This window comes from Pseudonocardia sp. NPDC046786, from assembly GCF_040645415.1.
GTDB lineage: Bacteria > Actinomycetota > Actinomycetes > Mycobacteriales > Pseudonocardiaceae > Pseudonocardia > Pseudonocardia kongjuensis.
The window spans coordinates 1-44,513 of sequence record NZ_JBEYYF010000036.1 but is presented as its reverse complement, the minus strand read 5'-3'; the positions used below and the strand labels follow the sequence as shown (position 1 = coordinate 44,513).

The window sequence follows — 44,513 nt, the reverse complement described above, 5'->3', positions numbered from 1 at the left end:
CAGGAACAAGATCGACAGCCATGTCGAGCGACTCTGCCGCAGCTCAGTGAGTGTCTACAGCAGACACGCCGAACTCATTCTGAAACCATCTCTTAGTCACTCACCCGGCGCCATGCGCCCAACGCCCGCGACGACGGCGAGACGCGACAGCATCGACCTAAGGCCTTGCCCGAACGAGAATCAGCAGGTCACACGAGTAAAGGCCGGTACCCGATGCTCTCGGATACCGGCCTCCGGCCTGTCGGGACGACAGGATTTGAACCTGCGACCCCTTGACCCCCAGGACGTCGGGGTAGACGTTTCCGCACGTCATCCGCGTCCGGAGACTGCTCGACGGAGAGGCTGGCGCAGGCAAAGTGTGGGAACGCGCGCAACGTGTGGTCCCCAGATGGTCCCCGACGCCGCTCCCCTGGCCCTCCTCGGCGTGAAGGGCGCTCCGACCCGTCGCCGAATGCCGGACACGGCTGATTCGTACAGCCTGACCTGCACCTCTGGGACCTTGCGGTGCTGCGTCGTACCGACGCGTGACCCTCCCGCTGCAAGAATGCTGCTGATCGGGCCTGCTGCGCGCGCCCCAGACCGCATAGCACGACCGGGTGATCAAGGAGGCGAACTTGGCCTACGCAGACATCCCACTGACCACGGCCATGCAGGAGGCGTGTGACCTACATGGGCCGGCCGCCCGGCTCTATGGCGGCGAAGAATCGGCCGCCTGGCGCGTGCGCGACCGAGTGATCCGCATCAGCGCACTCGACAAGGACCCGGTTCGGATCGAGTGGTGCCACCGAGTCGCCGCCGCAGCTCGCGCCGGCGGCTGCACCGAAGCACTCGTACCGCTACCACTGCCGGGCCGACACGGCGCCACAACGACGGTGATCGACAGACGAGTGGTGTCAGTCTGGCCCTACATCGACGGAGTCTGGGCACCGGAATCGCACACCGAGGTGACCCGCGCCGCCGCCCGACTGTTGGCGCGCCTGCACCGAGCACTGCTCCCCGCCGATCTACCGGCTCGACCACACCCGTGCTTCGTACAGGTCGGGCTCGATGGCCGCACGTCCTACGAGGACCCCCGCTTGCAAGATCCCCAACTCGACACATGGCTCGCTGAGTTCTCCGCCCGATCGCGACTGCAGCACCCTGTCCACGGCGACTACTACCACGGCAACCTGCTCACCACGCCGACCGATCCAACCCACATCATCGCCGTACTCGACTGGGACGAAGCCATGATCGCCCCACCCGAAGTCGACGTCGCCAGCGCAGCACTGGAGTTCAGCAACGGCTTCTGCGACGACATCGCCGACGCACGCCACTTCATCGCGATGTACCACCAGGCAGGAGGCACCGCAGAGCACCTCACCGACGAAGCAACGGTGCAGCTCATCCGACACCGTCTACGCCGCGACAGCGTCCACTTCACCCGAGCCACCGCTCTCGGCACCCCGTACGACGAACACGACCTCGCCTACCACCATCAACGGCTCGGCGCATTCGACAGGCTCCGACCACGATCCGCGCGAAACCCGCCACCGCGCCCGCTTTCAAGGCCACTGGGACGCCCGGTCACGAGCACGATCTACCTGGTCAGCCGTCCGTCCGTGTCCGGTGGTGTCTCATCGTTCTCTGGTGGGTTGCGGTCGGCGTTGTGGTCAGCGCGAGGGCGCTCAACTACCGCTGGTCACCGGCCTCGGCTCGCAGCTGCTCGACACCTGCGATGGCGCCAGGCGACGACGATGGACGCCACGCCGGTACCGAGCATAATCAGCGTGAGGAGGACGGACACGGGCTGGGACCGAGATCCAGACAGAGTAAGGATGGTCTGCAGCAGACTCGCACACGCAAATCCGATAATGATCCACGGGGTTGACGGCGGGATCTCGGTTCGCCCGCGTTTGCGGGAGCGGAGCATCACGACGGCCGCAAGAATGAGAAGAGCTGGGCCCACGAAGCCCAGCGGGATCGCGACCGTCGCGAAGATCGATTCCTCCGAGGCGGCGAGAGCGGGGGGCACCACGCCAGCATCCGCGATGTCGAAGCCTCACACCACCACCTGTCGGTGCCGGTCGAGGTCGACGTGATCCGGCTGGTGGTCGGCGAAGTAGTTGACCATCGCGGTGTGCTCGCAGCGGACGGCGTCGGGGCGCTCGTTCATGGCGTGGCCGATCTCGGTCCAGGTGGCTCCGCGGAGTCGGGCCTCGGTGATGACGTCCCAGCGGCCGGCGTGCAGGGACTCGACCAGCTCGGCGATGGTGCGCAGGACGTCGAGGGGCTCGACGGTCCGCCGGTCACGGACGTCGCGGTACTCGGCAGCGTCGGTGTGGCGGCCGTCAGCCTCGGCGACCCGGGCGCCGCAGTCGGCCCCGCTCCAGACGAACCAGTTCTGCATGGTGTCGAGCATCTGCGAGTAGGTGGGCATGATCCTGGCCTCCGCGAATCCGTGGGGCCTGTCGGCCCCGAGTTGGGGGGCGGGGTGCGTTCCCCCGCCTCCGCGCGGAGCGCCTGACAAGGGCTCGGAGGCTCAGGGTCAATGGCGGCCGGAGGCCGTCGGCGCAGCCGATGCGCAGCACCATTGATGCTGAGTGAGCCCGTGTGACGCTTCGGGGCCGTCAGGTCCCCGCCGGAGGCGGTCCATCGGCCGTTCTCGGCCCGCCCCGGCCTTGAGGGGCAGGTCTCCCGCTCGACGTCCGTCGGCCCGGCTCGCCCTCGTGATTGTGTTCGGACGCCGGCGTCTGCTCGTGGCCGCACCTTCGGTTCGTTCCGGCGGTGCGGCTTCTCGGCGTTTCGAGCTGGTCGACGGTGGCGGGCGTGCGCGCGCCGGTCGCCGGGCCGGAGGCAGGAGGCGGACGGCAGCGACGCCGCCCGTCCGGCCCGTCAGGGCCGGCTTGAAGACGTAGAGAAAGTCCTCACCGGACGGAGACCGCCGTGTCGCGGCTAGAAGACGTAGGGGTTCGTTGTCGCCCGGCGGTGTAGTCGGCAGGGTCTGCCGTCCACAGTTCTGATGACGGCGGCGGGCGCGAGCTAACGGCCGGCTACCTGCCGACGGTCAGGTGTAGGCGTGCGCGTCCAGTGCATGCCGGGGCATCGAAGGAGGAACTGTCGGTGAAGACGCTGAGGCTGGTGGCTGTGATCGCGGCTGCTGGACTGATGATGGCCGGGTGCGCGAACGGCACTCCGGACACCGACGCCCCGGTGAGCGCGCCTCACACCGCGGAGACTGAGGCTGTCGAGCCGGCCACTCAGGATCGCTCCCCGCGGGGAGCGCTGCCGAAGGAACTCGGGCAACCCGCAGGACTCGTGAACAACGACGGCACGACCTTGGCCGAGTTCGTCGTCCACGAGATCAGCGCTACAGCCGACTGCAACCCGTACTCAGATGAGCCGGTCAACGGGCAGTTCCGGACTCTGCGGATGACAGCTGCGACGGGGAACGACCCCGACGGCCTGCTCCCGATCGTGTCGTTCGGCTTCGGATGGGAGTACGTCGGTCCGACCGGACGCAGTGTGGAGGCGTCGACCGTCGAGGCAGCGGGGTGCGCGTTGGACGTTCCGCAGCAGCTCGGCCCGAACCGGAACTACGAGTTCGACGTGATCGTCGACATTCCGCAGGACGCGGCCGGCGGGGTGCTGGTCTTCAGTTCACCGGCCGTCGCGGAGGGCGGCTGGGAGTGGCAGGTCACGGACAGTACGGCCTGATCTGCTGCGGCTCGCTAGTCGTGTAGCAACGGGAGCAGGTCGCCGTACAGTTCCGGGGAGAGCGCGACCGTGCTGGTCGATGTCAGCGAATGCGGTTCACCGTGCCGGTCCACGACGAGGGCGCCGGCCTCGCGGACGAGCAGGCTTCCCGCGGCGGTGTCCCATGGCTTGTTGGCGAGGATGACGGTGGCGTCGAGCTTTCCGTGAGCGACCCATGCCAGGTCGGCGGCGGCAGATCCGACCATGCGGATCCGCTCGACGCGTTCGGCGAGTCGGGACGTGATGGCCAGGCGGTCGACGTTCTTCTCGGTGGCGTCGTCGCCGACGGCGTAATCGCCGAGGGAGACCATCGCGTCCTGTAGGGAGGCGGTGGGGCGGGATCGGATGGTCTCGCCGTTGCAGCGGGCTCCGCTGTGCTGGGTGGCGGTGTAGTGCAGGCCGATGGCGGGCAGGCTGATCAGGCCGACGACCGGTTGGCCGTCCTCGACCAGGGCGAGCGACACGGCGTAGAGCGGCAGTCCTCGGACGAAGTTCGCGGTTCCGTCGACGGGGTCGAGGACCCAGAGTGTCTCCCGGTCGTCGGATTCTCCTTCTTCCTCGCCGAGGAATCCGATATGCGGTGTTTCGTTCGCGAGGAACTCGCGGAGTTGATTCTCGACGGCGTAGTCGACCTCGCTGGCGATATCGCGGTCACTTTTGAGGGTGACCCTTCCGGGGTCGCGTGACGCGATGACGTCGAGTGCGATTTTCATGGCGGCCTGGCCGATTCCGATGAGGTCGGAGGCGGTCGTCATCGCGGTTCCGCGCGTTCCCAGAGCGATTCGAACACGCCTGTAAAGATACCGTACAAGCCGGTCTCGCCGTCGGAGGCGCGGTCGGCGATGAAGGTCGGTGCGTCCAATCCTCGCACGTCGGGCAGGTAGGGCTGAACGACGCAGGTCCGGTCGTCGACGATGGTGATGTTGAACCGGATCGTCTCGTCGTAGGTGCGGATGTGAAGGCGTTCGGCCGAGTCCGGGGACAGCTTCCGGCGGAGCCGCTCGGTCACCTCGATGTTCAGATCGGTGAGCATCGACAGGTGCCCGGGGGTGAGTCCTTCCTCGGCCTCGCGGGCCTGGATCGCCGCGCCGCGGGGTCGCAGGAACATCAGCTGCAGCGTGCAGCCGGCGTCGAGCAGCGCCCCCAGGGCCCGGTCGCCGTACTGCTGGCAGAGCATGTTCAGCGACAGCCCTGCCGAACGGACCGACATCGCGCCGTCGAACAGGACCGCGGGCGGGAGCTCGTGGGTGAACTCGGTGCGGCTGGTGAACACCGCGGACAGGTCCGCCAGACGGTGGGGCCTCTCGATGACCTGCGGGAGTTGCGCGGCCGCCCGGGGGCCGGCCTCAGCCGGACGAAGGCGAGGTTGCAGCGGCACCCCCTCGTGCCAGGGGGCGAACAGCTCGTCGGCGGTCCATCCGGGCAACATCGCTTCCAGGACGCGGCAGTGCCCCGGGTGCGGGAGCCGGGTCATCACCCCGCCGAGCCACCGGTAGAAGGTGGCCTTGCTCGGCCCGCCTCCGATCAGTTCCTTGTCGATCGTGCTCGCGGCCTTGTCGTAGGCCCGCACGAACTGCCGGTGCTCCTGAAGGTGCTGCTGCTTGAGCAGGTTCTTCAGGACCGTCTCCGTGGTCGCCATCAGTCCCCCTCCGTGGCCCTGACCAGCAGTCTAACCCTGATGAGACAAAAATGAGACTCATTCGGGAGAACGTGGGTCGAAGTGGTTCACGATCGCGACAGAGACGATCGTTTCACCAGGTCAGCCTGGTCTCAGTCGCTCCCGAGTGGTTCGGGTGATCAGCGGCTGAGTCCCAGGAGGACCGTCATGGCAACGATCAAAGTGGACACCAGCGGCACCCGCTACACCGTCGGTGCGGCGCCGCGTCCGAAGAACGACATGGACGGGCGGCAGCGCACCGACCGGCAGACCGGGACGCCGTTGTTCACCACGCAGCTGGTGAAGGTCGACGCCGAGGGCGCGGAGATTCTGACGATCACGACGCCGGGTGCACCGCAGGTTGATCAGGGCGCGGAGGTGCGTCCGGTCGGGCTGATCGCGATTCCGTGGCAGCAGGGCCAGCGCGCGGGAGTGGCGTTCAAGGCGGACCGGATCGAGCCCGCGCACGCGCCGGCATCGAAGGCGTCCTGACCCGCTCCCCGGTGGTCGGGGGTGCGGATTGTCCGGGGCTGACTTCCCTGCAGCCCCGGGTGTCCGCGCCCCCGGCGTTCGTCACTCGCTCGTGTCGGTGTTCGTTGCTCGTGCCTGGAAGGGCCCTGGTCATGGCTCGTACTGCATCGTCGTCCCGCTCGTTCGGGGTCGGCCGGTCCCGTGTCGATTCCTTCGAGATCATCTCCGCGCCGCCCCGGAACCCGGTGGTGCGGGTCCTGGCGCTGCTGCTGCGGCTGCGCGCCGAACTGTTCGTCCTGGTCGTGCTGCTCACCGCGTGGGTCGCCCTGGGCCCCGACCGCGTCCCCGGCCCGGGCGGGGCAGTGGTGGAGGTCCCCGGGACGGGTCTGGACCCGACCGGCCGCGCCCTCGTGTTCGCGGCGGCCGCCGGGGTGCTGATCGGGGTGCCGTGGACGCGCCGGTTCCTGTTCCACCGCGCCCAAGCGGTGCTGACCCGGCATCGGGTGAGGCAGGGCCTGTTGGAGTGCCGGGTCCTCAACGCCCGCTCCCGCGCCTGCCCGCTCACCGTGTGGGCCCGACCGACCCGGGTCGGCGAGGTCGTGTGGGTGATCCTGCGCGCCGGGATCGCGGCGCACACCGTGGCCGAGCAGGCCGAGGAACTGGCCTCGACGTGCTTTGCCCGCGAGGCCCGGGTGACGGCGTGGCCGAAGCTGACCACTGTGGTGCGGGTCGAGATCATCCGCCGTGATCCGCTGGAACCGAACCTGATCCGCTCAGACCTGTTCCGCTACGCCGCAGGCGACCCGCACGAACCCGGCTGGCCGGCCCCGGAGCCCGCCCCGGTGGTTCCGGCTCCGGATCGCGAGCCCGCCCGCCCGATGCTGCCGCCGGCGCCGCGTCCGGCGATCGACGGCCCGGCCGATGGTGGCCGGGGTGGGGACTGGTCGGACTATGTCTGAGCACCCGAACCCGGCCACCACGCCGCCGCCGCTGCCGCTGCCGCTGTCGTTGCCGGAGGGCCCGGAGCCGGAGCGGTGGGTGCGTCCGCTGCTGGTGGCCGCCCGCTGGGCCCAGGATGTCGCTGCGCGGCGCCTGGCTCGTCGTGAGCAGGCGGGGCCGTCGATCTGGGGACCGATCCACCTCGGCACCGGCGAGGACGGCCGACCGGTCCGGGTCCCGCTGATCTACCGCAACATGCTCCTGGCCGGAGAACCCGGCGCGGGGAAGTCGGTGGGGCTCAACAACATCGTCGCCCATGCCGCCCTGTCGGTGGACTGCCGGCTGTGGCTGTTCGACGGCAAGATCGTCGAACTCGGATTGTGGCGGAGCTGCGCGGAACGGTTCGTGGCCAACGACCTGTCCGATGCGATCTCGGCTCTGCTGGACCTGCAGTCGGAGATGGACTCCCGCTACGCCGTGCTCGACGACCAACGGCGCCGCAAGATCGCCCCCACCGACCCGGTGGCGCCGATCGTGGTCGTGCTCGACGAGCTGGCCTACTTCTCGGCCACCGTGGGCACCAAGCGTGAGCAGGAAGCGTTCTCGGTGCTGGTCCGCGACCTGGTCGCCCGCGGGCGTGCCGCGGGGATTATCGTCGTCGCCGCCACCCAGCGGCCGTCGGCGGACATCATCCCCACGTCGCTGCGGGATCTGTTCGGCTACAAGTGGGCGTTTCGCTGCACCACCGACACCAGCTCGGACATCGTGCTCGGGCACGGCTGGGCCGCGCGCGGGTACACCGCTGCGAGCGTGGCGCCGGAGGCGAAAGGGATCGGGTTCCTGCTCGCCGAGGGTGGTGTTCCGCGCCGGATCAAGGCCGCGCACCTGTCCGACGAGCAGGTCTATGCCCTGGCCGACCGTGCCGCGCGGCGACGGCTCGCAGCTGGGATCGCCCACGGCCAGGACCTCGACGACGCCACCGGCGGTGCGCCATGAGCACCCGCCCGACGACGGCCGAACTGGTCCACGCCGGGCTGCGCCGATGCGCGGCTGCCCGCCGTGAGGTCAGCGCCCGCTACGACCGCGGTGCCCTCACCGCCACCGAGTGGGCCGGCGCCCTTGCCGCGCTGCATGCCCGCGACGCCCGCTGGTGGGCTGTGCTCGCCCGCGCCACCGTCGCCGACCACTCGGTCCCCGTCGTCTACATCGCGGCCGTGTCCGACGCCGAGGCCGGCGCCCTGCACGCTGCGGCCGACTGGGCTCGTACCGCCCGCGAGTACACCCGCACCGCTGTGGCTCGGGTGGCGTGATGGGCACCGGCCACGGCTCGGCGACCGTCGACAGCCTCGCGGCGCGACGCCTGTCCCGCCTGGCCGGAACCACCCCTGCCACCGACCTCGTCACCGCTGCATCCCGGCGGGAGGACTTCGCGGGCTGGCTGCGCCACGTCACCCCCGCCGCAGGATGCGCCCACCCGATCCGGCTGTCCGGCACAGTGTTCCGCGTCGAACAGGCCACCGGCCGGATCACCTCCGAACGCCACACCTCGGAGATGCCCGACGGGCTGATCTACACCGCCTGCGGCAACCGCCGCGCGAGCGTCTGCCCCTCGTGCGCGGAGACCTACCGGGCCGACACCTTCCAGCTCGTCACCGCCGGCCTCGTCGGCGGCAAAGGCACCCCCGCGTCCGTGGCAGGGCACCCGTGCGTGTTCCTGACCGTCACCGCCCCCTCGTTCGGCCCGGTCCACACCCACCGCACCGACCGGAAAGGCCGGCCACTGCCCTGCCGGCCCCGTCGCGACGACACCAGCTGCGAGCACGATGTGCCGCACGCCTGCTGGGAACGCCACACCGACGACGACCCGCGCGTGGGCCGGCCGCTGTGCCTGGACTGCTATGACCACCCGCACCAAGCCGTCTGGAACCTGCACGTCGGCGAGCTGTGGCGGCGCACGATGATCGCCGCCACCCGCAACCTCCGTCAGCTCGAGAAGCTCACCGACGCCAAGCTCCGGCTGTCCTACACCAAGGTCGCCGAGTTCCAGGCCCGCGGCGCCGTGCACCTGCACGCCCTGGTACGCCTCGACGGCCGCGACCCCGACCCGAACCTGTCCCACCTGACCTTGGCGCCTCCGCCCGGGATCTCGGCGGCGCAGGTGGCGCTGCTGCTCCGCTCCGCGGTCACCGAGACCTCGTTCCAGACCGCGCCACACCCCTACCGCCCCGACGGCTGGCACATCGCCTGGGGCGAGCAGGTCGACCCGCGCCCGGTACGCCTCTCCGCCCGCGACCTCGACGACCGCGCGGAGATCACCACGACCGCCGTCGCCGCCTACCTGGCCAAGTACGCCACCAAGGCCACCGAGACCGCCGGGCACCTCTCCACCCGGCTGCGACCGGACACGGTGCGCTCCTACACCGACCACGCCACCCACGCCGGCCGTCAGATCGACGCCTGCTGGCGCCTTGGACAACGCCCCCGCGGCTACGACCCCGACGAGTGGGCGACGTCCTGGGGACGGCTCTGGCGATGGGCGCACATGCTCGGATTCGCCGGCCACTTCGCCACCCGCTCCCGCCGCTACTCGACCACGTTGACCGCGCTGCGGCAGGCACGGAGGGACTGGCAACGCGACCACGCCAACCCCCGCCCCGCCGCCGACGACATCGAGCACCTCGACGACGGCGAGGACACAACCGAGGTCGCCATCTCCGCCCTGCACTTCGCCGGCATCGGCTGGCACACCACCGCCGACGCCCTGCTCGCCAACACCGCCGCAGCCCAGGCACGGGCCAGGAGGCGCACCGCCCGCGAGGAACTGACCAGCACGACAGCCTGACCAAGCCCCGCAACCGGAGGTGATGACTATGACTGCTGATCTACTGCTCGGACGCTGGTACTCCACGGAGGAACTGGCGGAGCTGCTGAACGTCGACCCGTCGTCCGTGCGTCGTTGGCGGACCGCGCGGCCGCCCCAGGGACCGCCGTTCGTCCGGGTCTCGTCCCGGGTGACCATGTACTCGGCCGCTGATGTGGAGACCTGGTTGCGGAGCCGCCGCGTCGATCCCGGGAGGGCCGCGTGATGGCCCCTCCGGGTCAGGGGCTTCCCCTGGGCGTGACGATCCGGGGAGACATCGAGCATCGGCCGGACCGCCCGCAGCCGTATCGGGCCCGCGTCCGGTGGATGGACCCGGCCACGCGGCAGCGGCGGTCCAAGTCGGAGGCGTTCGACACCGAAGCCGCGGCCCACGGCTGGATCGAGCAGGTCCAGCGGCTCGCCACGTCCGGGGTCGATCCGCTCACCGCTACCCGCACGCTCGCCGACTACGGCGACACCGTCATGCCGCTCGCGCTGCGTGGGCTGGAGGCCAAGACCTACGACCCGTACCTCGCGGGCTGGAAGTACCGGGTGGTGCCGACGCTCGGCCACCTGTCGGTGCGCATGGTCACGAACGGTGCCGTCGATCGCGCGGTACAGCAGTGGATCGCCGACGAGTGCAGCCGCTCCACGGTGAAGAACAGCCTCGCCGTTCTGGTGCGTGTGCTCGAACAGGCCGTCCGGGACGGGATCGTCGACCGCAACCCCGCTCGGGTCACCGGTTGGCAGTACGCGTTTCGCCAGGCTGAGGACGAGCTCGACAACCCCAGGGCGCTGGCGCTGCCTAATTGGGAGGCGCTGAGCAGCCTGGCCGACGCGCTGGTCGCCCGGTCCTCCGGGCACTTCCGCGGCTGGGGCGACGTCACGATCTTCGCTGCGTGCACCGCGGCCCGGATCGGTGAGGTGTCCGGGGTCCGGGTCGCCGACATCGACACCGGCCGATGGCTCTGGACGGTCCGCCGGCAGACCACGCCCTCCCCCGGCGGCCTCGTCGACAAGGGCACGAAGGGCAAGCGGGCGCGGTTCGTCCCGCTGATCGCAGAGGTGCGCGAGCTGGTTCAGCACCGGATCGACGTCGTCGAGGGCCGGCCCGACGCCCGGCTGTTCACCGGGCCCCGCGGCGGCCGGATCACGACCGCGGTGTTCCGGGACGCCACCCACTGGGACGAGGTCGTCGCGTCACTCGGGTTCGAGCAACTGCGCCGCCACGGACTCCGCCACACCCGGCCTGACGTGGATGGCCGACGCCGGCGTTCCGGTGCACGTGCTCCGGAAGATCGCCGGACACGGATCACTGACCACGACGCAGCGCTACCTGCACCCGGACCGGGCCGCGGTGTCGGCCGCCGGAGACTCGCTGACGGCCTTCCTGCGGGCCCCGCGGTCCCCACATGGTCCCCAGGAGGCTGCGGGATGACCATCACGATGATCGACACCCGGACAGCGAAACAGCCCGCCGACCTGGTGGTTTCCCAGATCAACGGGCTGTTGTTCGGCCTGTCGGGACGACAGGATTTGAACCTGCGACCCCTTGACCCCCAGTCAAGTGCGCTACCAAGCTGCGCCACGTCCCGGCCACCCCTCGCGGAGCACCCGAAGACTACCGCACCCCACGTCCCGGAATGCCGGGGGTCTCCTCCCCCGGATCCACGCTCCGCACCAGCGCGACGGCCTCCAGCTGAGCCCCCACGCCGAGCTTCGCCAGCACCGCCCGCACCTGCGTCCGCACGGTCGGCAGGGACACCACGAAGTGCTCGGCGATGGCCTGGGCCCGCATCCCGGAGGCGAGCAGGTCCAGTACCTCCCGTTCCCGGCGGGTGAGAGTGGCGAGCTTGGTCCGCACGGCGCGCTGCCGGCGCTCCCATTCGAGGTAGCCGCGGACGAGCTCCTCCCGCCGGGCCGGTGCCAGCAGCGAGCGGCCGGCGCGGGCCTCGCGGATCGCCGCGAGCAGCGTCGTCATCGGCGCGGACTTCGACACCCAGGTGAAGCCGCCGTGGTGCAGGGCCGCCCCGATGCGCAGCGGATTGGAGCTGCCGGAGAGCACCAGGATCCGCCATCCGGCGGCGCGGAGCGTGGGGATCATCGGGATGGTCTCGATCCGCCGCCCGTTCTCGTCCACGCCCAGATCGAGATCGAGGACCAGCAGTCCCGGCTCGACGCCGTCCACCGCCTCGTACAGGTCCGCCACCGAGTGGGCGGGCCGGAAGCGGGCCCGCTCGCCGTCCCGGCGCAGCGCCTCCGCCAGTGACGCCCCCACGAGCTCGTGATCGTCGACAATCAGCACGGCACCGGTGTTCGGCGGCGGCGGGCCCGCCGATGACGATGACACCCGCCCGTCCCTCACGCGGGCGGGTGTCATGTCAGGGATCCCAGCGTGAGGAGTCCCCGTCCGATGAGCGCGGTGCGTCGGTCGAGCGCGTCGATCTCGCGCTCGTACTCGGTCGGCCGCGACCGCTGCTCCCACAGTTCCAGCGCCTGCCGCCACGCGACCTCGCGGGCGAGCACCACCGGCACGTCGGCGACCGCGCCGAGGAGCTGTTCGGCGACCGTCCCGTCGAACGCGTCGCCCAGCCAGCCCTCGAAGTGCTCGATCAGCTTGTTCATGTGCAGCGCGAACACGTCGTTGACGGCCCGGTAGTCGGCCCGTTCGGCCGGTCCCAGCGCCGTCCGGCCGAGCACCGTGCAGGTCCGGACGACGGCCGGGGCCAGATCGAAGTTGACGTGTGCGTTCACCCCGACGACGGCGTACTCCATCGGGTCGATCCGCGGGTGCGACCGGCGCTCCAGCAGTACCCCCCAGGCGCGCGGCGGCTGCGATCCGGTCGCCTCGGCGAGCAACGCGGTGAAGTAGCGGCGGGCGAACTCGACGTCGAGCCGGACCAGGAAGTCCCGGTCGGAGAAGTGGTCGCCGTCGAGCTGGTGCCGGATCCCGCGGGTGATGTGCAGGTAAAGGTGGTTGAAACAGGCGAGGCCGTCGCGCTGCCCGTAGTCCTGCTCCAGGATCTCCTGCAGCTGCTCGAGATGGGCGACGACGCCGTCGATGTCCTCGGGGGTGGTGGCGAGCAGTGCGGCGATCCGCGCCCGCCCACCCGGTGGGCCGGCGTCGCGTCCACCCGACGGCGTCTCGATCAACGTGGTCACCCGGGCCTCCTGGGCGTGTCGGCGTGCGCCCAAGCCTCGCCCGGCCACCCCTGCCGGGCCATCGGGTGAATGCCCTACCGCTACCGGGAGGCATGCCCTATTCCGTCACACCGCGTTCGGGGACGTGCCGGCGCAGCACCCCGGCGGCCTGCGTCCGGTTGGTGACGCCGAGCTTGGCGAAGATCCGGGCGAGATGGGCACCGACGGTCTTCGGGGCGATGAACAGGGCCGCCGCGATCTCCTTGTTCGTCGCGCCGTCCGCGAGCACCTCGAGCACCTCGAGCTCGCGGTCGGTGAGCAGGGTCAGCGGGTTGTCCGGCGCCGGTCCGGCCTGCGGCGCCCGGTCCCTGGCCGGTTGGGCCATGATCACCGGGAGCTCCGGGACCGGCACCCGCGCGCGGCGGGCGATGTCGGCGATCTCGGCGAGCAGCGGGGCGGCCCGCAGCTCCCGCGCGCCGGTCGCCGCGCGACCGAGCTCGTCGGCACCGGCGCCGGCCCGCCGCGCGCCGAGCAGCGCCTCCCCGCTGCGCAGCCGGGCGTACGCCGTCGGGTAGGGCTGGCCCAGCCGTTCCAGCAGGTCGGCCACCCCGGCCCAGGTCCCGGCGTCGGCCCCGGGGGTGACCCGGGAGTCCTCGGCGGTGCACATCGCCTCGAACGTCGCCAGGACCGCGCGCAGCGCCGGCACAGACCGGTCGCCCCGGGAGACCAGCTCCCCGCGGTGCCTGCGCAGCCTGCGCAGGCCGCTCGGGTCCGGCGCCCGGCCGGCGAGCACCGCCTCGGCGTGCGCGCGGGCGCCGTGCCAGAGCAGCGGGGCGTACGCCCAGACGTCGTCGATCCCGGACTCGACCACGTCGAGCCCCGCCCCGACGTGGTCGCGGGCGATCTCCGGGCGGCCCCGCCACATCTCCAGCCCGGCCCGCAGGATCAGCAGCGGCAGTCGCAGCTTCGGCAGTCCCGCCGAACCGGCGACGAGCTCGACCGCGGCCAGGTCCTCCTCGGAGCCGTCCAGGTCGCCGCGGCCCATCCGCAGCCGCGCCCTGGCCAGCCGCACCTCGACGGCCTGGGCGCCGGCCGGTGCCGCCGCCCAGGCCAGCGTCACCTGCCGCTCGGCCTCGTCCCAGGTGCCGCGGCGGAACATCCCGTTCGCGGCCATCGCCCGCAGCGACACCGCTGCCGTCCGGCCCAGTCCCAGCTCGGCCATCCGCTCGGCACCGGCCAGTGCCTCGGCGACGCCGTCGTCGAGCGCGTTGAGCGGGCCGGACAGCAGCTCGGCCCGCTGCTGCAGGCACTCCCCCAGCGTCACCGGGTCGCCGGAGGCCTCGGCGATCCCGACCGCCTCGGACAGCGCCTCGAGCCCGGCGCCGCCGTCCCGGGTGAACGCCGCGCCGAACCCGAGCACCGCCAGCACCGACGCCAGCGCCCGCGGCTCACCGACCCGGCGGGCCGGGACGAGCGCCTGCTGCGCCACCCGGCGCGCGGCGGAGAAGTCGGCCCGGGTCAGCAGCGCGGTGGCGTACCCGGCCAGCACCTCGGCGCGGGCGGCGTCGGTGGGCGCCCCGCCGCCGGGATCGTCGGGCAGTGCGGCGACCGCCCGGCGGGCCGCCTCCTCCGCCTCGGCGGCCTGCCCCGCCGACATCAGATAGCGGGCCAGCCGGGAGCGCAGCACGGCCTCGTCCATCCCGGTCGGCGCCTGCGGGCCCGCCAACCGCTCGGCGAGCAGCGCGACCGCCGACTCGTGGTCCCCGGCGAGCTCGGCAGCGGCCGCCGCCCGCTCCAGGAAGCCGCCGCGGGCCGCGGCGGAGCCGGCCACCGGCAGGGTCGCCGCTCGCAGCCAGTGCCGGTGCGCCTCGGCGTAGCCGCGCAGCCGTTCGGCCTCCTCGGCCGCCGCCAGGGTGGCGGCGAGCGCCTGCGCCGGATGCCCCGCCCGCTGCCAGTGGTGCGCGAGCCGGGCCGCGACCCCGGGGCCCTCGTGGCCGGCGAGCGCCCGCGCGTACCGCTCGTGCAGCTCGACCCGCTCGGCCGGGAGCAGGTCCCCGGCGACGACCTCAGTCATCAGGCCGTGCCGCAGCGCGTAGCCGTCGTTGCCCGCGGCGACGACGAACCCGGCGTCGACCGCCTCTCGCACCGCGACCGCCAGCTCCGCCCCGGACCGGTCGAGGACGGCGGCGAGCAGCGGGTGCTCGACGTCGCCGACCCCGGCCGCCACCGCGCGGACCACGTCCCGGGCGCCCGCGGACAGCCCTGCCGCCCCGGCGCGGACGAGCTCGCGCACCGTCTGCGGGACCCCGCGCGGGTCGCCGTCGAGCACCGCCCGGACGGTCTGCTCGGCCAGGAAGACGTTGCCGGTGGAGTGCGCCCAGACCATCGGCTCCAGGTCCGGGCGGTCCGGCAGCCACATCCCGAGCAGCTCGGCGAGCGCCGCCCGGGGCAGCGGCCGCACCTGGCGGAAGGTGACCGCCCGGTGCCTGCGCAGCTCGGTGACCAGTGGCAGCAGCGTGGCCGGGGTGCCGCCGGCCGGATCGTCGCGGTAGGTCCCGACCAGCAGCACCCGCTCGGTCGCGAGCCCGGCGAGCAGGTAGGCGAACAGGTCGCGGGTCGAGCGGTCCGCCCAGTGCAGGTCGTCGACGACGAGCACCACCGGCGAGTCCCGGGCGGCCCGCCCGACCAGCGCGCACAACTCGCCGAGCATTTCCACCCGGCCGGCCGCCGACGCCCCATCGGTGCCGTCCAGGTCGCCCAGCGCGGCGGCGAACGTCCGCGCCGCCTCCCCGGTGCCGGTGCGGGCGTGCTCGCGCAGCGCCGACACCACCGGCCAGAACGACGGCGCGTCGGCGATGTCGAGCGCCCGGCCGGTCAGCACGACGGTCCCGTCGGCGACCGCCCACCGGCCGAACTCGGTGACCAGGCGGGTCTTGCCGACCCCGGCGTCGCCACCGAGCAGCACCGCGGACGCACCGTTGACGGTGGTATCGCGCAAAGCTGAGCGCAGCAGGTCCAGCTCGGCGGTGCGACCGTGGAAGGGGCGCCCCGCCGGTGTGTCTCTCACCGGACACAGGCTAGTGACGGCGTTATCACCGATCCAGGGAGAAGGACCCTTCCGCCAGGACCCGCCGGGCGGTCAGGATGCTCAGCCAGGCGTAGACCCGCGCGGCGGGCTCGCAGCCGCAGCCGTCCCACGGGTGCATCATGTCCGCGTACCAGGACGCCTCGGTGCACGCGTCGCCGACCAGCGCGTCGCCGCCGTGTCGGGCGAGGGCGAGCACGCAGGCGGCCCGCAGCCGCCAGACCCACCACCGCTCGAACGCCGTCACGACTGCGCACTCGCCGGACACGACGTGTCGGTTACGCCTGCCCCGGTACGGGATCGGCGAGATCGAGGACCACCTTGCCGACCGCCGCACCGGACCGCAGGTGCTCCAGCGCGGCCGGCGCCTCACCGAACGGAACGACCCGGTCGACGGTGGCACGGACCCGGCCGTCGGCGACCAGGTCGAGCACCGGTGTCAGCGCGGCGGCGACCGCGGCGCGCTCGTCGGCGGTCCGCACGCTGAAGGTCGTCCCGATCAGCCGGAGCCGCCGGAACGACAGCGTGTTCAGGTCCAGCGTGGCGGCCGGGCCGGCGAGCCGGCCGATCTGGATCGCGGTCCCGCCGATCCGGATCCCGCCGAGCGCAGCGGCGAGCTGGTCGCCACCGACCAGATCGAGGACGACGTCCACTCCGGCGCCATCGGTCGCGGCGAGCAGCCCGTCCGCGAGCCCGGCCGGCCCGACCAGCGGATCGGCCCCGGCCGCCGCGATCGCCGCCCGCTTCGCCTCCGAGGTGGTCGTCGCGAGCACCGGATCGGCGCCGAGCGCGCGCGCCAACCGGATCGCGACCTGCCCGACGCCGGTCGTCCCGCCGAGCACCAGCACCGCACCGGCGGTGCCGAAACCGGCCTGGGTGACCAGCGCGTCGTGCACCGTCTCCAGCGCCACCGGCAGCGCGGCGGAGTCGGTCCAGGACAGCCCGGCCGGGACCGGCAGCGCGCGCCGGGCGTCGACGACGGCGTAGTCGGCGAACGCCGCGGGCGCGCTGCAGAACACCCGGTCGCCCAGGCTCCGGCCGGCCGTCCCCGGCCCGGCCGCGACGACCTCCCCGGCGAGCTCCATCCCGGCGACGAACACGCCGTCCGGCCCGGCGTGCGGGACCGGGTAGCCGCCGCCGAGCGCGAGCAGGTCGGCCCGGTTCAGGCCGGCCGCCCGCACCCGCACCAGCAGCTCGCCGGCGCCGGGCTCGGGCACGGTGCGCTCACCGAGCTCCCAGGACCGGGCCCCGGGACGGCCGCCGAGCAGCGCGCGCATCGTCACTTCTTCCGCGGGCGCTTCTCACGCACCCGGACCGACAGCCGGATCGGGGTGCCGCCGAACCCGAACTCCTCGCGCAGCTTCCGCTCGACGAACCGGCGATAGCCCGCCTCCAGGAAGCCTGAGGTGAACAGCACGAACGTCGGCGGCCGGGTCTGCGCCTGGGTGGCGAACATGATCTTCGGCTGTTTGCCGCCGCGGACCGGCGGCGGGGTGGCCGCGACCAGGTCGTTGAGCCACTGGTTGAGCCGCCCGGTGGGCACCCGGGTGTCCCACGAGGCCAGCGCGCGGCGCATCGCGGGGGTGATCCGCTGGGTGGCGCGGCCGGTCAGCGCGGAGACGTTGACCCGCTCCGCCCAGCGGACGCTGATCAGGTCCCGCTCCAGCTCCCGGGTCAGCTGCTCGCGGCGGTCCTCGTCGACGAGGTCCCACTTGTTGAACAGGATGACCAGCGCCCGGCCCGCCTCGGCGACCATCGTCAGCACCCGCTGGTCCTGCTCGGCGATCGGCTCGGAGGCATCGATCAGCACGAGCGCGACCTCGGCGGACTCGATCGCGGAGCTGGTGCGCAGCGACGCGTAGTACTCCATCCCGGAGGCCATCTTAACCCGCTTGCGCAGCCCTGCGGTGTCGACGAAGCGGAACACCTCGCCGTCCAGCTCGACCAGCGAGTCGACCGGGTCGACCGTGGTGCCCGCCACGTCGTGGACCACCGACCGGATCTCCCCGGACAGCTTGTTGAGCAGGCTCGACTTGCCGACGTTCGGCTTGCCGACCAGCGCGACCCGGCGCGGCCCGGCCCCGGAGGCGCCGAAGTCGTCGCGCGGGGTCTCCGGCAGCACCTCGAGCACCGCGTCGAGCAGGTCACCGGAGCCGCGGCCGTGCAGGCCGGACACCGGGTGCGGCTCGCCGAGTCCGAGCCGCCACAGCTCGGCGGTGTCGGAGGTGAGCCGGTCGTCGTCGACCTTGGTGGCGGCCAGCAGGACGGGCACGTCCGCGCGGCGCAGCACCCGGGCGACGGCCTGGTCGGTGGCGGTCGCCCCGACCGAGGCGTCCACCACGAGCAGCACGGCGTCGGCCGTGCGCATCGCGGTCTCCGCCTGCTGGGCGACGAACGCCTGCAGTCCGGCGGCGTCCGGCTCCCAGCCGCCGGTGTCCATCAGCTTGAACCGGCGGCCGTTCCACAACGCGTCGTAGACGACGCGGTCGCGGGTCACCCCCGGCACGTCCTGCACGACCGCCTCGCGGCGGCCCAGCAGCCGGTTGACCAGCGTGGACTTGCCGACGTTGGGCCGCCCGACCACCGCCAGGGTGGGGGTGGCGAGCACCTCGTCCGGGTCGATCCCGGCCGCGACGTGCCCTTCCTCGTCGACGGCGACGAACTCGGCGGGATCGAGTCCCAGCCGGTCCATCTCCACCCGGTCGGCGTCCCCGACGATGTCGGCGCCGCTCCTGTTGTCACTCACCTGTCACTCACGTCCCGGCCGGTTCGATCCGGCCTCATCGCTGTCTCCGTTGCACGGCCCGTCGCGGCCGAGCTCGCGGACCAGGGCCCGCAGTGCCTCCGCGACGTCCTCGGTCGCCGCCGCCAACCCGTCCCGCCCGGGGATGGACGGGGCAGCGAGTGCCGGACCGACCAGCACGTCGACCGTGGGCCGGAACCTGCGCCCCGATCCGTCCGGCCGCCGTGTCCCGCGCACCGCCACCGGCAGTACCGGCGCGGACGCCGCCCTGGCCAGCCACGCCGCCCCCTGCCGGGCCGCGGCGACCTCGCCGGTGCCGCGGGTGCCCTCGGGGAACACCGCGACCACGCCACCGCCGCGCAGCACGTCCAGCGCGGCGGTCAGCGGCCGCCGGTCGGCCACCTCCCGGCGGACCGGGATCTGGCCCAGCGCCGGCAGCAGCAGCCGCAGCGGCCCGCGGAACATCTCCTGCTTCACCAGGAACACCACCCGGCGCCCGAACATGCCGAACAGCAGCGGACCGTCGACGAACGCGCTGTGGTTCGCGACGATGACCACCGGACCCTCGGCGGGGATCCGGTCCCGGTGCCGCACCCGGATCCGGTAGAACGGCGCGAAGATCCAGGTACCGAGCCATCGTGCCAGGTCGTGCAACCAGCCGACGCTCCCGGGGGTCAGCCCGGACGGCCCGGCACCTGGGCGGATCACCCGCCCAGCCCCCGTTCCGCGACCAGCTCCCGCAGCCGGGCCAGCACGGCGTCCGCGGAGAGCAGGTCGGTGTCGAGCACGAGCGCGTCGGCCGCCGCGTACAGCGGCGACACCCGGCGGGACGAGTCCAGCCGGTCCCGCCGCTCGACGTCGGCGAGGGTGCGGTGCAGGTCGGACTCCCGGCCCGCCCGCGCGTCCTGCCGGCCGCGCCGCGCCGCGCGGACCTCCGGCGACGCCGTCAGGTACACCTTCAGCGGCGCCTCCGGCACCACCACGGTACCGATGTCGCGACCCTCGACGACGATGCCGCCCCCGTCGTCCACCGCCGCCCGGATCAGCGCATGCTGCCGGGCGACCAGCTCGGTGCGGACCTCGGGCACCGCGGAGACCGCCGACACCAGCGCGGTCACCTCGGGGCCGCGGATCTCGGCGGACACGTCGGCGCCGTCCAGGGTGATGGTCGGTGCCGACGGGTCGGTGCCCGACTCGATCGACGCCGCCGTCGCGACCCGGGCCAGCTCCGCGGCCGGGGCGTCATCGCCGAGCCCGGCGCGCAGCACGGCCAGGGTCGCCGCCCGGTACATCGCACCGGTGTCCAGGTAGGCGGCCGAGCAGGCCTGCGCCAGCCGCCGGGAGACGGTCGACTTGCCCGTCCCGGACGGACCGTCCATCGCGACGACGCCCCGCAAGGCCACCTGTCCCCCACCCTGTCGTACCTGTGATCCCGTGCCCGTTGATCCGTAGGGCATTCTCGCCGGTCCGGTACGGCACGTCCGGGGCGGGGTGTCCTACTGGGGCAGGTCGGTCCGCAGCGCCCGCGCCCCGTGCAGGTAGACGTGCCGCATCTCGGAGCGCGCCTTCGGGGTCTCCACGTGGGCGAGCAGCCGCAGCACCCGCGGTAGCGCGCCCGGGACCGACATCTCGGTGGCACACATCAGCGGCACGTCGGTCAGCCCGAGCAGCCGGGCGGCGTAGGCCGGGAACTCCGCGGTCAGGTCCGGGGTCGCGGTGAACCAGATCGAGATGATGTCCGCCGCGACCAGCTCGTTGCGCTCCAGGACGGCGCTCACCAGCTCGGCGGAGCGGTCCAGGATCTGCTCCCGCTCGTCGGCGTCGACCTGGGTGGCTCCGCGCAGCGCGCGCACCGCCACCGCTACAGCCCCACGGCCTTGTAGAGCGAGCCGATCTCCACCCGGTCCAGCGGGCGCAGCTTGCCCGGCTTCTGGTTGCCGAGCCGGACCTCCCCGACGGCGGTGCGCACCAGCCGCTGCACCGGGTGCCCGACCTCGGTGAGCATCCGCCGCACGATGTGCTTGCGCCCCTCGTGCAGGACGAGCTCCACGGTCGCCCGGCCGGGCAGCGAGTCGACCAGCTTGAACGAGTCGACGCGGGCGAGCCCGTCGTCCAGCTCGATCCCGTCCCGCAGCCGCCGGCCCAGGTCCCGCGCGATCCGGCCCTCCACCTCGGCCAGGTAGGTCTTGGGCACCTCGTAGGACGGGTGCATCAGCCGGTGGCCGAGCTCGCCGTCGTTGGTGAGCAGCAGCAGGCCCTCGGTCTCGGCGTCCAGCCGTCCGACGTGGAACAGCCGCTGCGCCTCGTTCATCAGCTCGACCCGGTCGGCGAGCAGATCGCCGATGCAGGGCCGGCCCAGGTCGTCGGACATCGTCGAGTGCAGGCCGCGCGGCTTGTTCAGCGCCAGGTACACCTGGTCGTCGCGCAGCGTGACCCGGGCGCCGTCGACGTGCAGCACGGCGGTCTCGGGGTCGATCCGGCGCCCCATCTCGCGGACGGTCACGCCGTCGACCTGCACGCGCCCCTGCGCGATCAGCTCCTCCGCGGCCCGCCGGGAGGCGACACCCGCACGGGCCAGCACCTTCTGCAGCCGGACTCCGTCGGGGTCGTGTGTGTTGCTCATGTCCTCTAGCTTTCCAGGTCGTCGATCGCGTCGATGTCGGGCAGCAGCGGCGCCAGCGGCGGCAGCTCCTGCACCGACGAGAGCCCGAGCCGTTCCAGGAACACTTCGGTGGTCCGGAACAGTGTCCCTCCGGTGTGCTCCTCGGTCCCCGCCTCCTCCACCAGCCCGCGGGTGAGCAGGGTCCGCAGCACGCCGTCGCAGTTCACCCCACGGACCGCGGCGACCCGCGCCCGGGTCACCGGCTGCCGGTAGGCGACGACGGCGAGGGTCTCCAGCGCGGCCCGGGTGAGCCGGGCACGCTGGCCGTCGAGCAATAGCTTCTCGACGTACGGGGCGTACCGGTCGCGGGTGTAGAACCGCCAGCCGCCGCCCACCCGGCGCAGGTCGATGCCGCGGGCGTCGGCGGTGTAGGTACGCGACATCCGGTCGAGGGTCTGCCGGATCCGCACCGGGGTCTGGCCGAGCGTCGTGGCCAGCGACTCCTCGTCCACCGGGGTGTCGACGACCAGCAGCAGCGCCTCGAGGGCCTTCTCCAGCTCGGCGTCGTCGGTGGGTTCGGTGAGTGCCGGGGCGTCGGCGGCCAGGTCCTTGGCTGCGGAGTCGTCGGCTGCGGAGTCGTCGGCTGTCGGGTCGTCGGATGGGCGGTCAGTGGCCGGGGCCGGCTCCGCCCCCGGGGCCCGGGTGCGCGCCGGCTCGTCGTCGTCCCGGACGTCGGCCCGGTTCTCGTCCGGCCCGGCCGCAGTCCGCTCCGTGCCGGCGTGCGGGCTCCGCGGCACCGTCCGGCCGATCAGGCGCATCAGCTCGGACGGGTCCTCCGGGTCGGCGGATCCCGGCCGGTCGTCCGGCTCAGCCACCGGCCGTCCCGGTCCCCTCGCCATCGGGCACCGAGCCCTCCCGCGGTCCGGGGTCGCGCTCCGGACCTCCGGCGCCGATCTCCGGTTCCGGCGCGGCGGGCGTCCCGGCATCCGCATCAGTGCCCGGCGCGTCATCCGCCCCGGCCCCGGTCGCCTCATCCGACCCAGCGTCCGGCGCGTCGCTCGGCCCGGCGTCCAGCGCATCGACCGACACAGCATCGTCCGACACAGCGTCGAGCGCATCGTCCGGCACAGCGTCCACGGCGTCGTCGGCGCGGTTCTTCTTGCGGCGCCGCTTGTTCCTGGCCCGCACCGCCTCCTCCGCCGCGGCCCGCTCGTCCTCCAGCGCGGCCGCGTACGCGACCGGGTCGTCGGCGCGGTCGGCGGTCCAGGTGACGGTGAGATCGGCGAACGGCTCCGGCTGCTCCAACGCGACCGAGCGTTCCCGGTACAGCTCCAGCAGGCCCATGAACCGGGCGATGACCTCCAGTGTGCCGACGCAGTCGGCGGTCAGCTCGGCGAAGGTGGCCGTCCCAGCGACGGCGAGCCGCTCGCGCAGCAGCTGGGTGTGCTCGGCGACCGACACGTGCACCGCGTGCAGGTGGTCGACGCCCACCTCCTGCGGGGGGCGCGGCCGGAACACCGCGGCGGCGAGCTCGGCGAACGCGTCGGCGTCCACCCCGAGCAGCACCTCGGGCAGCAGCTCGGCGTACCGGTCCTCCAGCGACACCGAGCGCGGGAACCGGCGCAGCGCGCCGTTCTCCAGCTCGACGAACAGCTGCGCGGCCTGCTTGTAGGCCCGGTACTGCAGCAGCCGGGCGAACAGCAGGTCGCGCGCCTCGAGCAGGGCGAGGTCCTCGTCGTCCTCGACCTCGGCGCCGGGCACCAGGCGGGCCGCCTTCAGGTCGAGCAGGGTCGCCGCGACGACCAGGAACTCGGTGGTCTCGTCGAGGTCGGCGTCGTCGCCGAGATCGGCCAGGTGCGCGATGAAGTCGTCGGTGACCTTGTGCAGCGCCATCTCGGTGACGTCGAGCTCGTGCTTGCCGATCAGCTGCAGCAGCAGGTCGAACGGGCCCTCGAAGTTCGTCAGGCGCACGGTGAAGCGCCGGGACCGCGGGGCGGCGACGTCGCCGTCGTCCAGGTTCTCCGGGACGGGCCCACCCGGACCGTCGGCCAGCAGCGTCACCGGGCGATGACCTCCCGGGCCAGCATCCGGTAGGACGCCGCCGCGGACGACGTGGGCGCCCAGACCGTGATCGGCTCGCCGGCGACCGTCGTCTCCGGGAACTTGATCGTCCGGTTGATGACGGCGTCGAACACCTTCTCGCCGAACGCCTCGACGACCCGGTCGTGCACCTCCTTGGTGTGCAGCGTCCGGGTATCGAACATGGTCGCCAGTACGCCGAGCAGCCGCAGGTCCGGGTTGAGCCGGTCGGTGACCTTGTCGATCGTGTCCATCAGCAGCGCGACCCCGCGCAGCGAGAAGAACTCGCAGGCCAGCGGGATCAGCACCTCGTCGGCGCAGGACAGCGCGTTGATCGTGAGCAGGCCGAGCGAGGGCTGGCAGTCGATGAGGACGACGTCGTAGTCGGGCAGGAACCGCTTCAGCGACCGGCCGAGCGCCTGCTCGCGGCCGACCTCGGTGACCAGCTGCACCTCGGCGGCGGACAGGTCGATGTTCGACGGCAGCAGGTCCATGTTCTCGACGCCGGTGTCCTGCAGCACCTCGTCGGCCTCGACGTCGCGCTCCATCAGCAGGTTGTAGACGGTCGACTCGAGCTGGTGCGGCTGCACGCCGAGCCCCACCGACAGCGCACCCTGCGGGTCGAAGTCGACGAGCAGCACCTTGCGGCCGTACTCGGCGAGCGCCGCCCCGAGGTTGATGGTGGACGTCGTCTTGCCGACGCCGCCCTTCTGGTTCGCCACGGCGATCACCCGGGCGGGGCCGTGCACGGTCAGCGGCGCCGGTTCCGGCGCGCGGCTGCTGGTGCTGGGGATGCCTCGCCCCGGGGTCGGCGACGACTCGTCGGCCGAGTCGTCGAGCCGGTCCTGGGGTTCCGGCCGCGTGGGGTTCATGCGGTCTCCGGTCTCGTCGTGGGGTGCGTACCGGGTCCCGGGACAGCTGCACCGATCCCGACCCGCACTGTAGGAACCGCCCCCACGTGCGGCAACGCGCCTCGCCGTGCACCTCGCGAACTGATGTCGCAACCTTACCCGCGCCCGGTGACGGTTCCCCGCCGCCCGGGCCCGGCGTGTCGCGGTGCAGCTCAGCCCGGTGTGACCGACACGCTCCCGGCCGTGCTGCGCGCGATCACGCGGTGATCGGCGCCGGGCTGGTCGGGCACTTCGACGGTGCTGCTCCCGGCGGTCGTCTCGGCGGTGACCCAGTAGGCGGGACCGATCGGCAACCGGACGTCCACCTGCCCGGCCGTCGACTCCGCGGTCACCTCCGGGGCCGCCTCGGCGAACCGCAGGTCGACCCCGCCCGCACTGGACGACGCGGTGACCGAACCCGGCCCGAGGCCGGTGCCGGTGACCTCGCCCGCGCTGGTGCGGACGTCCTGCTCGCCGGTCAGGCCGGAGATCTCGATGCCGCCGGCGGAGAGCTCCACCCGCGACGACGCCTCGGCCGGCACGGTGACGACCAGCCCGGCCTGGCATCGCTCGCCGCCGGAGTTCGGGCAGCGGGCGCTGATCCGCAGGACGTCGCCGTCCAGCCGGTGCTCGACCTGCGGCCGCGCGTCCCCGGTCCAGCGCAGGTCCTGCTCGACCGACGACTCCGCACCGGCGACCAGCCGCACCGGACCCGCGTCCGAGTCGATCTCGACCCGGGCCACGGCCCCGTCGATCCGGTCATCGACGTTCTCCTGCTGCTCGGGTCCACCGCTCCCGCACCCGGCCAGCACCAGGGACGCCACGGCCCCGACGACCCACGCTCCGTATCGCATCGATCCCGGAACGTAGTCCGTCCGATCCCGGCCCCCACCGCCGGGTCCGGTGATCACGGATCGGGAACCGGAACGGTCGGCCACCGGTCGTCCCGGTTCCCGATCCGTGATCAGCCCGCGAGGCGCAGCGCGTGCCGGATCTGCGCGACGATCCGGCCGGGCGCGGTGTCCAGGTCGTGCCAGGTCACCCGCAGCACCGTCCAGCCGGCGCCCGCGAGCTCGTTGCCCTTGCGGCGGTCGTTGCGGAACCGGACGACGTCGCTGTGCCAGGCCCAGCCGTCGAACTCGACACCGAGCCGGGCCGCCGGGAACGCGAGATCGAGCTCGTAGGGGCCGACCCGGTGGCCGAGCACCCACCCGTCGATGCCGGCGGAGCGGAGCAGCCGGACCAGCCGGCGTTCCGCATCGGACCCGGCCCGGTCGGCGGCGGCGACGAGCAGCTCCCGGGCCCGGCGGGCGCCGGTGGCCCCGGCCATCCGGCACCAGGCCCCGTGCAGCGCGTCGAACGTGACCCACCGTTGCAGGGCCCGGTCGACCATCGCCGATCCGTCGTCGAGCACGACCGCGGCCTCCAGCACCGTCAGCGGGCGGCCGGTGATCCCGAGACCGTGGCGCAGCACCCGGTCGGCGGGATCGAGGTCACGCCGCCGCACCCGGACCCCGGGCCTCGCCCTCCGGCGTCTGCCCCGGGGCACCGTGACGTCGACGACCGCGGGCACCACGTCGAGCATCCCCCACCACCACGCCGCCGCGGGCCCGGACACCACACCCCCGGACCACAGCCCCGCCGAGCGGATCCGGGCCCGCGGCCCGTACCGGTGCCCGCGATCGTGGAACACGCCGGGGAACGGCGCCGACCACCGCCCGGCCGCGATCCGCCGCCGGGCGGCCCGGGGCGGGATGCCGCAGGCTTCCGCCTGGGCGGCGGTGAGCACGCCGTCCTGTTCCCGCAGCACCCGAGCCGGATCCATCCGCCGACCCTGCCCGCCGTGGCCGCGGCCCGGCCCGGATCGGCCACCACCGTTCGCCCCCGCGAACCCGGGTGATCACGGATCGGGCACCGGAACGGTCGGCCACCGGACGTCCCGGTTCCCGATCGGTGATCAGCCGCGGGCGCGCGGATGCGCCGTGGCGTAGACCTCGCGCAGCGTGTCCACGGTGACGTGGGTGTAGACCTGGGTCGTCGCCACCGACGAGTGCCCCAGCAGCTCCTGCACCACGCGCACGTCCGCCCCGCCGGAGAGCAGGTGCGTCGCGAAGCAGTGCCGCAGGGTGTGCGGGGACACCGACGCCACCACCGCCGGCTCCAGCCCGGACGCCTCGGCGGCCGCGCGCAGCACGTGCCACGCGCTCTGCCGGGACAGCCGGGCGCCGCGGGCGTTCAGCAGCAGCGCCGGGGTCCCGCCGCCGCGGGTGGCGAGCACCGGGCGGGCGCGCACCCGGTAGGCGTCGACGGCGGCCAGCGCGGGCCGCCCGACCGGCACGATCCGCTGCTTGTTCCCCTTGCCGTGCAACAGAATCGTCCGCGCCTCGGGATCCAGGTCGTCGAGATCGGCGCCGACGATCTCGGAGATCCGGGCGCCGGTCGAGTACAGCAGCTCCAGCAGCGCACGGTCCCGCAATCCGGTCGGGCCGTCGGCGACGCAGCCGGCCAGGAGCTGGTCGACCTGGTCCACCGAGAGCGCCTTCGGCAGCCGGGACGGCAACGACGGCGGCGCCACCGCGGCGGCGACGTCGGCCGGCACGATCCCCTCCCGGACCGCGAACCGGTGCAGCCCGCGCACCGCGGCCAGCGCCCGTGCGGTCGACGACGCGGCGAGCGGCCGCTCCCCGGTGCGCAGCGCCGCCACGAACGCCGAGACGTCGGCCTCCCGCACCGCGGCGAGATCGTCGCGCCCCGACGACGCCAGGTGCTCGGTGTAGCGGTCCAGGTCGAGCCGGTACGAGCGCAGCGTGTTCTGCGCCCGCCCACGCTCGACGGCGAGATGGCCGAGGTAGTCCTCGACGACCCGCTCCGGGGACGGCACCGCCGGCTCAGCCCGTCAGTGCCGGGACGACCTCGCGCTCGAACAGCTCGATCCCGGACCGGTCGTAGGCGGCCTCCGGGAAGTAGCAGATCGCGTAGCTCATCCCCTTGTCCTGCAACGCCGAGAGCTTCTCGACGATCTGCTCGGGGGTGCCGCAGCCGGGCATCCCGCGGAACGCACCGAGCGCGCCCTGCGCCTTCTCCGCCCCGACGAGCGGCTCCAGCCGGGCGACGAGCTGCTGCAGCCGGTCCTCGACCTCGTCCTCGGTGTGCCCGATCGCGATGTTGTAGTTCGCCGACCGGACGATCGCGTCGAAGTCGGTGCCCAGCTCGCGGCAGTGCCCGGCGAGCACCTCGGACTTGTGCGCGAAGCCCTCCGGGGTGCCGTCGAAGTTGGTGTACTGCGCGTACTGCGCGGCGATCTTCAGGGTGACCTTCTCGCCGCCGCCGGCGATCCAGAGCGGGATGCCGCCGTCCTGCAGCGGCTTCGGGGCGACGATCGCGTCGTCGACCTGGTAGTGCTTGCCGTCCAGGGTGGCCCGGCCCTCCCGCCACGCCTGCGCGAAGATCTGCACGCCCTCGTCGAGCATCCCGAGCCGCACGCCCGGGCGCGGGAAGCCGTAGCCGTAGGCCCGCCACTCGTGCTCGTACCAGCCGCCGCCGATGCCCATCTCGACCCGGCCCTTGGAGATGACGTCGCAGGTCGCCGCGACCTTCGCCAGGTAGGCGGGGTTGCGGTAGGCCATGCAGGTGCACATCTGGCCGAGCCGCACCCGCTCGGTGCTCGCGGCGAACGCGGCCATCAGGCTCCACGCCTCGTGACAGGCCTCGTCGGTCGGCGCGGGGACGGTGTGGAAGTGGTCGTAGACCCACACCGACTCCCACACGTCGCCGCGGTCGGCGTACTCGGCGAGGCCACGCATGACGTCCCACTGGGCGTTGGTGTCGATACCGACGAGATCGAGTCGCCAGCCCTGGGGCACGAAGAGTCCGAAGCGCATGCACCGAGCCTAGGACCGTCCCGCCGACGGCGGCATGTCGCCCGGGCCCGCCCGGATATACCGTCGCCACCATGAGCACCGGGGACCTCGGCCACGCCGAGCAGGAGGACGCGGTGCGGGCACTGTCCCTGCACTTCACCGGTGGCCGCCTGGAGGTCGGCGCGTTCGACGAGCGGGTCCGGCTGGCGCGCGCGGCGGGCTCGTGGGCCGAGCTGGCGGCGCTGTTCACCGACCTGCCCGAGCCGCATCCGGGCTTCCCGCCGGGGGTGCGTCCGGAGGCAGGCGGGGCGACCGCGGCACCCCCCTCAGGCGGCAGGTCCGCCGGATCGGCCGGTACGACGGCGGCGTACCCGGCGGGCGGCACGACGGGACCCGGACCGGACCACCGCTCCGCACCGCCGTGGCCACCGGCCCACGGCGCCCGGCAACCGGCCTTCCCCGGGTTCGCGCCCGGGCACGAGTCCACCCCCGCCTGGTACGACGGGTACCCGAACGCCTATCCACCGCATCCCGGCCCGCCCGTCTACGGCGCCTACGCCGGCTACGACGCGGCGGCCCCGTTCGGCCGGGAGCCGTACTCGGGGCGCCCGTACTCGGACCGGCAGCGGATCGTCGGCGGCCTGCTGCAGCTGTTCCTGCCGTTCGGCGTCGGCCGGTTCTACACCGGGCACACCGGGCTGGCGGTGGCACAGCTGCTGGTCACGCTGTTCACCTTCGGGTTCGGGGCGATCTGGTCGTTCGTCGACGGGATCGTGATCCTGGCCGGCAGCCCGACCGACCCGGCGGGCCGGCCGCTGCGCCCCTGACCGGCCACCGTCCCTGATCAGTCACCGTGCCTGGTCAGTCACCGTCGCGGCGGCGGGCGAAGCGCTCCGGCCGGTCCACCCACTCGGTCCCGACCGGCCGCGGCTCGGCGGCCCCGGCCAGCACGGCGCCGGCGGCGAGCAGCCCGGCGCAGGTCACCGCGTTGACGATCTCGCCGGCGAACACCATCGCGACGGCCTCGTCGATCGGGATCCAGCGCAGCTCCAGATCGGCCTCCTCGTCGTCGCCCAGCACCGGCCGCGGCTGCTCGGTGAGCCCGCGGGCCAGGAAGATCCGGACCGACTCGTCGGAGAAGCCCGGGGACGGGACGACGTCGAGCAGCACCGCCCAGTCGGCCGCGGACAGCCCCGCCTCCTCGGTCAGCTCGCGACCGGCGGTGACGACCGGGTCCTCCCCGGCGACGTCCAGCAGCCCGGCCGGCAGCTCCCAGAGCCTGCGCCGCACCGCGTGCCGGTACTGGTGCAGCATCCGGACCCGCCGGTCGTCGTCGACCGCCAGGACGGCGACCGCGCCGGGATGTTCCAGGATCTCCCGGGTGGCGACCCGCCCGCCGGGCATGACCACCCGGTCCGAGCGCAGCGCCATCACCCGGCCCGAGTAGATGTCGGTGGCCGAGCGGACCGGGAAGTCGTGCTCGCCGGGGCGGGTCACGATCCGGCGACCGGGGACGTGGGGCCGGGGGCCGGCCAGCGCCTGATCTTCACCCCACGGGACACTACTGCTCCCCCGCGGTCCCGCCGCGCAGGAGCATTCGCCCGTACGGGTCACGAATCGGTCTCGGTGACCGCGCGGCCTTGACTCTGGACGAACCCGACACAAAGGATCCTCGGCATGAGCCGGACCATCCTCCTGACGCGTCGTCGTCATGTGGACATGGCCCGTGTCTCCTCGCAGGGTTGTCGACCCCGCCGCTGATCCCCCTCCGCGGGCCGAGTCCGGTCCCGCGTGAGCGCGATCCTCCGCGCGCCGTCCGGCGCGCTCCCTCCCGCCCGCGCACCCCGTGCTCGCGAGCCAGCCGCGGCGTGCCCAACCCGTTCCAGGAGAACCGATGTCGAGCCCCACCCCGTCCACGTCCGCACCCGACGACGCCGATCCCGGATCCGGTTCCGGCAGATGGCGTCGCCTCGGTCTGATCGGTGCCGCGATCGTCGCGGTGGTCGCCGTCGTCGCGGGCATCGTCGCCGTCAGCGGTGGGGGTGACCAGGCCGGACGCCCCGCCGCCGCGGGCACCCCGATCGTCGAGGACAACTACTCCGACGTCGTCGTCAGCACCGAGTGGCTGGCCGCGAACCTGGACGACCCGTCGATCCGGGTGATCGAGGTCAGCACCGAACCGGGGGTCTACGAACGCGGTCACATCCCCGGCGCCTGGAACTACAACTGGACGACCGACTTCGTCTCGACGGTGAACCGGGACGTCGTCAGCAGGGAGGACTTCACCGCCCTCACCCGGCGCAGCGGTATCGACCCGGACACCACGGTCGTGCTCTACGGCGACAAGGAGAACTGGTTCGCCGCCTGGGGTGCGTGGGTGTTCAACCTCTACGGCCACGAGAACGTCAAGCTGCTCGACGGCGGCCGGGTGAAGTGGGAGGCCGAGGGCCGCACCCTCGACGTCGGCGCCCCGCAGCCGGGCCAGGGCAGCTGGGAGGCCGGCGAGGCGGACCCGAACCTGCGGGCCTTCCTGCCGGACGTGGTCGAGGTGGCGCGCGCCGCGGAGAGCGGCGCCGAGACCGACACCGCGCTCGTCGACATCCGGGGCGCCGCCGAGTTCAACGGCGAGATCTTCGCCCCCGAGGGCTTCCAGGAGACCGCCGTGCGGGCCGGGCACATCCCCGGCGCGGTGAACGTCACCTGGTCCGAGGCCGTCGCCGACGACGGCACCTTCCTGCCGGTCGACGAGCTCCGCGCGCTGTACGCGGAGCAGGGCATCGACGGCAGCAAGCCGATCGTCGCCTACTGCCGGATCGGTGAGCGCGCCAGCCACACCTGGTTCGTGCTCAGCCAGATCCTCGGCTACGACGTGCAGCTCTACGACGGCTCCTGGACCGAGTACGGCAACACCGTCGGCGTCCCGGTCGTCAACAACGCCGGCACCGTCTGGGGCGTCGCGTAACCCATGACAGCCACTCCGGAGCCCGGTTCCCCCACGGTCGGGGGGACCGGGCTCCTGCCCGCCGGGGCCCGGCGCTGGACCCGGGCCGACACCGTCCGCACCGCGGTCGCGCTGGCACTGGCCGGGGCGCTCGCGACCGGGGCGGTGCTGCTGCACGGCGCGCCGGCGCACGGCGCCGACGCGGCGTTCTCGCTGCTCGTCGGTGCGGCGCTCGGGATCGTCTGCGAGCGCGGCCGGTTCTGCTTCTTCTGCATCTTCCGGGACCTGTTCGAGCACCGCGACTCCACCGGCAGCTACGCGATCCTGGCCGCCCTCGCGGTCGGCGCGACCGGGTATGCGGTGGTGTTCTCGCTGTTCGTGCCCGATCCCGGGGCCGGCGGGCTGCCCCCGGGGGCGCACATCGGCCCGGCGGCGTGGACGGTGCTGCTGGCCGGCGCCGCGTTCGGCACCGGCGTCGTGCTCTCCGGTGGCTGCATCGGCGGCCACCTCTACCGGCTCGGTGAGGGCTCGCTGCGGGCCGTCCCGGCACTGCTGGGCGCCGCGGCCGGTTTCGGGCTCGGTTTCCTGACCTGGAACGCGCTGTACCTGGCCGCGCTGTCCACCGCGCCGGCGCCGTGGCTGCCGAGCACCCTGGGCATCGCCGGGGCGCTCGCCGTCACGCTGGCCGCACTGGCGGTGCCGGCCGTGCTGCTGCTGCGCCGGCTCCCCCGGCAACCGGCCCGTCCCGAGAGCGCGATCACGCTCGCCGGGATCGGCCGCGGCCTGGTCGAACGGCGCTGGCCGACGCTGCTGACCGGAGCGATGGTCGGCCTGATCGGTGTCGCCGCCTACCTGCGGGTGGAGCCACTCGGGGTGACCCGGCAGATCGGCAGCACCACCCGGACCGTGCTGGACGGCGCCGGTGTGCTCCCGGCCACCCTGCACGGCCTGGACACCTTCGCCGGCTGCGCCACGGTCGTCGCCGAGGCGGTCCTCGCGAACGGCTGGCTCATCATCGGCCTGGTCGTGGGGTCGCTCGCCGCGGCGCTGCCGGGGCGCCGGTTCCGCATCGAGCCGCTGACCGCGCCCGGGACGGTGAGCGCGCTGCTCGGGGGATTGCTGCTCGGCTGGGGTGCGATGACGGCGATCGGCTGCACGTTCGGCGTGCTGCTGTCGGGCATCCAGGCGTTCGCGCTGTCCGGCTGGATCTTCGCGGCCGGGCTGGTCCCGGCGCTGTGGCTGGGGTTCCGGCTGGGGCTGCACCGCATCTGACGCGGCGGCCGGGTACCAGGCCGCCGCGAGCGGGTCGCACCCCGCCGGGGACGCGCCGTCAGGTCGGGCCGGCGGTGCTCTCCGCCGGGGCGACGCCGTTCGAACCGGCCTCGGCCGCGGTGTCCTCCGTGGCGCTGCCGTGCCGGCCGGGCAGCTCGACCGGTAGCCGCTCCTCGGCCCGGTAGCGCAGCGCGGCGCGGACGAACGCCGCGAACAGCGGGTGCGGCCGGGTCGGCCGGCTCTTCAGCTCCGGATGCGCCTGGGTGCCGACGAAGAACGGATGCGTCGACTCGGGCAGCTCGACGAACTCGACCAGGGTGCCGTCCGGCGAGGTGCCGAACACCAGCCCGGCCTCGGTCAGCCGCTGGCGGTAGGTGTTGTTGACCTCGAACCGGTGCCGGTGCCGTTCGGAGACCTCCCGGGACCCGTACGCCTTCGCGACGACCGATCCGGGCGCCAGCACGGCCGGGTACGCCCCGAGCCGCATGGTGCCGCCCATGTCCCGCTCCCCGGCGACGACGTCGCGCTGGGTGGCCATCGTCGAGATCACCGGGTGCGGGGTGTCCGGGTCGAACTCCGAGGAGCTCGCGCCGTCCAGCCCGGCGACGCTGCGCGCGGTCTCGATCACCATGCACTGCAGGCCGAGGCACAGCCCGAGGGTGGGGATCCGGCGGGTGCGTGCGTGGGTGATCGCGCCGAGCTTGCCCTCGATGCCGCGGATGCCGAACCCGCCCGGCACGAGGACGGCGTCGACCCCGTCGAGCGCCTCGGCCGCACCGGCCGGGGTCTCGCAGGTGTCCGAGGGGACCCAGCGGATCGTGACCTTCGCGCGGTGGGCGAACCCGCCGGCGCGCAGCGCCTCGGTCACCGACAGGTACGCGTCGGGCAGGTCGACGTACTTGCCGACGAGTGCGATCGTCGCGGTCTCCTGCGGGTGGTGGACGCGGTCGAGCAGATCCCCCCACACGGTCCAGTCGACGTCGCGGAAGGGCAGCCCGAGCCGCCGGACGACGTAGGCGTCGAGCCCCTCGCCGTGCAGCACCTTCGGGATGTCGTAGATCGACGGGGCGTCCGGCGCGGCGGCGACGCCGTCGATCTCGACGTCGCACATCAGCGAGATCTTGCGCTTCATCGCGTCCGGGATCTCCCGGTCGGCGCGCAGCACCAGCGCGTCGGGCTGGATGCCGATGTTGCGCAGCGCGGCGACCGAGTGCTGGGTCGGCTTCGTCTTCAGCTCGCCGGACGGCGCCAGGTAGGGCACCAGCGAGACGTGCAGGAAGAAGCAGTTGTCCCGGCCGACCTCGTGCCGGACCTGGCGGGCCGCCTCGACGAACGGCAGCGACTCGATGTCGCCGATGGTGCCGCCGACCTCGGTGATGACGACGTCCGGTGCGATACCCTCGGCGTCCGGCGCGGCCATCGCGAGCACCCGGTCCTTGATCTCACCGGTGATGTGCGGGATGACCTGCACGGTGTCGCCGAGGTACTCGCCTCGGCGTTCCTTGGCGATCACCTCGGAGTAGACCTGGCCGGTGGTGACGTTCGCCCGGCCCTGCAGGTCCCGGTCGAGGAACCGCTCGTAGTGGCCGATGTCGAGGTCGGTCTCCGCGCCGTCCTCGGTCACGAAGACCTCGCCGTGCTGGAACGGGTTCATCGTCCCGGGATCGACGTTGAGGTACGGATCGAGCTTCTGCATCGTGACGCGGAGCCCGCGCGCGGTGAGCAGCTGACCGAGGCTGGAGGCGGTCAGTCCCTTGCCCAGCGAGGAGGCGACCCCACCGGTGACGAACAGATGACGGGTGGCGCGAGTCTGCACGGAGTTTCAGCCTACCGATCGCTGTGGGACGGCCGGAACCGGGCCCTCCGAACCGTCCCCCGAGCCGTAGTGGCCGGTCCCACCGCCGTTGCGTTCGGCGAGCGCGAGCACGGTCGCGATCCGTCCGGCGCCGGTGCCGACGCCGTCGACGGTGGACAGCGGATCCCCGGCCGCGCGGGCCGCGCCGACCGCGCCGTGCGCGGCGGCGTCCCGCCCGGCCAGCACCGCACCGGCGCCGCGGCGGTCCAGCTCGGCCGCGAGCGCGGTCGCGGTGGCGGCCGAGCCGACGGCGTCGACGCCGCCGAACTGCTCCCCGGTGACGACGACGGCGAGCCGCCCCGCCGCCGGGTCGCCGGTCGGTTGCTCGGCGAACCCGCCGCCGGCGAGCCCGGCGAGCACGGCGGACGCCTGCTGCGGGTCGGGTGCGGCCCCGTCGGCCGGGACCAGCAGCGCGGCGCCCAGGAGCCCGCCGGCCAGCGCGCCGGCCTCGGACGACGCGGGCAGCTGCGCACCGGAGGGCAGCAGCCGCGCGGACAGGTCGCGGAGCTGGTCGGCCCGGGCCGGGTCGGTGACGGCCGGGGTGAGCACGACCTCGGCGGCGACGGTCCCGCCCGCAGCGGCGACCAGCTCGGCGACGGCCCGGGTGTCGGCCGGATCGGCGCCGAGCGCGACGACGGTGACCGGTACCCCGGTCAGCGTGTCCCGCACGACGTCCGGACCGATCAGGGCGGTGAACTCGTCGCCGGACGCCTGCCGGGCGGCGAGCGTGTCCCGCTCGGCCCGCAGCTGGTCGGTCTCGCTCGTCGTGGCCGAGGCGGCGACCGTCGCCGCGATCCGCTGCGGCAGGCCGACGGTCGCGATCACCACGCCGGCCGCGAGGGCCAGCACGAAGACGGCGACCAGGGCGATCCGGTGGTAGCGCCGCGAGATCACGCCGGGAACCAGGCCCGCACGGTCTCCACGATCCCGCGCGCCCACTCCAGGACCGCGGGTCCCGCGCCGGACACCAGCACGGCGACGACGACGGCGACGATCGCCGCCGCGACGAGCAGCAGCAGCGGCGCGAACGACGACCGGCTGCGGTACATCTGCGCGATCATCGCGCCGTCCACCACCGAGCCGCCGGTCTGCAGCCGAGTGAGGAAGGTGGAGGCGTTGCTGCCGGAGCGGCCGCGGTCGAGGAACTCGGCCATCGACGCGGACAGCCCGACGGTGACGATCATCGCCGCACCGTGGTGGTGGGCGAGCAGCAGGGCGAGGTCCTCGGGATTGGCCATAGACGGGAACGTCACCGCGCTGGCGCCGAGATCCTGCACCCGGTGCAGGCCGGGCGCGTGACCGTCCGGGAAGGCGGGGACGACGACGTCGGCACCGCTGGTCAGCGCCTGGTTCGACACCTCGGACGGGTCGGCGACGATCAGGTCCGGCTTGTACCTGGCGTTCATCAGGGCGTCGGCGCCGGCCCCGACGCCGATCAGGACCGGCCGGTACTCCTTGATGTAGGCCCGGAGCCGCTTCAGCACCCGGCTGTGCTCGAACCCGGCAGCGACGACCAGCACCTGCCTGCCGTCGAGCGGGACGTCGACCTCGGGCACGCCGTGCCCGTCGAGCAGCAGCGACCGCTCCCGGCGCATGAACTCGATGGTGTTGGCGGCGAACGCCTCGAGCTGATGGGTGAGGCCGGACTTGGCCTCGTCGAGCGCGTCGGCGACGGTGTCCTCGGTCTGCACCCGGCCCTCGCCGAGCGGCTGCTCCCCGGAGTAGAGGACACCGTCGTGCAGCCGAACCTTCGCGCCGTCCTTGACCGCGCGCATGATCTCGGCGCCGCAGTCGTCGACCAGCGGGACGCCCGCCTCGACGAGCACCTGCGGGCCGAGGTTGGGGAACCGGCCGGAGATCGACGGCGCGGCGTTGACGACCGCGGCGACCCGGGCGGCCACCAGTGCATCGGCGGTGGCGCGGTCGAGATCGACCTGGTCGAGGACGGCGATGTCGCCGGGCCGGAGCCGGCGCAGCAGGGCCTCGGTACGGCGGTCGGTGCGGACCGGGCCGGTCAGGCCCGGCAGCTCCGGTCGCGAACGGTGCAGCAGGCCGGACAGCTTCATGGGTCGCACTGTGGCAGGTGGGACGGCTGTGACGGCGAAGGCACGCCGGGCCGGGACGTCGGTTCCCCCGCCGGGCCGGGCGGTCTCACCCGGTTGCCGGACGCCCCGGTGCGACCACCCCCCGGATCCGAGGCCGGCCCGGCTACCGGACCGGAGCCGTCCCGATGCCACTCACCCCGCTCGCGGGACGCTCCGGCGCCGGGCCCGGCCGGTGGTCGCCGCCGCTCCGGTGCGCCGCGACCGCGCCTCGGCCAGGTCGGCAGGCTCGGCCGCGGTGGACTGCTCCCGGCGATCCGCCTCCCGGTGCGCGGTGGCAGCGGCGAGCAGCTCCTCGGCGTGGGCGCGGCCGGTGTCGGTGTCGTCCATCCCGGCGAGCATCCGGGCCAGCTCCGCGGTGCGCTCCCCCTCCGCGAGCCGCTGCACGCTGGAGCGGGTCACCCCGGCACCGGACGCCTTCTGCACGACGAGATGCCGGTCCGCGTATGCCGCCACCTGCGGCAGGTGCGTCACGACGATCACCTGGTGCCGGGCCGCGAGCCGGGCCAGCCGGCGCCCGATCTCGACCGCCGCCCGGCCGCCGACGCCGGCGTCGACCTCGTCGAACACCATGGTCGGCACCGGATCGGCACCGGCCAGCGCGACCTCGAGCGCCAGCATCACCCGGGACAGCTCGCCGCCGGAGGCACCCTTGTGCAGCGGCTGGGCCGCGGCTCCGGCGTGCGCGACGAGCCGGATCTCGACCTCGTCGACACCGCCGGCACCGGCATGGCACTCGCGGCCGCCGACCACCAGCACCGGGCCGGAGTCGCCCGCCGGGCGCGGCGCGACGCCGACCTGCAGCCGGGCGTCGCGCATCGCGAGCCCGGCGAGCTCGGCGGTGGTGGCCTCCGCCAGCCGGCCGGCCGCCTCGGTGCGGGCCGAGGTCACCGCCGCGGCGTGCCGGGCCAGCTCGGCCGCCAGCTCGTCCCGGCTGGCGGCGAGCCCGGCGAGCGCGTCGTCGGAGGTGTCGAGGCCGTTGAGCCGCTCGCGGGCGGTGTGCGCCCAGTCCAGGACGCCGTCGGTGTCGGCGGCGTACTTGCGGGTGAGCGAGCGCAGCTCCGCCTGCCGGGCCAGCACCTGCTCCAGCCGTTCCGGGTCCGCGTCGAGCTGGTCCAGGTAGCCGGACAGCTCGGCGCCGGTGTCGGCCAGCACCGCCAGCACCTCCGCGAGCCGCGGCCCCAGCTCCCGCAGCACCGGGTCACCGCTGCCCTCGGTGAGCGAGCGGGCCTGCCCGACGAGACCGACCGCACCGGGGAGCTCACCGTCGTCCGGGCCGCACAGCGCCGCCCTGGCGGACTCGGCGGCGGCCCGCAGGTCGTCCGCCTCGGCCATCCGGCGGGCCAGTTCGACGAGCTCGCGGTCCTCCCCCGGCTGCGGATCGACGGCCTCGATCTCGGCCAGGCCGTGCCGCAGCATGTCGGCCTCCTGGGCCAGCCGGCGCGCGTTGCCCCGGCGCTCGGCCAGCTCCGCGACGACGGCGGTCCACTCGGAGCGCACCCGCCGGTACTCGGCCAGCGGGACCGCCACCGGGTCGCCGGCGAACCGGTCGAGCAGCGCCCGCTGGTCCGAGCTGCGGAGCAGGCGCAGCTGGTCGTTCTGGCCGTGCACCGCCAGCTGCGCCTCGGCCAGCCTGCCGAGCACCCCGACCGGGACCGACCGGCCGCCCAGGTGGGCCCGGGACCGGCCGTCGGCGGAGACGGTGCGCGCCGCGATCAGGGTGCCGTCGTCGTCCGGTTCGGCGCCGACCTCCTCGGCCAGCTCGACCGCCCCCGGTGACGCCGCGAAGCGGCCCTCGACGACCGCCCGCTTCGCCCCGGCCGACACCCGCGACGACTCCGCGCGGCCGCCGCCGAGCAGGTTCAGTCCGGTCACGACCATGGTCTTGCCCGCGCCGGTCTCACCGGTCAGCACGGTCAGGCCCGGGTCGAGCTCCAGGGTCGCGTCGTCGATCACTCCGAGGCCCTGGATCCGCATCTCGGCCAACATGGGTGGGACCATACGTTCGAACCCCGACGGAGAACATCGCCGACACGCGCCGTGGGCCGAACAGGTGTTCGTACGGTCGTCCCCGTGCGCCGAGCGGTCGATCAGGTGTTCGATGAGCGCCGTTGCTGGGCGCCGCGCCAGCCCCGTACCGGGAGATCGAACTTGCGGACCAGCCGGTCGGCGAACGGCTGCGCGGCCAGCCGCACCATCCGCACCGGCTCGGCGGCGCGGGTCAGCTCGACCCGGGCGCCCGGCGGCACCGCGATCGTCCGGCGGCCGTCGCAGTCCAGCACCGCGGACGGCCCGTCCGCGGACACCTCGATCGCGACCGCGCTGTCCGGCGCGACCACCATCGGCCGCGCGAAGAGCGCGTGCGCGTTGCTCGGGACGACCAGCATCGCCTGCACCTGCGGCCAGATCAGCGGGCCGCCCGCGGAGAACGCGTAGGCGGTGGATCCGGTCGGTGTGGAGCACAGCACCCCGTCGCAGCCGAACGAGGACACCGGCCGGCCGTCGACCTCCAGCACGACCTCCAGGATCCGGCCCCGGGTGGTCTTCTCGACGACGGCCTCGTTGAGCGCCCAGGTCCGGCCCAGCACGTGCCCGTTGGAGCGGACCACGGCCTGCAGCGTCGTCCGTTCCTCGACCTCGTAGGCCCCGGCGGCGAGCTTGTCGAGGGCCTCGTCGAGGGTGTCCTCCTCGGCCTCGGCGAGGAACCCGACGTGGCCCAGGTTCACCCCGAGCAGCGGCACCCCGGACGGCCGGGCGAGATCGGCGGCGCGCAGCAGCGTCCCGTCGCCGCCGAGGACGAGGACCGCCTCCGCGCCGGCCGCGCAGTCCGGCCCGGCCGCGACCTGGACGGGTGCGAGATCGGCCGGCAGATCGGGATCGGCGCCGATCTCGGCCCACTCGTCGGCCAGCACCCGGGTGCGCAGCCCCAGCGCCCCGAGCTCGGCCATCACCCGCAGTGCCGTCTTGCGGTTCGCCGGACGCCCGGTGTGCAGGACGAGTAGGACCTCCCTCATGCTGGGCCGTCCGCGACGGCGGCGGCCAGCATCGGCTCCAGCTCGGGGCCGGGACCGGGTTCGCCGCCGTCGGGGCGCCGCAGGTGCAGGAAGTACTCGACGTTGCCGGACGGGCCGGGCAGCGGGCTGGCCACGGCGCCGAGCACCTGCAGCCCGAGCCCGCCGGCCGCGGTGGCGACGCCGTGCAGCGCCTCGGTGCGCAGTCGCGGGTCGCGGACCACACCGCCGGAGCCGAGCCGCTGCTTGCCGACCTCGAACTGCGGCTTGACCATCGGAAGCAGGTCCCCGCCGGGAGCGGTGCAGGCGGTGAGCGCGGGCAGCACCGTGCGCAGCGAGATGAAGGACAGATCGGCGACGGTCAGGTCGACCGGCCCGCCGATCTGCTCCGGTTCCAGTGCGCGGACGTTCGTGCGGTCGTGCACCCGGACCCGCTCGTCGGACTGCAGTCGCCAGACGAGCTGGCCGTAGCCGACGTCGACGGCGACGATCTCGCGGGCGCCGCGGTCGAGCAGCACGTCGGTGAAGCCGCCGGTGGAGGCGCCTGCATCCAGGCAGCGCCGCCCCGCGGGCTCGACGGCCGGGAACGCCGCCAGCGCCCCGAGCAGCTTCCGGGCACCGCGCGAGGCCCACTCCGGGCCCTCGTCCGGCCGGACGACGACGGGTGCGTCCCGTTCGACGACCGTCGCGGGCTTCGCGGCGGGCATGCCGTTCACGGTGACCCGGCCTGCCGCGATGAGCTCGGCGGCCTGGCCGCGGGACCGGGCGAGCTTGCGCCGGACGAGCTCGGCGTCCAGCCGTGTGCGGGTGGGCGGCACACTCAGTCCCGTTCCGGCCCGGCGCCCAGGGCGCGGCCGAGCGCGGCGTGCACCCGCTCGAACGCGGCCGGGTGCTCGGAGACCGGCCGGTCGGCGAGATCGTCGAGCCCGGCGACGGCCGCCTCGACGTCGGCACGCAGCGCGGAGACCGGCCGGTCTGCCGCATGCCGCGGGTCACCGGGACGCGGGCCGGGGGTGGGGACGCTCATCGATGATCTCCGGGGACGGGGGTCTCGCTGGCCACGGTAGCCGAACGCGGACGGGCGCGACCGCGGGCACCGCCGTTGCCCCGCCCACCGGACGGGGCGGGCGTGCTCAGCCGCCGAGCCCGAGCTCGTCGAGCACCCCGGCGGCCGCTCCGCCGTCGGCGGTCACCGGGCCGGCACCGTGCTCCCAGGCTGCCGCGCACAGCGCGCGGAGGGCGTCGACCGCGGGCTCGGGTCCGGTGCCGGATCCGCCGAGCCGCAAGCCGTCCGGCCCGTGCTCGACCTGCCAGCCGGGCCGCGGCCCCGGGGTCAGCTCGTCCGGGTGCCGGGCGAGCGCGCCCAGGTCGGCACCGAGGTAGGTGGGGCGCAACCCGGGTGGTGCGGCGAGCAGGTCGGCCGGCCCGTTCACCCCGGTCAGCACCATCAACGACGGCGCCCGCAGTGCGTGCGCGCCCTCGATGTCGGTGTCCAGCCGGTCCCCCACGACCAGCGGCCGGATCGCGTCGCCCTGCGCCTCCCGCAGCAGCCGCGCGGCGGGCTTGCCCGCGACCTGCGGTTGTGCGCCGGTCGCGGTGCGCACGACCTGCACCATGGAGCCGTTGCCGGGCAGCGGGCCGCGGTCGGTCGGCAGTGTCGGGTCGACGTTCGAGGCGACCCACAGCGCGCCGGCACGGACCGCGACGACGGCCTCGGCCAGCATCCGCCATCCGGTGTCCGGCGAGTGCCCCTGGACGACGGCGACGGCCTCGCCCGCCGTCCCGACCACCGTGAGCCCGCGGGCCCGGACCTCGTCGGCGAGCGCGTCGGTGCCGACGACGAGGACCGGCGCGCCGGCCGGCAGCTGCTCGGCGAGCATCGTGGCGGCGGCCTGCGAGCTGGTGCGGACGTCCCCGACGCCGGCCGGGAACCCCAGCTCGGTCAGGTGCGCCGCGACCGCCGCCGGGCTGCGGGAGGCGTTGTTCGTCACGTAGACGGTCGGCACGCCGCGCGCGGCCGCGCCGAGCACGGCGTCCAGCGCGCCCGGGACGACCTCGGGCCCCCGGTAGAGGGTTCCGTCCAGGTCGGCGAGCAGGACGTCGTGGCGGGACAGCAGGTCGTCGGTCATGAGCGGGCCGTCCCCGGGTCCGCGGGCCCGTCGGCGGCGGGGTCGTCGGCCGCCCCGCTATCGGTGGCGGCGCCGTCGGTGGCGGGGTCGTCGGTGGCCGTCCCGTGGTCGGTCGGTGCATCGTCGGCGTCCCGGTCCGCGACGTCCGGCGCCGTGCTGCCGCGCTGGTCATCGGGCGCGGGAGCCGGGTCCTCGTGGCCGTCGGCCGCGGGTTCCGGGTCCGGCCGCTCAGCGGTCGCCGGTGCGGCGCCCTCCGCGTCCTCGGTGGCCGGTGCGCCGACGTCCGGATGTCCGGTGGGGGCCGCGCCGCCAACGGGACTGCCGCCGACCGGTCGTTCGGCCGGTCCGGTGGCGTCGGGGGACGGTTCGGCGGCGCCGCGGGGGCCCGGGCTGTCCGCCGGGTCGTCCGGCAGCTCCTCGTAGCCGATGGTCAGCTCGTCGTCGTCGGACGCGGGGAGCTCCTCACCGGTCAGCTCGGCGATCCGGGCGGCGGCGTCGGTCTGCCCCTCGGTGTCGGCGTCGTGGGCGTGCACGAACCACTGGATGGCGTCGGCCTCGCGCCCGGTGGCGAGCAGGTTGTCGGCGTAGGCGTAGAACAGCCGCGGGCTCCACGGGTCACGCGCGGCGGGGTCGAGCTCGGGCACCTGCAGCCCGACGACGGCCGCGTCGAGCTCCCCGAGGTCGCGCCGGGCACCGGCCGCGACGATGAGCAGCTCGATGCGCTCCTCGCGGCCCAGGTCCCGCGACTCGGGACTGCGGGCCAGGTCGAGCGCCCGCTCGGGCCGGCCGAGCGCACGCTCGATGTCGGCCATGACGTGGACGTGCCCGGGGCCGCCGCCCATCCGGCGGGCGGCGCGGAACTCGCCGAGCGCCTCGTTCCACTCGCCGGCGTGGTAGGCGACGATTCCGGCCGCCTCCCGCACGACGGCGATCCGGGAGGCGCGCCGCCGTGCGTACCGCACGTGCTCGAGCGCCAGCGTCGGGTCCTCGTCGACCAGGATCCCGGCCGCGACCAGGTGCCGGGCGACGCTCTCCGCGGTCTCCTTCTGCAGCCCGCGCAGGTCGCGCCGGACGCTCGGGTCGAGCTCGGCGGACGAGACCGAGTCCGGGAGATCCGGCTCGGCGACGAACGTCCGCTCCGCCGACTCCGGGATACGACGGGGGCGGTCGCCGCCGTCGCGGCGGTCTCCCCGGTCACGGCGGGCTCCCCGGTCACCGCGGTCTCCGCGGTCGGGGCCGCCGCGCGAGTCCCGGCCGGGGCCTGCCCGGCGGTCGTCGCGGCGGCCGCGATCGGCCCGCTCGCGGTGCGGTGCCGGACGGCCGGACGGCCGGGACTCCGGGGACCGGTCGGCGAAGCTCTGCCCGTCCGGCGACGCGGTGCCCGCCTCGGACGTCACGGGTCGGGCCCGCTCGGGGTCGGTGTGGCCGCTGATCCCGTCGGTCTGCGCCGTGGCGTCCGCCGAACCGCCGGCCCGTGCGGCGGCGTCCGCCCGGTCGCCGCGCTGCACAGCAGCAGCCGAGTCGCCGGTGTACGCGACGGTGCCCGAGTCGCCGGCGGGAGCGGCGGTGTCCGCCGAACCGCTCGTGTGCGCGGCAGAGCCGGTCAGCGCGCCCGACTGCTCCGCGGTGCCGGCCTGTCCGCCGGACTCGCCGGGCTGCGCAGCGGCACCCGGCTGTGCGCCGGGCTCGCCGGTCGTGCCGGGCTCGCCGGTCGTGCCGGGCTGCTCGTCCTGCCGTGCCGCGAACGCGCGGTCGTGCTCGGACCGGACCGGGCCGACCTGCTCACCGGGCCGGACGTCGGTGCCCCTCTCGGCCGGGCGCGGCTCGTACCGGGCCTCGGAGCCGTCGGCTCGCACCCGGGGGCCGCGATCGGCCGAGCGGTACCGGTCGTCCCGCCGGCCGGCCGGGCCGTCCGCCCGGTCGTTGCGCGCCCGGTCGGCACCGTCGCGCTCACGGCACGGGCGCTCGGAGCGCTCACGGCGCGGACCAGCGCCGCGGTCGTCCCGGTCCCGGGGCGGACGCCCGCCCCGCTCGTCCCGGTAGGACCCGCCGGTGCGCCGGTCGTCGTCGCGGAACGGACGCCCACCACGCGCGCCGCCCGAGCCCTGCGGACCACCACGGTCGTCACGAACGCGGTAGCCCCGGTCGCCGGACGGCCGGCCGCGGTCGTCCCCACCACCGGCGCGGTACCCGCCACCGTCACGGTAGGAGCGCGCGGGCCGGTCGTCACGCCCGCGGTAGCCACCGGACTCACCGCGCCCGCGGTAGCCACCGGAACTGCTCCGGGCCTCGCCGTCACGGCCGCGGTTGCCGCCGCCGCGGCCTTCCCGGTTACCGCCGCTCGCCGAACGGCCGCGCTCGCCGCCGTCCCGGTCGCGGCGACCGTCGTCCTCGCGACGGCGATAGCCGCCGCTCTCAGCGCGCCCGCGGTGGCCGGCTCCGTCGCGGTCGTTCCGGCCGCGGTAGCCGCCACCCTCGCGGCGCTCGCCGTCGCCGGAGCCGCGGCCCCGGTCGTCGTCCCGGCCGCCGCGACCCCGGTAACCACCGGACTCGGGCCTGCCACGCGACGGGCCGTCGCCCCGACGCCCCTCGTTGTCCCGGCGGGGCCGTCCCGCGCCGCCGTCGTCGGAACCCCGGTAGCCACCGCCGCGGTTCGGCCCGCCGCTCCCGCGGGGCCGGTCGTCGCGGGGCCGGTCGGGGCCGCCGCGCTCGGGTCGGTCGTCGCGCCGGCCGCGCGGCTCCCCCGAGCGTCCGGTCTCGCTGCGGGTCCGGTCGCCACCGCCCTGGCCCCAGCCGGAGCCGGACCGCGAGCCGGCGCCGCCGGACCGCTCCGCGCGCCCGCGGTCACCGCCTCCCCGGCCGCTGCCGGGACGCTTCCCGTCCGTCACGTGCTCAGGGTACAAAGGAACACCGTCACTTCCGCGGTCGGACGACCGCACCGAGCTGACCGTTCCTCCCACCTGGCCAGGTGGGGGCGGTCCCAGAAAAAGAGAAAAAGGGAGAGCCCGAACGGTGACAACACCGGAACGGACTCCCCCTTTCAAAGGTTGAATGTCGGCAGCGACCTACTCTCCCACACCCTGTCGAGTGCAGTACCATCGGCGCAGAAAGGCTTAGCTACCGGGTTCGGAATGGGACCGG

At 74.1% G+C, this 44,513-nt stretch carries 40 protein-coding genes, 1 tRNA gene, 1 rRNA gene and 2 pseudogenes; 12 read left to right on the top strand and 32 right to left on the bottom strand.

The genetic code is table 11. From position 1 onward, the window contains the following. Nucleotides 1-596: 596 nt before the first annotated feature. Nucleotides 597-2,081 (top strand): aminoglycoside phosphotransferase family protein, encoded by a 1,485-nt coding sequence (locus tag ABZ881_RS28800; protein WP_358488829.1) that lies wholly within the window; start codon nucleotides 597-599, stop codon nucleotides 2,079-2,081. On the opposite strand, the gene ABZ881_RS28795 is transcribed toward ABZ881_RS28800, so the two are convergent. Beyond that, complete coding sequence (locus ABZ881_RS28795) at nucleotides 2,042-2,419, bottom strand: hypothetical protein (RefSeq protein WP_358488827.1); 378 nt, start codon at nucleotides 2,417-2,419, stop codon at nucleotides 2,042-2,044. The genes ABZ881_RS28800 and ABZ881_RS28795 overlap by 40 nt on opposite strands. Nucleotides 2,420-3,102: 683 nt before the next feature. On the opposite strand from ABZ881_RS28795, the gene ABZ881_RS28790 reads away from it, so the two are divergent. After that, nucleotides 3,103-3,696, top strand: a complete 594-nt coding sequence (locus ABZ881_RS28790) for a hypothetical protein (RefSeq protein WP_358488825.1) — start codon at nucleotides 3,103-3,105, stop codon at nucleotides 3,694-3,696. A 14-nt stretch (nucleotides 3,697-3,710) separates the two neighbouring features. Here ABZ881_RS28790 and ABZ881_RS28785 read toward each other — a convergent pair whose 3' ends face one another. Both ABZ881_RS28785 and ABZ881_RS28780 read right to left on the bottom strand, forming a co-directional pair. Continuing rightward, nucleotides 3,711-4,490, bottom strand: a complete 780-nt coding sequence (locus tag ABZ881_RS28785) for an inositol monophosphatase (RefSeq protein WP_358488824.1) — start codon at nucleotides 4,488-4,490, stop codon at nucleotides 3,711-3,713. Then, complete coding sequence (locus ABZ881_RS28780) at nucleotides 4,487-5,374, bottom strand: DUF5919 domain-containing protein (protein ID WP_358488822.1); 888 nt, start codon at nucleotides 5,372-5,374, stop codon at nucleotides 4,487-4,489. The genes ABZ881_RS28785 and ABZ881_RS28780 overlap by 4 nt, the downstream gene beginning before the upstream one ends. 201 nt (nucleotides 5,375-5,575) lie before the next feature. On the opposite strand from ABZ881_RS28780, the gene ABZ881_RS28775 reads away from it, so the two are divergent. From ABZ881_RS28775 to ABZ881_RS28745, 7 genes and pseudogenes are all read left to right on the top strand, one after another. Beyond that, nucleotides 5,576-5,884 (top strand): hypothetical protein, encoded by a 309-nt coding sequence (locus tag ABZ881_RS28775; protein ID WP_358488821.1) that lies wholly within the window; start codon nucleotides 5,576-5,578, stop codon nucleotides 5,882-5,884. A 131-nt stretch (nucleotides 5,885-6,015) separates the two neighbouring features. Beyond that, the gene (locus tag ABZ881_RS28770; protein ID WP_358488820.1) at nucleotides 6,016-6,822 is read left to right on the top strand and encodes a hypothetical protein; all 807 of its coding nucleotides are present in this window, start codon (nucleotides 6,016-6,018) and stop codon (nucleotides 6,820-6,822) included. Continuing rightward, entirely contained in the window at nucleotides 6,815-7,798 is a 984-nt protein-coding gene (locus ABZ881_RS28765; RefSeq protein ID WP_358488819.1) for an FtsK/SpoIIIE domain-containing protein, read from the top strand. The genes ABZ881_RS28770 and ABZ881_RS28765 overlap by 8 nt, the downstream gene beginning before the upstream one ends. Beyond that, nucleotides 7,795-8,112, top strand: a complete 318-nt coding sequence (locus ABZ881_RS28760; protein WP_358488818.1) for a hypothetical protein — start codon at nucleotides 7,795-7,797, stop codon at nucleotides 8,110-8,112. Before ABZ881_RS28765 ends, ABZ881_RS28760 begins: the two co-directional genes overlap by 4 nt. Then, a complete protein-coding gene (locus tag ABZ881_RS28755; protein WP_358488817.1) occupies nucleotides 8,112-9,644 on the top strand; it encodes a replication initiator in 1,533 nt (510 codons plus the stop codon). The genes ABZ881_RS28760 and ABZ881_RS28755 overlap by 1 nt, the downstream gene beginning before the upstream one ends. A gap of 28 nt (nucleotides 9,645-9,672) precedes the next feature. Beyond that, nucleotides 9,673-9,888, top strand: coding sequence for a helix-turn-helix domain-containing protein (locus ABZ881_RS28750; protein WP_240051556.1), 216 nt, complete (start codon nucleotides 9,673-9,675; stop codon nucleotides 9,886-9,888). After that, a pseudogene (locus ABZ881_RS28745) lies at nucleotides 9,888-10,847 on the top strand (site-specific integrase); the annotation flags it as partial. The gene ABZ881_RS28750 and the pseudogene ABZ881_RS28745, both read left to right, overlap by 1 nt. A gap of 336 nt (nucleotides 10,848-11,183) precedes the next feature. Here ABZ881_RS28745 and ABZ881_RS28740 read toward each other — a convergent pair. The 18 genes and pseudogenes from ABZ881_RS28740 to ABZ881_RS28655 all read right to left on the bottom strand — a co-directional run bounded on the left by ABZ881_RS28740 (nucleotide 11,184) and on the right by ABZ881_RS28655 (nucleotide 28,083). Continuing rightward, nucleotides 11,184-11,257, bottom strand: a tRNA-Pro gene (locus ABZ881_RS28740). 26 nt (nucleotides 11,258-11,283) lie between these two features. Further along, entirely contained in the window at nucleotides 11,284-11,967 is a 684-nt protein-coding gene (locus ABZ881_RS28735) for a response regulator transcription factor (RefSeq protein WP_358488816.1), read from the bottom strand. A gap of 71 nt (nucleotides 11,968-12,038) precedes the next feature. Next, nucleotides 12,039-12,824, bottom strand: coding sequence for a DUF5995 family protein (locus ABZ881_RS28730; RefSeq protein ID WP_344027255.1), 786 nt, complete (start codon nucleotides 12,822-12,824; stop codon nucleotides 12,039-12,041). A 97-nt stretch (nucleotides 12,825-12,921) separates the two neighbouring features. After that, nucleotides 12,922-15,870, bottom strand: a complete 2,949-nt coding sequence (locus ABZ881_RS28725; RefSeq protein WP_358488815.1) for an AAA family ATPase — start codon at nucleotides 15,868-15,870, stop codon at nucleotides 12,922-12,924. 25 nt (nucleotides 15,871-15,895) lie between these two features. Then, the gene (locus tag ABZ881_RS28720) at nucleotides 15,896-16,135 is read right to left on the bottom strand and encodes a hypothetical protein (protein WP_344027259.1); all 240 of its coding nucleotides are present in this window, start codon (nucleotides 16,133-16,135) and stop codon (nucleotides 15,896-15,898) included. A gap of 31 nt (nucleotides 16,136-16,166) precedes the next feature. After that, nucleotides 16,167-17,165 (bottom strand): zinc-binding dehydrogenase, encoded by a 999-nt coding sequence (locus ABZ881_RS28715; protein ID WP_358488814.1) that lies wholly within the window; start codon nucleotides 17,163-17,165, stop codon nucleotides 16,167-16,169. Between the two features lie 2 nt (nucleotides 17,166-17,167). Continuing rightward, nucleotides 17,168-18,496: a ribosome biogenesis GTPase Der gene (gene der / locus ABZ881_RS28710; protein WP_358488833.1), complete on the bottom strand. Its 1,329-nt coding sequence runs from the start codon at nucleotides 18,494-18,496 to the stop codon at nucleotides 17,168-17,170. 141 nt (nucleotides 18,497-18,637) lie between these two features. Beyond that, on the bottom strand, nucleotides 18,638-19,339 hold the full coding sequence (locus ABZ881_RS28705; protein ID WP_358488812.1) for a lysophospholipid acyltransferase family protein: 702 nt from the start codon (nucleotides 19,337-19,339) through the stop codon (nucleotides 18,638-18,640). Then, the gene (gene cmk, locus ABZ881_RS28700) at nucleotides 19,336-20,010 is read right to left on the bottom strand and encodes a (d)CMP kinase (RefSeq protein WP_358488831.1); all 675 of its coding nucleotides are present in this window, start codon (nucleotides 20,008-20,010) and stop codon (nucleotides 19,336-19,338) included. Before cmk ends, ABZ881_RS28705 begins: the two co-directional genes overlap by 4 nt. 117 nt (nucleotides 20,011-20,127) lie before the next feature. After that, nucleotides 20,128-20,484: a chorismate mutase gene (gene aroH, locus ABZ881_RS28695; RefSeq protein WP_358488811.1), complete on the bottom strand. Its 357-nt coding sequence runs from the start codon at nucleotides 20,482-20,484 to the stop codon at nucleotides 20,128-20,130. Nucleotides 20,485-20,492: 8 nt separating this feature from the next. After that, entirely contained in the window at nucleotides 20,493-21,254 is a 762-nt protein-coding gene (locus ABZ881_RS28690) for a pseudouridine synthase (protein ID WP_344027267.1), read from the bottom strand. Nucleotides 21,255-21,259: 5 nt separating this feature from the next. Next, nucleotides 21,260-22,108, bottom strand: a complete 849-nt coding sequence (scpB, locus tag ABZ881_RS28685) for an SMC-Scp complex subunit ScpB (RefSeq protein WP_358488810.1) — start codon at nucleotides 22,106-22,108, stop codon at nucleotides 21,260-21,262. Between the two features lie 385 nt (nucleotides 22,109-22,493). After that, nucleotides 22,494-23,249 (bottom strand): annotated as a pseudogene (locus tag ABZ881_RS28680) (segregation/condensation protein A); the annotation flags it as partial. Nucleotides 23,250-23,290: 41 nt separating this feature from the next. Next, nucleotides 23,291-24,184, bottom strand: coding sequence for a ParA family protein (locus tag ABZ881_RS28675; protein WP_344027269.1), 894 nt, complete (start codon nucleotides 24,182-24,184; stop codon nucleotides 23,291-23,293). Between the two features lie 191 nt (nucleotides 24,185-24,375). Then, nucleotides 24,376-25,056, bottom strand: coding sequence for a hypothetical protein (locus tag ABZ881_RS28670; RefSeq protein ID WP_358488808.1), 681 nt, complete (start codon nucleotides 25,054-25,056; stop codon nucleotides 24,376-24,378). A 110-nt stretch (nucleotides 25,057-25,166) separates the two neighbouring features. Then, a complete protein-coding gene (locus tag ABZ881_RS28665; protein WP_358488807.1) occupies nucleotides 25,167-26,027 on the bottom strand; it encodes a DUF559 domain-containing protein in 861 nt (286 codons plus the stop codon). Between the two features lie 132 nt (nucleotides 26,028-26,159). Then, nucleotides 26,160-27,083, bottom strand: coding sequence for a site-specific tyrosine recombinase XerD (locus ABZ881_RS28660; RefSeq protein WP_358488805.1), 924 nt, complete (start codon nucleotides 27,081-27,083; stop codon nucleotides 26,160-26,162). A 7-nt stretch (nucleotides 27,084-27,090) separates the two neighbouring features. Then, complete coding sequence (locus ABZ881_RS28655) at nucleotides 27,091-28,083, bottom strand: LLM class F420-dependent oxidoreductase (RefSeq protein WP_358488804.1); 993 nt, start codon at nucleotides 28,081-28,083, stop codon at nucleotides 27,091-27,093. A gap of 71 nt (nucleotides 28,084-28,154) precedes the next feature. Between ABZ881_RS28655 and ABZ881_RS28650 the strand changes: the two genes are divergently transcribed. After that, a complete protein-coding gene (locus ABZ881_RS28650) occupies nucleotides 28,155-28,889 on the top strand; it encodes a DUF1707 domain-containing protein (protein ID WP_358488803.1) in 735 nt (244 codons plus the stop codon). Between the two features lie 34 nt (nucleotides 28,890-28,923). On the opposite strand, the gene ABZ881_RS28645 is transcribed toward ABZ881_RS28650, so the two are convergent. Next, nucleotides 28,924-29,559, bottom strand: coding sequence for an NUDIX hydrolase (locus tag ABZ881_RS28645; protein ID WP_358488801.1), 636 nt, complete (start codon nucleotides 29,557-29,559; stop codon nucleotides 28,924-28,926). Nucleotides 29,560-29,956: 397 nt separating this feature from the next. Here ABZ881_RS28645 and ABZ881_RS28640 point away from each other — a divergent pair, with 397 nt between their 5' ends. Together ABZ881_RS28640 and ABZ881_RS28635 are read left to right on the top strand one after the other, a co-directional pair. After that, nucleotides 29,957-31,024 carry a sulfurtransferase gene (locus tag ABZ881_RS28640; RefSeq protein WP_344027283.1) on the top strand — a complete coding sequence of 356 codons (1,068 nt, stop codon included), beginning with the start codon at nucleotides 29,957-29,959 and terminating at the stop codon, nucleotides 31,022-31,024. 3 nt (nucleotides 31,025-31,027) lie between these two features. Next, nucleotides 31,028-32,275, top strand: a complete 1,248-nt coding sequence (locus ABZ881_RS28635; RefSeq protein WP_358488800.1) for a YeeE/YedE family protein — start codon at nucleotides 31,028-31,030, stop codon at nucleotides 32,273-32,275. 58 nt (nucleotides 32,276-32,333) lie between these two features. On the opposite strand, the gene ABZ881_RS28630 is transcribed toward ABZ881_RS28635, so the two are convergent. The 10 genes from ABZ881_RS28630 to rrf form a co-directional block, all read right to left on the bottom strand. Further along, nucleotides 32,334-34,091, bottom strand: coding sequence for a CTP synthase (locus ABZ881_RS28630; RefSeq protein ID WP_358488799.1), 1,758 nt, complete (start codon nucleotides 34,089-34,091; stop codon nucleotides 32,334-32,336). Nucleotides 34,092-34,097: 6 nt separating this feature from the next. Then, entirely contained in the window at nucleotides 34,098-35,024 is a 927-nt protein-coding gene (locus tag ABZ881_RS28625) for a copper transporter (protein WP_358488797.1), read from the bottom strand. Further along, a complete protein-coding gene (gene steA / locus ABZ881_RS28620; protein ID WP_344027291.1) occupies nucleotides 35,021-36,196 on the bottom strand; it encodes a putative cytokinetic ring protein SteA in 1,176 nt (391 codons plus the stop codon). Before steA ends, ABZ881_RS28625 begins: the two co-directional genes overlap by 4 nt. 171 nt (nucleotides 36,197-36,367) lie before the next feature. Beyond that, on the bottom strand, nucleotides 36,368-38,221 hold the full coding sequence (gene recN / locus ABZ881_RS28615) for a DNA repair protein RecN (RefSeq protein WP_358488796.1): 1,854 nt from the start codon (nucleotides 38,219-38,221) through the stop codon (nucleotides 36,368-36,370). Nucleotides 38,222-38,322: 101 nt separating this feature from the next. Then, the gene (locus ABZ881_RS28610) at nucleotides 38,323-39,246 is read right to left on the bottom strand and encodes an NAD kinase (protein ID WP_344027295.1); all 924 of its coding nucleotides are present in this window, start codon (nucleotides 39,244-39,246) and stop codon (nucleotides 38,323-38,325) included. Continuing rightward, complete coding sequence (locus tag ABZ881_RS28605; RefSeq protein ID WP_358488795.1) at nucleotides 39,243-40,061, bottom strand: TlyA family RNA methyltransferase; 819 nt, start codon at nucleotides 40,059-40,061, stop codon at nucleotides 39,243-39,245. Before ABZ881_RS28605 ends, ABZ881_RS28610 begins: the two co-directional genes overlap by 4 nt. A 2-nt stretch (nucleotides 40,062-40,063) precedes the next feature. After that, nucleotides 40,064-40,270, bottom strand: a complete 207-nt coding sequence (locus ABZ881_RS28600) for a hypothetical protein (RefSeq protein ID WP_358488794.1) — start codon at nucleotides 40,268-40,270, stop codon at nucleotides 40,064-40,066. Nucleotides 40,271-40,376: 106 nt separating this feature from the next. Further along, nucleotides 40,377-41,372, bottom strand: a complete 996-nt coding sequence (locus ABZ881_RS28595; protein ID WP_358488793.1) for an HAD hydrolase-like protein — start codon at nucleotides 41,370-41,372, stop codon at nucleotides 40,377-40,379. Further along, nucleotides 41,369-44,260, bottom strand: a complete 2,892-nt coding sequence (locus ABZ881_RS28590) for a hypothetical protein (protein ID WP_358488791.1) — start codon at nucleotides 44,258-44,260, stop codon at nucleotides 41,369-41,371. The genes ABZ881_RS28595 and ABZ881_RS28590 overlap by 4 nt, the downstream gene beginning before the upstream one ends. A 164-nt stretch (nucleotides 44,261-44,424) precedes the next feature. Then, nucleotides 44,425-44,513, bottom strand: a 5S ribosomal RNA gene (rrf, locus tag ABZ881_RS28585); the annotation flags it as partial.

Coding starts and splice junctions, on each gene's coding strand:
- ABZ881_RS28750 (WP_240051556.1), top strand. CDS start 9,673: ATGACTGCTGATCTACTGCTCGGACGCTGGTACTCCACGGAGGAACTG.
- ABZ881_RS28795 (WP_358488827.1), bottom strand. CDS start 2,419: ATGCCCACCTACTCGCAGATGCTCGACACCATGCAGAACTGGTTCGTC.
- ABZ881_RS28640 (WP_344027283.1), top strand. CDS start 29,957: ATGTCGAGCCCCACCCCGTCCACGTCCGCACCCGACGACGCCGATCCC.
- ABZ881_RS28690 (WP_344027267.1), bottom strand. CDS start 21,254: ATGAGCAACACACACGACCCCGACGGAGTCCGGCTGCAGAAGGTGCTG.
- ABZ881_RS28665 (WP_358488807.1), bottom strand. CDS start 26,027: ATGGATCCGGCTCGGGTGCTGCGGGAACAGGACGGCGTGCTCACCGCC.
- ABZ881_RS28715 (WP_358488814.1), bottom strand. CDS start 17,165: ATGCGCGCGCTGCTCGGCGGCCGTCCCGGGGCCCGGTCCTGGGAGCTC.
- recN (WP_358488796.1), bottom strand. CDS start 38,221: ATGTTGGCCGAGATGCGGATCCAGGGCCTCGGAGTGATCGACGACGCG.
- ABZ881_RS28635 (WP_358488800.1), top strand. CDS start 31,028: ATGACAGCCACTCCGGAGCCCGGTTCCCCCACGGTCGGGGGGACCGGG.
- ABZ881_RS28675 (WP_344027269.1), bottom strand. CDS start 24,184: ATGAACCCCACGCGGCCGGAACCCCAGGACCGGCTCGACGACTCGGCC.
- ABZ881_RS28755 (WP_358488817.1), top strand. CDS start 8,112: ATGGGCACCGGCCACGGCTCGGCGACCGTCGACAGCCTCGCGGCGCGA.
- ABZ881_RS28670 (WP_358488808.1), bottom strand. CDS start 25,056: ATGCGATACGGAGCGTGGGTCGTCGGGGCCGTGGCGTCCCTGGTGCTG.
- ABZ881_RS28595 (WP_358488793.1), bottom strand. CDS start 41,372: ATGACCGACGACCTGCTGTCCCGCCACGACGTCCTGCTCGCCGACCTG.
- steA (WP_344027291.1), bottom strand. CDS start 36,196: ATGAAGCTGTCCGGCCTGCTGCACCGTTCGCGACCGGAGCTGCCGGGC.
- ABZ881_RS28650 (WP_358488803.1), top strand. CDS start 28,155: ATGAGCACCGGGGACCTCGGCCACGCCGAGCAGGAGGACGCGGTGCGG.
- ABZ881_RS28770 (WP_358488820.1), top strand. CDS start 6,016: ATGGCTCGTACTGCATCGTCGTCCCGCTCGTTCGGGGTCGGCCGGTCC.
- ABZ881_RS28610 (WP_344027295.1), bottom strand. CDS start 39,246: ATGAGGGAGGTCCTACTCGTCCTGCACACCGGGCGTCCGGCGAACCGC.
- ABZ881_RS28760 (WP_358488818.1), top strand. CDS start 7,795: ATGAGCACCCGCCCGACGACGGCCGAACTGGTCCACGCCGGGCTGCGC.
- ABZ881_RS28655 (WP_358488804.1), bottom strand. CDS start 28,083: ATGCGCTTCGGACTCTTCGTGCCCCAGGGCTGGCGACTCGATCTCGTC.
- ABZ881_RS28780 (WP_358488822.1), bottom strand. CDS start 5,374: ATGGCGACCACGGAGACGGTCCTGAAGAACCTGCTCAAGCAGCAGCAC.
- cmk (WP_358488831.1), bottom strand. CDS start 20,010: ATGGACGGTCCGTCCGGGACGGGCAAGTCGACCGTCTCCCGGCGGCTG.
- ABZ881_RS28785 (WP_358488824.1), bottom strand. CDS start 4,490: ATGACGACCGCCTCCGACCTCATCGGAATCGGCCAGGCCGCCATGAAA.
- ABZ881_RS28765 (WP_358488819.1), top strand. CDS start 6,815: ATGTCTGAGCACCCGAACCCGGCCACCACGCCGCCGCCGCTGCCGCTG.
- ABZ881_RS28600 (WP_358488794.1), bottom strand. CDS start 40,270: ATGAGCGTCCCCACCCCCGGCCCGCGTCCCGGTGACCCGCGGCATGCG.